Source organism: Rhodococcus sp. OK611 (assembly GCF_003050885.1).
Classification (GTDB): domain Bacteria; phylum Actinomycetota; class Actinomycetes; order Mycobacteriales; family Mycobacteriaceae; genus Rhodococcus_G; species Rhodococcus_G oryzae.
Map to the genome: position 1 here is coordinate 1 of NZ_QAOZ01000012.1, position 57,204 is coordinate 57,204.

The window sequence follows — 57,204 nt, forward strand, 5'->3', positions numbered from 1 at the left end:
CCAATTGGAAAGAGTGAGTGTGGAGTACCAAAATATTGGCACTGACATTCATCGGCACACTGTTGAGTTCTCAAAGAACACGCACACACCATCACTGCCAAGCTCTAACATCAGAAAGAGTTATTCTCGACCGTTCCGGGGCAACTGTTCCAGCCTATCTCATCGAGCAGACCCGGTCAAAACCGGCCCCGCCACACTGAGAAGGCAGTGAAGAAGAACCGATCGAAACCGGCTCTAAACTTCGGGATCGTCTGGCGCCTACGTCCAACCTCGTGTCCCGCGCCTCTCGGCCGGGTCGGTGTCCGTGTCGCTCTGACTCGACAAAAGTTACGCGACAAACCTCAGAACACCAAAACGCCTGGTCGGAGGCGGTAATCGGCTACGCGTCCTCAAATTTGCGTGCCTCGCAGCGTTTCCAGCGGCGAATTCGGCAGGTGAATCCAGCCCTCCCGCTCCGCCACGGCCCGATCCTCGTCCGCGGGCAGCTCCGTCCTGCCGAGCGCGGCGGCGCGGGCCACGACGGCGGCCACGACCGCATCGAAGGCGTCGTCGGATTCCCGGCACAAACTCTCCCCCGCCCCGAGGTCCAGCCACGGCGCCGCCTCACCGAGCCCGGCCACGAGTTCGGTGAGTGCCGCCCGGTTCACCAGTCCCTTGTAGCCACGTGCGGGCAGGCCCCACCCCAGGAGCGCGGCAGCCGGGTACACCTCGACCGCGCGTCCTGAAACCCGGCCGGCCTCGATACCGCTGTACCGAAGCTCGGCGAGTAGGCCCGCGCAGCGGAACGCGACGTGCGCGATGCGATCGGCGGAGACGCTGAGCGGGGACAGCCCGGTCGACGCACGGACGAGGAGGTCGGTGCGTCGCATCGCCAACGGCCTGCGACCGTCCCTGCTCTCCAGGCCGTTGGGTACAGGCAGCATGTTGCCGTCATGTTCGGTCAGGAACCGGACGAACGCCTCGGGCCACCCGAAGGGAGAGTCGATCCCCGTTCGCTCGGCGCCGTGGACAGCCTCGACGATCTCCGCGTTGCCGACACCCAACCGCAGGCTCTCGACCCTCGCCGCGCCCTCGGACCACGCGATCACCGCGACCGCGGTCTTCCTCGGCTCCGCCGCAAGGTCCACACCCACCGTTCGCATCACACGAGGTTAGGGGCGTGCACCCTCGCGCGGGCGGCTAGGCGGTGGTGCGGCGGGAGCGAGCGGGGCGCTCGAGCCGACCGTGCGACTCCGCCCGCAGCTTCAGCAGGTAGAGCCCGGAGACGGATGCGACGATGAGCCACAGCACGGCGACCTCGACATCCAGGCCGTATATGCCGATGGCGGCGCCGACGAGCCCGGTCACGAAGACACAGGCACTGAGGGTCTTGACGGCGGGCGGGGCGATTGTGGTCATGCTCGAACACCTACTCGGAAGTTCTTCGGCGTCTCGCACACGAGCCGCCGGCTTGGTATCTGCATCGTCGAGAATTACGCCTCTCGGGTGCGTAAGACTCCTGAGCCGCATTTCCGCCCGAAACGCTAGCGGCACGATGCCGACAATCCGGATAGGCGCGGCGTCGTTATCCAAATCGAGACCTTTGCCACCTTCGGAGGCAATTCGAAGTCTTGTCCGAACGGTTATCCAAGGCCACGGCCCCTTTTCTCCCGCTTCGTTAGATTGTCAGCGGCCGCGATTGCTGTTCGGCCACTACGCAGAATCGAGAGGGAAGGCCCAACCGATGACCCGTACCCCCAAGTTCCTGATGCTGTCCCTCGCCGCGACGATGGCGGTGCTCGCCGTCTCCGCGCCCTCCGCCACGGCGGATCCGTTCTGCGGCGGTACCGGCAGCGGCGGGAGCAGCGGGTTCGGAAGCACCGGTGGTGCGGGCAACCCGATCCCGTGGTTGAACGGCCAGGACGGGCGGCTCCCCAACCTGAAGGGCAAGACCCAGGCGGTCGAGCACGTCACCGGTCTCAACGGCCCCAACGACACCGCCCGGCGGTTCAACGTGGTCGGCACCGATCTCGGCATCATGTGGGACAACGGCGCGGGTCAGGTCCTCACCGCGTTCGGCGACACCACCGGGCTCAGCCAGGAGCCGCTGTGCGAGGGGCTGGTGGGCGACTGGCGGAGCAACGTGCTCTTCCGCAGCTCCGACCGCGACCTCGACGACGGGATGAGCATCGACAGCTCGCCCCTGGACCGGCCGAACCATTCGAAGGAATTCCTCCCGAGCAAGAAGATCCCCGGCGTCGAACACACCGTCATCCCGACCACCGGTATCTCCGTCAACGGGGTGCAATACATCAATTACATGTCCATCCGCAGCTGGGCGGCGCCCGGCGAATGGGTCACCAATTACTCTCAGATCGCAACCTCCACCGACAATGGCGAGACGTGGACGCCGCGGCCGGAATCTGTGCGACTGAATGTCCTCGACGACGCCCTCTCCCGGGCGAATCTCCCGACGTCGGGAAATCAGAATTTCCAGATGGGCGCCTTCGTCAAGCACGACGGCTTCATCTACAACTTCGGCACGCCCTCGGGTCGTTCCGGGCAGGCCCGGCTCTCCCGCACCCCGGAAGCCTCGATCCTGAACGTCGCCGGCTACGAGTACTGGGACGGCCACGGCTGGGTGGTCGGCAACCCGGCCGTCGCGGTCCCGGTGCTGGACGGCAGCGTCAGCGAGCTGTCGGTCCAGTACAGCGCCTACCTGGGCAAGTTCATCGCGCTGTACTCCAACGAATCGAACGCGCTGATCATGCGGACCGCGCCGGTGCTGACCGGGCCGTGGAGCGCACCGGAAACGCTGATCAGCAGCGCGACCGTGCCCGGCCTGTACGGCGCGTACATGCACCCCTGGTCGGAGGGCGAGAACCTGTACTTCCTGGCCACCACCTGGTCCGACTACAACGTGATGATGATGCGCACCAAGCTCAGCCGCTGACCCCGACGAACGAGAGCCCCGCCGACCGCACGGGTCGTCGGGGCTCTCGGCCGATACGGGTTACTGCGAGACGTTGACCATCTCGTGGTCGGCGACGGTGCCCGCCAGCACGCGCAGGTGGTCGTCGGCGCTGCCGAGCGTGTGCTCGATCGCGACGAGCCGGGAGACGTAGTGCCCCACCGGGTACTCGGCGGTCATGCCGATGCCGCCGTGCATCTGGATGGCCTCCTGACCGATGTGCCGCGAGGCCCGCCCGATCTGCAGCTTGGCCCGCGAGGCGATCGTCGGGTCCTTCACGCCGTCGGCCAGGGACATCGTGGCGTACAGGCTCATGCTGCTCGCCAACTCCAGCGAGACGTACATGTCCGCCGCGCGCTGCGTCAGGGTCTGGAACTTCGCCAACGGAACACCGAACTGCTTGCGCTGCTTGAGGTATTCCGTGGTCAGCCGCAGCGTCTCTGCCATCGCACCGACCGCCTCGGCACACAGCGCGGCCTGCGCGCGCACCTCGGACGCGGTGATCGCGGCGGTGACGTCGCCGCCGTCACCGAGCTGCTCGGCAGGCGCGTCGGCGAACTCGATCTGGGCGCCGCGGAGCCCGTCGTGGGTGGCGTAGCCGCGCCGCGTCACGCCCTCGGCGGCGGCGTCGACCACGAACAGGCCCACTCCCCCGCCGGGCAGGGTCGCGCTGACGACCAGGGTGTCGGCGCAGTCGCCGTGCAGCACCGGGTTCTTGCGGCCGGTGAGGACCCAGCCGTCGCCCCGCGCGGTGGCGGTCGTCGAGACCTCGCTCGCCGGCCACCGGCTACCGGGTTCGGCGTGCGCGAACGCCGGCAGCACGGTGCCCTCGGCGACCCGAGGCAGGTAGCGCGCGCGCTGGTCGGCCGAGCCCGCGTCGGCGATCAGCCCACCGGCGAGCAGGACGGCGAGGTACGGCTCCGGCGCCAGCGCCCGGCCGATCTCGTTCATCACGGCCATCGTCTCGACCGGTCCCGCGCCCATCCCGCCGTCCTCCTCGGCGAACGGCAGCCCGAGCAGGCCGATCTCGGCGAAGCTCTTCCATACGTCCCGGCTCCAGCCGAGGTCGGTGGCGGTGACGGCGTTGCGCTTCTCGGCGTCGTAGCTGCGGGCGAGCAGCTCACGGGTCGTGTCGCGCAGCATGACCTGTTCGTCATTGAGTTCGAAGTCCATTGCGGCGCCTCACAATCCGAGGATCGAAGAGGCGATGATGGTGCGCTGCACCTCGCTCGATCCGCTGTAGATGGATACCTTTCGGTAGTTCAGGTAGGTCGGGGCGGCGTGCTGCGCCCAGGACGGCGAGTCGATGTCGGCCGCACCGAACGGCAGCGAATCGGGGCCCGCGACGTCCATGAGGATCTCGGTGGAGGCCTGCTGCAGCTCCGAGCCGCGGAGCTTGAGCAACGACGACGCCGGGTTGGGCTTGCCGTCCGCCGAGCCGGCGACCACCCGCAGCTGGGTCAGCTCCAGCGCCAGCAGCTCGTTCTCCAGCTCCGCGAGGCGCGCCGCGAACAGCGGGTCCTGCAGCAGCGTGCCGTCGCCGACCTTGGTCTGGGCCGCCAGTTCCTTGGCCTGCGCCAGGCGCACCTTGGAGGTGCCGACCCGGGTGACGCCGGTGCGCTCGTTGCCGAGCAGGAACTTCGCGTATCCCCAGCCCGCGTTCTCCTCGCCCACGAGGTTCTCGGCCGGGACGCGGACGTCCTCGAACCACACCTCGTTGACCTCGTAGCTGCCGTCGATCAGCTTGATCGGGCGGACGGTGACGCCGGGGGTCTTCATGTCGATGAGCAGGAACGAGATGCCCGCCTGCCGCTTCGGGGCGTTCGGGTCGGTCCGGACCAGGCAGAAGATCCAGTCCGCGTGCTGCGCCAGCGTGGTCCAGGTCTTCTGGCCGTTGACGATGTAGTCGTCCCCGTCGCGGACGGCGCGGGTCTTGAGCGAGGCCAGATCGGAGCCCGCCTCCGGCTCGGAGAAGCCCTGGCACCACCAGATGTCGAGGTTCGCGGTCGCGGGCAGGAAACGCTCCTTCTGCTCCTGCGAACCGAAGGCCGCGATGACCGGCCCGACCATGTCGGCGTTGAACGCCAGCGGGTCCGGCACGGAGGCCAGCTGCATCTCGTCCAGCCACAGGTGACGCTGCACCGGCGTCCAGTCGCGGCCGCCCCACTCGACCGGCCAGTTCGGCACGGCGAGCCCGTTGGCGTTGAGGATCGCCTGGGTGGTCTTGAAATCCTCGGCGGTCAGCTCACCGCCGCGCGCGGCGCGCTCACGGATGTCGGCCGGGACCTGGGTGGTGAAGAACGTGCGCATCTCGTCGCGAAAGGCGAGTTCCTCGTCGGTGAGTTTCAGGTTCATTGTGTGCTTTCTGTGTCAGATCGCCGAACCCCGGCCGGTCGAACCGGACGGGGCGAGCCGAGAGCGCGCACCGCAGAACTAAGCGCACGCTCATTTCCTAAGCGCATGCTTATACTTGTCCCGTCGGCGGGTGTTGTCAAGGTGCAGAAGGTGAAGCGGAGGCCAAGGGTGAGCGAATCGGTGGCGGCGGAGACACCCGGCGTGGTGAGCAGCTCCAAGGCCGCCGCGCGGATCCGGGCCGCGGCCGTGGAGGCGTTCGCCGAGAACGGCTACGGGGGGACCACCACCCGCGACATCGCCGCTCGCCTCGGCCTGAGCCCCGCCGCGATGTACCCGCACTACAAGTCCAAGGAAGAGCTGCTCTACGCGATCAGCTACGAGGGCCACCAGCGGTGCGTCGAGCTGCTCACCGACGCCGATCCCGTCGACTCGCCGCCCACCGCGAGGCTGCGCGCGGTCGTCGGCGCCTTCACCCGCTGGCATGCGACCCACCACGCCCGCGGACGGGTGGTGCAGTACGAGCTGACCGCGCTCTCCCCCGAGCACTACCGCACGATCATCGGGCTCCGCCGCGACGTGAACCGGATCGTCAAGCGGATCGTCAAGGCGGGCGCCGCGGACGGCTCGTTCGTCGTGCCGGACGTCGAGGGCGTGACCCTCGCGATCACCTCGCTCTGCGTCGACGTGTGCCGATGGTTCCCCGGTGGCGGCTTCACCGAACCGGATCGGGTCGCGGAGCTGTATTCCGAACTGGCCCTTCGCCTCGTCGCGGCCACCGCCTGACCGTCAGTCCCGCCCGCGGCCCGGTTCCGCGCGCGACGTGAGCGCCAGGATGTCCCGGTACAGGACGCTCTGATAGGTCCCCATCAGCTCCTCGACCCCGCCGAACTGGTCGCCGACGTGGTGGGTGTTCTCCGCCGAGAGCTCCCGGTTGCCCGAGCGCGCGATGAGGTCGTCGATCCTCGAATCGAGGCTCATCGTCCGCTGCACCGCGGCGACCGCCTGGAGCTGCTCTTCCGCCTGGGAGAGCAGGTCTCCGATGCGAGCCAGCGCCGCGACCCGGTCGACCAGCTGATGCCACACCGGCGCCAGCGCCGTCTGCCGCGCCGTGATCTGGGCGCGGGCACCCTCGCCCCGCGTGGACCGCATGGCCGCGCCGAGCTCGGCGGTGATCCCCCGCAGCGCCACCGTGTCGGCCGCGATCTGGATCAGCTCGTCCGCCAGGTCCAGCTGGGCACGCTGGATGAGGAAGTGCTCCGAATGCCAGGCCGACGACCCATCGATCCGGTCGTACAGCGTGCCCGCCAGGTAGAGCAGGGTGTCGTAGCGGTCCGCGAACCGCTCACCCTCGGGCGCGGCGCCCTGGGCGAGGGCCTCGGCGGCCCGGCGACCGACACCGGCCAGCGGGGTGCTCTCGGTGAGCGCGGCCACCCGCTCCGCGGCAGCGCCGAGGGTCGCGTTCCGCACCTGGTCGACGGGGCGATCGCCCGAGGTGACGGGCACCGGGGTCCGCTGCAGCGCGGCGAACAACGCCTCCCGCTGGTCGGGTTCGAGGTGCACCCCGTCGCGGCGCTCCCGCCGGATCGCGCGTACCCCGCTCGCGTAATGCGTGCCGGACAGCACCATGGCCGACCGCAGGTGATCGAGCCGCTTGGCGACCTCGGCCGCCCGGAAGGTGAACACCGCCTGCACGGGCCCCGGCCGCAGCTCCGCCGCCCGACCCGCGAGCCGGGCCTGCTCGTCGGTGAGCCGCCGGAGCGCACCGAAGCCCCCGATCGACGGGATGGTCCGGCCCGTCCGCCGCCGTTCGGCCAAGATCTCGCGCGTGGTGACGTCGACGTGTCCGGCCGCGATCAGCACGGCCGCCTCGTCGGACAGCACCGGCAGCCGGGCCTCGACCCACGCCCCCTCGCTCCACCGTCGCACCTGCAGCGAGATCCGCTCACGGCGCTGTGCCGCGGTCTCGTAATCGCCCGGGACCTGCGGGTCATCCGACATCGAGCCTCCTCGAGTTCCAGGACTCCACTGTCCCAGAATTCCGGGGAACGCGCCGCGACCCGGTCCGCACAGCCCCAGGTGACGGCGCCTTTCGGCGACCGACCGTTGCGAGCACACTGAAACGGGATCTGAATGTGACTGCGGGTGCCTATTGACTGCGGTGTGACTCTGGTCTCATACTCTGACTGATCGATTAGTCAGTAAGGAGACTCCGTGGATCTGAAGGAAGCCGTCCGGCAGAACATTGGGCGAGCCGAGCAGTCCGCCGTCGACCTCAGCCACCGCATCCACGCCCACCCCGAAGTCGGCTTCGAGGAGTACCGCGCCGCCCAGTGGGTGGGTGACGCCCTCAGCGAGGCGGGCTTCGCCGTCAACACCGGCGTCGCCGACCTGCCGACCGCGTTGCTCGCCACCGCCGGCGACGGGCCTCTCGTGGTCGGGATCTGCGCCGAGTACGACGCCCTGCCCGGCCTCGGGCACGCGTGCGGACACAACGTCATCGCCGGATCGGCCGTGGCCGCCGCTCGGGCGCTCGCCCCGCTGGCCTCCGACCTCGGCATCACGGTGAAGGTGTTCGGCACCCCCGCCGAGGAAAACGGCGGCGGCAAGATCCTCATGCTCGACGCCGGCCTCTTCGACGGCACGCACGCCGCAATGATGGTGCACCCCGCAACCTTCGAGCAGGCATACACCAGTGTCCTCGCGAACGGCGACCTGCTCGTCGACTTCACCGGCAAGAACGCCCACGCCTCGGCCGCCCCCTACGAGGGGGTCAATGCCGGCGACGCGGTCACCCTCGCCCAGGTGGCGATCGGGCTGCTGCGCCAACAACTCCATCCCGGTGATCAGATCCACGGAATCGTCACCAACGGCGGCGAGGCACCGAACATCATCCCGGCGAAAGCCGGTGCGCACTACTATATTCGGGCATCCGACCTCGAATCACTCAAGGTGCTCGAGCAGCGCGTCCAGCGATGCTTCGAGGCGGCGGCATTGGCGACCGGCTGTGAGATGACGAGCGCCCCCACCGGGCCCGACTACTCCGAGTTCCGCAACAACACCGCGCTCGCCGACCTCTACGAGACGAACGCCCGGCAGCTCGGCCGCAGGTTCGCCCCGGTCGGGGAGACGTCATCCGCACTCGGATCGACCGACATGGGCAACGTCTCCCGCGCGATCCCCGCCATCCATCCGACCCTCGCCCTTGACTGCGGCACCTCGGTCAACCACCAGCCCGAGTTCGCGGCCCACTGTGCGGGCGCCTCCGCGGACCGCGCGCTCATCGACGGCGCCACCGCGATGGCCTGGACCATCGTCGACCTCGCCACCGACCCCACCCTCCGTGCCCGATTCATCGCGGGCAACTAACCCCTACCCATCAGGCGGTGCACATGCGTAAGTACTGGATAGTCGGCTCCATCCCCTTCATCTTGATATTCCTGGTGACCTGGATACCCCAGATCAACGGCCCGCACGTGTGGCTCGGCGCCCCCGCCATCTTCATCTGGGTCACCCTGGTCAGCAGCATCCTCGTGTCCGGCGTCCTCACCTACTTCGAGCGCACCCGCACCGATCTCGACGCGGAAGGCAACGAAGCGTGAACGTCACCCTGGCAATCGGCGTCCTCGGCATGCTGGTCATCGCCGCCATCGGCTTCTATGGGCGGCGACAGCCCGTCAAGGACATGGACGAATGGGCGGTCGCCGGCCGCAAATTCGGCGTGATGACCACCTGGGTCCTGCAGGCAGGCGAGACCTTCACGACGTTCACATTCCTCGGCACCGTCGGGCTGGTCGTCTCCCTCGGCGCCTCCGCCTTCTACTGCATTCCCTACATCCCACTCGCCTACCTGGTGATGTACTGGATCGCCCCAAAGCTGTGGCGCCGGGCGAAGGCGGCCGGGTATGTCACCCAATCCGACTTCCTCCGCGGCAGCTACAACAGCCCCACGCTCGGCTTCCTCTCCGCGGTCTTCGGCATCATCTTCCTGCTGCCCTACCTGCAGCTGCAGATCACCGGACTGGGCCTGATCGTCCGCGCCGCGACAGGTGGTGCCGCCGACGGCACGATCAGCAGCATCGTCGCCTTCGTACTCGTGATCGCGTTCGTGCTGTGGTCCGGACTGCACGGCGTGGCGCGGACGTCGTACTTCAAGGACGTGCTGATGATCCTGGTGATGCTGGTGATCAGCATCGCGATCCCGATGCACTTCAACGGCGGGCTCGACTTCGGACTGAGCACCATCGCCCGCGAGATGCCCGAGATGCTGTACGTCCAGACCGGCACCTACGGCATCTGGTGGTTCATCACGAGCATGGCGATCAGCATGATCGGGGTGATGTTCTACGCGCTGCCCCACAACTGGCCGGCCGTACTGGCCAGCCGCAGCGAGAAGGCGGTCCGCCAGAACCTGATCTACCTGCCGATCTACAGCGCCCTGGCCAGCATCCCGATGCTGCTCGGCTATACGGCGATCGTCGCCTTCGGCACCGACCAGGACGGCGACTCCGCGATGCTCAAGATGGCATCCGAGGCACTGCCCCCGTGGGCCATGGGTGTCGTGCTCACCGCCGCCGCGGCAACCGCCATGGTGCCCTCCGCCGCCTTGCTCATCGCCATCGCGCCGCTCGCCGTCAACAACGTGTTCCAGGTCAAGGACGAGAAGCGCAAGTTCGTCGTGAACCAGGCGGTGGTGGTGGTCTTCGGGCTTGCAGCACTGGTCCTCGCACTGTCGATGCCGAACCTGCTCGGCAACATGCTGCTGCTGACCTTCAGCGGGTCGACGCAGGTGGTACCCGCGATTGCGGGAGCACTGCTGCTCAAACGACGACTCGACAAGGCCTCGGTCATCGCCGGCCTGTGCGCCGGTGTGTTCACGGTCATCCTGCTCACCTTCGCGCCGTTCGACGGGCCCGACATCAACACCGGCATCAGCGGCCTGATCGTCAACATCGCGGTGATCGCCGTGATCGAACTCGTCATCCGGGTGCGGCGGTCCGTAGCAACACCACATGACCCGATCGAGATCGCGTCGGAGGCCGCTGCGAGGGCTTGATCGCTCACGAAACCCCAAGTACGCGTGCGCATCGCCGCACACACCCGGAGCCGTCACCGTGCATTCGCTCGAACGAGAGCAGCGCGGTGGCGGCTCGGCGCATTCGCACGACGGTGCAGTAGCTTGACAGTGTGGCAAAGCAGACAAAACAGCGTAAAGAGACCAAGGATCGGCGCAACGAGATCCTCTCCACCACGCTGGACCTGGTCACCGAGAACGGTATCGATCGACTGCGTGCCGCCGACATCGCGGAGGCGCTCGGCGTCAGCACCGCGCTGATCTTCTACCACTTCAAGACCCTCGAGAACGTCATCGTCAGCGCCTTCGAACTGGCCGCCGAGAACGACCTGGCCAACCTCGACACGGTGCTCGAGAGCACCGATGGCACGATCGAGGACCGCCTGCGTGCAGTCCTGAACGAATACGGACCGACCGGCCGCGCCGTGGGCTGGAGACTGTGGATCGAGACCTGGTCGGCGTGCCTGCGCGAGCCCGCGCTGCGCGATGTCACCCATCGCCTCGACATGCGCTGGCGCGAGGTGGTCACCGACCTGATCCGCGCGGGCGTCGACAACGGCGAGTTCCGCACGGACGACCCGCAGGGCACCACCTGGAGGCTGACCGCCATGCTCGACGGGCTCGCGGTCCAACTCGTCGCACTGGACGGCGCGGTGTCGAAGGACGACGTCGCCACCTGGATGGACCGGGCGATCCGCTCCGAGCTACAGCTCTGACGCGCTGCCGCCGGGGCTCCCCCGGCGGCTCCTCCACCGGTGATCGCCCTGCGGCGCCGGAAAATTCAAACGCCATCCCCTTGACGTGGCACGCATCACTCTCGCATACTGACTGAGCAATCAGTTAGTAGATGACAGAGAGCGTAGGAGCCCCCATGTCCTTGACCCTTCCGAACGCGATCGGATCGACCGACGCCACCCGCACCGACGACCCGTTCTTCGAGGCGACCTGGCGCGACACCGAAAGCGACGCAACGGGATACCTGGTCATCGACCGCCTCGTCCGCGGCATCTCCAGCGGCGGCCTCCGGATGCGCGCCGGCTGCACGCTCAACGAGGTCAGGGGGCTGGCCCGAGGGATGACCCTCAAGGAGGCCATCCATTTCGAGGCAGGCGCCCGATACGTCCCGCTGGGCGGCGCCAAGGGCGGCATCGACTTCGACCCCTACCACGCTGACGCCGATGGGGTCCTGCGGCGCTACCTCGAGGCCATGGCGCCGCTCATCGAGCAGCGCTGGACCATGGGCGAGGACTTCGGTGTCCGCCAGGACGCCGTCGACGCGGCCCTGAGCGACATCGGGCTCGAGAGCTCGGTCCAGGCCGCACACCGCGTCATCGACGACCGGGCCGCGGCCTCGGCCCGGATGAAGACGGCGTTCACCGCGGTCGTCGACGGGGTCAAGCTCGACGAACTCGTCGGCGGATACGGTGTCGCCGAGGCGGCCCTCGCCGCCATGGACCGAAAGGGCATGGACCCGAGGCAGACCCGGGCCGTGGTGCAGGGCTTCGGATCGATGGGCGGGGCCACCGCCCGTTACCTCGCCCAGGCCGGTGTGCGCATCGTCGGCATCGCCGACGTCCACGGCGTCGTCGCCAACCCGGACGGTCTCGACGTGGAGACGCTGCTCCTGTCCCGCGACGCGACCGGCGGGGTCGACCGCAGCCGGCTCGCGGCCGGCGACGTGCAGCTGCCGTCCGCAGAGTGGCTGTCCGTCGAGGCCGAGGTGCTGATCCCGGCGGCGACGTCGTACTGCATCGACGACTCCAACCAGGACCAGGTCCGGGCCGCACTCGTCGTCGAGGCCGCCAACATGCCGATCACCCCCAGCGCCGAGGAGGCGCTGGTCGCCCGGGGTGTCGTGGTGTCGCCGGACTTCCTCGCCAACTCCGCGACCAACGCCTGGTGGTGGTGGGTGTTCTTCGGTGACATCGACGGCAGCGCGGAGCAGTCCTTCGACAAGATCCGCACCCGCATGTGGACGTTGAGCGGCCAGATGTTCGACCACGCCGACGAGCACGGTGTCAGCACGCGTGCCGCCGCGTTCGCTCTGGCCTCGGACAAGCTCGCCGATCTGTCCGCGCAGTTCCCGACCTACTGACGCCCCGGCCCCACCACGACCAGGAGTTCTTGACATGGCACCCATCCCTGCGCCGACGACCGACACCGACCTACGGGTCTTCACCGACCCCTCCTCGGTGGCGGTGGTCGGCGCCACGGCCGACCCAGCGAAGTGGGGCTACTGGCTGGCGACAGGCGCGCTGTCCGGACGCCACCGCCGTCGCGTCTACCTGGTGAACCGGTCCGGGGCCGAGATCCACGGCGAGTCCAGTCACGCCGGACTGCATGAGCTGCCGGACGCTCCCGAACTGGTCGCGTTGTGCGTGCCGCCGCACCACGTCGGCGCGGTGGTGGACGAGGCGCTCGCGCTCGGTGCCCGCGGATTCCTCGGCATCACCGCGGGCGTCCCCGACGAGCGCGCCATCGCGGAACGCATCCGGGCGGCCGGGGCCCGGCTGGTGGGGATGAACAGCCTCGGCATCTACGACAGCACCACGGAGCTGCGTCTGGCCTGGGGGCAGTTCACCCCCGGACCGATCGCGGTGATCTCGCAGAGCGGCCAGGTCGGCTCGGAGATCGCGTTGCTGGCGGCGCGCGCCGAACTGGGTGTCTCCCGGTTCATCTCGATCGGGAACCAGACGGACCTGGGCGCCGCCGAGTTGCTCGACGAGCTGGTCGGCGACGATTCGACCCGCGTGGTCGCGCTCTACCTCGAGTCGTTCGCCGGCGGCCCGGACATCGTGGATGCGCTCAGCCGACTCCGACAGGCCGGAAAGCACACGATCGTGCTCACCGTCGGCGCGAGCGAGGCCAGCTCCCGGTTGGCCCGATCGCACACCGGATCGCTCACCTCGAGCATGGACGTCGTCGATGCCGCGCTGCGCGTCGCGGGCGCGGTCCGGGTCGCCACCCCTACCGAGCTCGTGGACCTCGCTCGCCTGCTGCTCGCGACCGGCCTGCCCGGCGGCCGCCGGGTGGCCGTCGTGGGTGACAGCGGAGGACAGACCGGCATCGCGGCCGACGTCGTCGCCAAGGCCGGGCTCCGGGTCCCGGAATTCTCGGCGGGACTGAAATCCGCTCTGGAAAAGCAACTCCCGAGCGGCGCCGCCTGCAGCAACCCCGTCGACCTGGCCGGTGCCGGTGAGCGGGACCTGGGCTCGTACTCGAGCGTGGTCTCGCTCCTGTTGGAGTCGGACGAGGTGGACTCCGTCGTCCTGACCGGATACTTCGGCACCTATGGGGCGGACACCCCGTCCCTTTCCGGTCGCGAGATCGAGGTCGCCCGGTCGATGGGCGACTCGGTCTCCGCGAACGGCAAGCCGCTGATCGCGCACACCATGGTCGAGGGCAACCCGACCACGGAAGCCTTGCACGCCAACGCGATCCCCACCTACGGTGCGATCGACTCCGCAGTCCGGTCCCTCTCGCACGCGATCCGGCTGCAGTCGGCCGGACGCGAGTGCCGTCCGTCGGCTCCCAGGACCGAGCTGATCGGCGCTGGGTACCTCCCAGCCCAGAAGCTGTTGTCCGAAGCTGGGATCCGGTTCCCGCGCAGCCTCACCGTGCACAACCGGACCGAGCTCACGGCGGCGGTCGAGCGGCTGACCGCACCCTACGTACTCAAGGCGAGCTGGCTCGAGCACAAGAGCGAGGTCGGCGGCGTACGCGTCGGCATCGCCGACCACGCCGAACTCGTCGCGGCCTTCGACACGATGTACGCCGCCCTCGGCGACGGCGACTACGTGGTCGAGGAACTCGACACCCGCCCGGACACCGTGGAGATCCTGCTCGGCGCCCGCCGCGACCCCGATCTCGGTGCGGTGGTCGTCGTCGGGGCCGGTGGCACCGAGGCCGAGGTGTACCGCGACGTGGCGGTGGAACTGGCGCCGATCGACCAGGCCACCGCTCTCCAGATGATCGAGCGACTGACCTGTCTGCCGCTGCTGCGCGGATGGCGGGGCAAGCCGGGCGTCGACATCGACGGCCTGGCTGCCGCGGCCGCGGCAGTCTCCGAACTGGCGGCGGCACACCCGCACGTCGACGAGATCGAGGTCAACCCGCTGCGGGTCGGCCCCGACGGCATCCTCGCCGTCGACGCGCTCGTCATCGAACAGCACCCCTGACCAATCCCCTCGTACCCAAGGAACGACTCATGACTGCACCAGACATCAGGGCCGAGTTCGCCGACCGCGTAGCGGTCGTGACCGGCGGCGGATCCGGGATCGGCCGGGCGATCGCGACCCGATGGGCCGCCGCCGGCGGCACCGTCGCCGTGCTCGGTCGACGCGAGGAGGCGTTGGCCGAGACGGTCGCGCTGGCCGAACGGGCCGGCGGCACGGGCATCGCGGTGTCCTGCGATGTCCGTGACCCCTCTGCGGTCGACACCGCGATCGACTCGGTGGTCGAGCGGACCGGACGCCTCGACGCACTGGTCAACAACGCCGCCGGGAACTTCGTCGTGCCCGGCGAGAACCTCTCCCCGAACGGCTGGAAGGCCGTCATCGACATCGTGCTCAACGGCACCTTCTACTGCACCAGGGCGGCGTCACGGCACATGCTCGCGGCCGGGTCCGGCTCGATCCTCAATGTGATCGCCACCTACGCGTGGCACGGCCATCCCGGCACCGTGCACAGCGCGGCCGCCAAGGCGGGTGTGGTCGCGATGACCCGCACCCTCGCGGTGGAGTGGGCCGCGCGCGGAGTGCGACTGAACTGCATCGCACCGGGGCCCACCGAGACGGAGGGCGCAGGCGCCGCGCTGTGGCCGACCGCCCAGGCGCGTACCCAGGTGCTCTCGAGCGTGCCCGCAGGCCGCTTCACCACGCCGGAGGAGGTCTCCGAGTCGGCGGCCTACCTGCTCTCCGACCGCGCCTCCTACGTCACCGGTGACGTCCACGTCGTCGACGGCGGCCAGTGGCTGGGCAAGGCAATCTACACCGATCCGACCAAGGGGGCATGACCATGAACAACACAGTCCGCACCGGCGGCCAGGCGCTCGTCGACGCCCTGTCCGCGCACGAGGTAACGGCAGTCTTCGGCATCCCGGGGACGCACAACCTCCCGATCTACGCGGCGCTTGCCGATTCCGGCATCACGCATGTCTCCCCGCGTCACGAGCAGGGCGGGGGCTACGCGGCCGACGGTTTCGCCCGCGTCAGCGGCAGGCCCGGGGTGTGCATCACCACCACCGGACCCGCCATTCTCAACGCGGCGGCCGCTGCGGCACAGGCCTATTCGGATTCGGTGCCGGTCCTCTTCATCGCTCCGGGGCTGCCGCTCGCACATCCGAGCAACGGCAACGGATACCTCCACGAGGTCAAGAGTCAGTTCCGCGCGATGGACTCCGTCGTCGGCCACGCCCAGCGCGTCACCAGTGTCGCGGAGATCCCGCTCGCGGTGGCGCAGTGCTTTGCCGCGATGACCTCGGGAAGGCCGCGCCCGGCCTACCTCGAGATCCCGCTCGACCTGCTCGACGCCTCGGACGAGGTGAGCCCGGTCGCGCCCATCTCCCGGTCGGTGTCGATTCCCGACTCCGCTGCCCTCGGCGCCGCGCACGAGTTGCTCTCGGGCGCCCGGAGCCCGCTGTTGATCGCGGGTGGCGGAGCCGCCGGCGCAGCGGCGGAACTGCGCGAACTGGCCGAGGCCCTCGGCGCCCCGGTCGTCACGAGCGCCAACGGCAAGGGAGTGCTGTCGGAGGACCATCCGCTCTCGCTCGGCGCCGGCCTCCAACATCCCTCCGTCGCCGGGGTGGTCGCCGACAGCGATGTGGTGATCGCGGTGGGAACCGAACTCGCCCCATCGGATTGGTGGTGGGGTCCGATCGCAGCTGACACGACCCTCATCCGGATCGACATCGACCCGACCTCCATCTCGACCAACGCCCGCCCCGCGGTCGCGCTCGTCGGTGACGCCGCGGAGACCCTCGCCAGCCTCCTCCAGGCCCTGCCAGGGCCGAAGGCCGACGGGAGCGCCCGCGCACAGCATTGGCGGGACCGGATCCGCGACGATGCCCGCCGGGAAGGCGCTCGTTACGTGCGCCTGTGCGAGGTGCTCGACGACGTCCTCAACGACAGCGCCGTACTGGCCGCGGACAGCGCGATGGCCTGCTACTACGGCGCGCTGTCGAACCTCCCCCTGCACCGCCCCCGGTCGTTCCTGTACCCCACCGGGCTGGGCACGCTGGGATACGGACTGCCCGCCGCCGTCGGGGCGAAGGTCGCGGCGCCGGACCGCCAGGTCGTGGCGATGCTCGGCGACGGCGGTGTCATGTTCACGATCGCCGAATTGGCGGCCGCTGCCGAGGCGAAGCTGGCGATCCCCGTCGTCATCGTCGACAACGGCGGCTACGGCGAGATCCGCAACGAGATGGCGGACCGCAACGAGGCGGTGCACGCCGTCGACCTCGGCGCTCCCGACTTCCCGGCGCTCGCCCGAGCCCTCGGCTGCCACGGAGTGGCGCTCGAGTCCACCGACCAGGTAGGCGCGGCGGTGGCCGCTGCCCTGGCCGCCGACCGGCCGACCCTGATCCATGTGCGCGAGGACGAGGTGCCGCTGTGACGAACTGGATGCGCAATACCGTCCTGATCGACGGCACCTGGCAGGAGCGTGCGAGCACCTCTGCGGTGTACAACCCCGCTACCGAGGAGGTCGTCGGCAGCGCGGCGTCCGCATCGGTCGAGGACGTCGATGCCGCGGTGCGATCCGCGCGACGGGCCGGCATCGACTGGGGCCGAACGGATCACGCGACCCGCGCGGACATGCTGGACGAAGTGCATGCCCGGCTGCTCGCCGACCGCCGCCTGCTCGTCGACGCCATCGTCGCCGAGGTGGGCGCCCCGGTGGCGGTGGCCGAGGAAGCGCACGTCGACCTGGCAATCGAGCTCATCGCCTCGTTCGCGCGGATCGCCCGCGACGAACCGATGCACACCACCATCGGCAATTCGACGGTGCTGCGCCGGCCAGCGGGCGTGGTCGGCTGCATCACCCCGTGGAACTACCCGCTCTACCAGCTCGCGGCGAAGGTCGGCGCGGCGCTGGCAGCCGGATGCACCACTGTGGTCAAGCCCGCCGAACTGACCCCACTGTCGACCTACCTGTTCTGCGACGCATTGCTCGCAGCGGGCCTGCCGCCCGGCGTGGTCAACCTCGTGCCCGGGCAGGGTTCGGTGGTCGGCTCGGCCCTCGTCGCGCACCCGGGCGTCGACGTCGTCTCCTTCACCGGATCCACCACGGTCGGCCGCGAGGTCGGGCGGGTGTCGGGCGAACAGCTCAAGCGCGCGTGCCTGGAACTCGGTGGCAAGTCGGCCAGCGTCGTCCTCGACGACGCCGATCTCACCGCCGCCGTCACCGGCTCAGTGGAGGCGGCAATGCTCAACAGCGGGCAGACCTGCAGCGCATGGACCAGGCTGCTGGTTCCGCGCACGCGGTACACCGAGGCCGTCGAGCTCGCGGCCGCGCACGCCGATGCGATGGTCGTCGGCGACCCGCTCGACCCGGCAACCACGCTCGGTCCGGTGATCTCCGGCCGGCAGCGCGCGTCGATCGCCGCGGCTGTCGACGGTGCGGTGGCACGGGGCGCGCGGCTGGCGGCGGGTGGCACCGACGCCATCGCCGAACGCGGGCATTTCCTGAGGCCCACCGTCCTGGCGGACGTAGACCGGCACGACCCGGTCGCACGAGACGAGATCTTCGGCCCGGTCCTGGTCGTGCTCCCGCACGACGGGGACGAGGACGCGATCGCGGCCGCGAACGACAGCGAGTACGGCCTCGCGGGCGCCGTCTGGTCTGCCGACCGAGAACGCGCCCTGTCGGTCGCGGGTCGCATGGACACGGGCCAGGTCGACGTCAACGGCGCGGCCTTCAACCCACTCGCACCCTTCGGCGGGTGGAAGAACTCGGGGCTGGGCCGCGAGCTCGGCCGCGTCGGCATCGAGGAGTTCACCGAGATGACCTCAGTCCAAATGTGATCGGGCCGACCCGATTTCCCTCCCCTAACCCCCGGTACCCATACCCAGAAAGGCCCACCATGACCGGCACCCAGTTCGAAGCCTGGCCGCTCACCACCGAGCAGCGCGAGATCGTCAAGCTCTGCCGTGACTTCGCTGAGAAGGAGATCCGCCCGCGCGGCCGTGAGGTCGACGAAGCCGACGTGGTCACGCCCGTCGACATCTTCGCCAAGGCCGCCCAGGTCGGCATCACCGACTTCATGATCGCCGAGGAGTTCGGCGGCGGCGGCATGACCGATGTGTTCACCCAGTGCCTGGTGCAGGAGGAGCTCTGCTGGGGCGACCCGGGCATCGGAAACCTGGTGTGCTCCAACGGCTTCTTCTCCGACCCGCTGATGGCCCTGGGCACCCCCGAGCAGAAGGAGAAGTGGCTGCGGCCGCTCACCGGCACCGCTCCCCTGATGACCGCGCTCGCGACCACCGAACCCGGCTCCGGCTCGGACGCCGCGTCGATCATCACCACCGCCACCCGCGTGGACGGCGGCTACCGGATCAACGGTCAGAAGGCATGGATCTCCAATGCCGGCGCCGCAGACCAGTACGTGGTGTTCGCCAAGACCGATCGCAACGAACGTTCCAAAGGCGTCACCGCGTTCATGCTGACCAAGGACACACCCGGCCTCACCTGGGGTGAACCGATGAAGAAGATGGGACAGCGTGCGATCGTCTGCCGCGAGCTGTTCTTCGACGACGTGTTCGTCCCCGAGGAGAACCGGCTCGGCGACGAGGGACAGGGCTTCTACGGCCTGATGGAGACCTTCGACATCTCGCGGATCGTGCTCGGTGCGGCCGCCGTGGGAGCGGCGCGGGCCGCCTACGAGTACGCGCTCGACTACGCCCGTACCCGCAAGCAGTTCGGCAAGCCGATCATCGAGCACCAGGCCGTGGCGTTCCGCCTGGCGGACATGGCAACCCGGATCGGGGCGTCCCGGCTGCTGGTCCACCACGCCGCGCGGTCGATCGACGCGGGCGTGAACACGACCGGGCTGGCCGCCATGGCCAAGTTGACGGCCTCCGAGACCGCGATGTTCGTGACCCACGCCGCCGTCCAGACCCTCGGCGGCTGGGGCTACTCGCGCGAGTACCCGGTGGAGCAGTGGATGCGCGACGTCAAGCTGGAGGAGATCGAGGAGGGCACCTCGGACATCATGCGGCTGGTCATCTCCCGGAACCTCTGATGACCCGAGGCCCAGGCACCGGCGGGCCGGCGCGTTCCGGCGAGCGACACTTCGCCGGTGCCTGGGCGGGCGGGATCGCGTCCGCGGCCGCCTACGGGGTGACCCCGGTGGCGGCGGTGCTCGCGTACGGCGACGGGGTGTCCCCGTCGGTGATGGTGACGCTGCGCAGCCTGTGCGGCGGCGCGCTCATCCTACTGGTTGCCGGTCTCACCGGCCGACTTCGGGGGCTTCCGCTCCCCGCGACCCTCGGCTTGACACTGCTGTGCGGACCGATCTTCGGTCTGCAGATTCTCGCGTACTTCGCCGCGGTCCGGTCCACGGGCGCCCAGGTGGCGGTCGTGCTGGTGCACATCTACCCCGTGTTGGTCCTGCTCCTGGTCTGGCTGATTCACCGCCGGCGTATCGGCGCACCGGTCCTCGCCCTGTGTGCCGCGATGACGGTTGGGATCGCCCTCGTCGCCGGATCAGGTGCGAGCGCAGTCACCGCAACCGGCGCGATGATGTCCATGCTCAGCGCCGCCGGCTACGCGGTGTACCTCGTGCTCGGAGAGGGTTGGGTGCGCCAGGTCGGCGCCGTCACGGCCGCCGGGCTGGTGACAGTCGGCACCACCGTGACGATCGGCGTCGGCGCGATCGCCACCGATCAGGACTTCGGGCTCACCGCGGACGGCTGGCGATCGGTCATCCTGCAGGGGTTCTTCCTCGTTCCGGTCGGTCTCGGCGGCGCCTTCTATGCGGTGCGGCGGCTCGGATCCGTCCCCATGAGTCTGATCGGACTCCTCGAACCTGTGGTCGGGGTGTTGGTCGCCGCGATCGTGCTCTCCGAACGGCTCGGCCCAGCTCAATGGCTCGGCGTGGCCGTGATCCTCACCTCCTGTTCGCTCCTGCCATTTGCCACCCGCAGGAGGCGGACGGCCGATCAGCCCGCCCCGACACCGAACCGGAACACAGCGACCCCGACTGCCGTGGATTCCTGAGCGGACCGGTCCCGACATGGGAGACTGCAGGGGTGAGACGACGCGGCGGTCAGGCCAAACACTCGACCCGATCACGGGTGCCACGCGCGGCGGCCCTCGTCACGCTTGGCCTGCTCTGGCCGGTACCCGTCGCCGCGGCACAGGCACCGCCGAGCCAGCCCGCCGCCTGCGTACCGTTCGGGACCGCGCAGCTGCCACCGGGAGTCCCGTCCGGCGGTGGCAGGCTCGGATTGACGAACCTGCCGGTGTTCACCGGACAGTCCGCCCCTGCCAGCGTCGAACTACGCACGCCGACCACGCAGTTCAACCGGTTCTCCGATTTCGCACTGGTCGGGCACGACCTGCTCACCCGTCCCCGAACGGCAGGCGGCGCCAACACCGAACCGTGGCGCTACGTCCCGATGCCCGAGTGCCTGCGGGGCCGCCTGATCGGGATCTCCGTGGACGACGACGAGTTGGCCGCCGTCGACGACAACGGCTGGATCTACACGATGGACAACGCCTCGCAGGACCCGATCCTCTGGAACTGGACGTCCGCGTGGGGCTCGCCGCTGTGGTTCGCTCCGGGACAACAACTTCCGGGCGAGAACGGGAACGGCTGGGCGCTGAGCGTCTCCTCCCCGTGGGACAACCAGACCTTCACGGACATCGCGGGGCGAATCCACTACGTGGGGCTGGGGAAGATGACGATGCTGCCCGCACTGACCGGCGACGGCAGCCGCATCACCTTCGCGGACCCGTGGCTGCCGAACGACGACAGCTACGAGATCGGCGGGCCGGTCGGAGGCCGGTTCCAGTCGATCTCGCTGTCCGCGGCCGGGTCGACGACCTTCGTGATGAACCGGTACGGCGACATGTACACCCGCAGTTTCGATTTCGACTCGTCGGGCTCGGACTCGGTCTTCTTCCGGTACAGCTGGGACAGCCAGGTCGGTAAGCCAACCGCCCCCAACATCTTCGCCGAGCTTCTCGATCGCAGCACCGCCGCCATCCAACTGCCCGCGCCCGACTGGGTCCATCAGCCCAAGGTCCCCGGCGAGATCACCTCGGCGATCAGCGTCAACTCGACCGGACCGGGTCCGGGCCAGCGCGAACTGCGGGTCGAGGGCCGCCGCGACGGCGCCACCGGGTTCTGGCACAAGGCCCCGACCGCGCCCGAATGGGAATTCACCCGCACTGACGCGGCGCGCCTTGGCGTCCCTGTGGACAACCCGTCGGCGGACCGGTCGAAGGACACCCTGGCCCCGCCCGCACCCTGGCACCTGTCCGGGAACCTGCCCGCGCGCGACGGCAGCATCGACGGGCAGACCCTGATCGACATCGGCCTCCCGTACTCGGTGGTCGACCCACGGCTGCTCGACGCGGTCGGATCGCACGCCGCGCCATCGGGTTACCGCATCTCGGTGTCGCACTTCGACCCGGCGGCCACCAGCAGGGCGGCGACGGTGACCGCGCCGGACGGCGCCGAGATCCCGGTGATCCTGCACACCGCGGACGGACTGCGCCTCGGCCCCCGCGCCCCCGGGCTCGACGGGGAGCCGCGCCATCTCGTCGGCGCCGTCGAGGTCCCCCGCGAGGCCTTCGACACGCGCGGCGACGATCCCGCGCTCGACAGCTTCGTCAGGGACTGGATGCGGGGCAAGCAGATCGCCGCCATCACCCTCAGCGCCACCGACCACGATCTGGTGGTGAGGTAGCCCCGTCAATCCATCGAATGACAACCGAGGGAAATCAGGTGCCGCGATGCACAAGTCCACCGTTCGATCCATCGCACTGACCGCGGGCGCCATCGCGGCCCTCGCGGCATGCGCGGACCCGATCTCCGGAGTCGCGCAGGATGATCCGCCGTCGCAGGAACAGGTCGCCGCGTTGTTCGACACCTGGAACGAGACCCTGGCGACCGGCGACCCCGAGGCCGTCGCGGACCTGTACGCCCCGGACGCAGTGCTCCTCCCGACGGTGTCCAATACGGTGCGCACCGACCGCGCGGGCATCGTCGACTACTTCACCGGCTTCCTGCCCAGCAAGCCGAGCGCGGTGATCGAGCAGTCGGTCGTCAACGTGCTCGACGCGGACAACGCGATCGACACCGGTGTCTACCGATTCACCATGAACAAGCCCGAGGGCACGGAGATCGTCGATGCCCGCTACACGTTCGTATACGAGAAGAGGGACGGCGAATGGCTGATCGTGAACCACCACTCCTCCGAGATGCCGGAATCATGAACCGCCCGAACACGCCCCACACCCGTCTCGCCGCGCTCTGTGGCGTGCTGACGGTGGGCGGGGTGCTCGCGCTGACCGGCTGCGGCGACGGCGGCGACGGCCTCGCGACCACCTCGGGGTCGGTCACCGCGGCGCCGGTGGACTCCCCCACCTCCGAGTCGGGCGCCACGCTCAGGTCGACCACCCCGAACACTGCCTGGAGCACCGACTCCCAGCGGGCCGACGCGTCCGCCGACGCGCACCTGACGGTCACCGGTCTGCGCGTCGGCGGCCAGGACGGCTACGACCGCGTGGTCTACGAACTGGGCGGTACCGGCGTTCCCGGCTGGTCGGTCCGCTACGCCGACCTCGCCGTGCAGGAGGGCAGCGGGGAGGTGATCCCGATGGCAGGCAACGCGATCCTCGAGGTCCTCATCACCGGCAGCGGCTACCCGTTCGACACGGGCGTCGCCGAGTACGACGGACCGAACCCGTTGCCGGGCGAGGGTTCCGAATTGGTCACCGAGACCCGGATCTCCGGGGTGTTCGAGGGGACCACCCAGTCGTTCATCGGTCTCGAGTCCGGCGGGCATCCGTTCACGGTCTCAACCCTGAGCGACCCGACCCGGCTGGTCGTCGACATCGAGCACTGATGTCGACGACCAGCCCGGCGGCACAGGCGATCACACCCCGGCGATCGCCTCCAGCGGCTTGGTGCGCGCGGCCCGCGCGGCGGGCCACAGTGCGGCCAGCACGCCTACCACCGCGGAGCCGAGCAGCATGGCGACCACCTGCCCCCACGGCACCGCGATCACGTCGAGGCCCTCATCCGCCAGCGTGCTGACGAAGCCCCAGCCGAACGCGACTCCGAGCAGCACACCGACCGCCGCACCGAAGACCGCGATGAGCACCGACTCGAGGTAGATGGTGCGGCGGACCTGCGGCCGTTGCATGCCGACGGCCCTGAGCATTCCGATCTCGCGGCGCCGCTCCACCACCGACAAAGCGAGGGTGTTGATGATGCCGAGGATCGCGATGACGATGGCCAACGCGAGCAGCCCGTAGAGCACCGCCAGCAGGGTGTCGATCTGCTTGCCCTGACTGCCCTTGAACTCCTCCCGGTCCTTGACCTGCACGACCAGGAACTTGTCTGTCGCCGCCGCCAGATCGCCGCGCATCGCCGCCAGGTCGGCGCCGGGCTGGGCCTCGATCAGCACCGCCCAGACCGCCCTGACCGCCGCCGGGGTCACCTGCTCGTACACCGATTCGGGCACCATCCATTTGCCGAGGAGCTGGGAGTCGGCGTAGATGCCGGTGACATTGGTGGTCACCTGCTCGCCGTCGCGGTCGGTCAGGACGACCGGCGTACCGATCCGCCATCCCTTTTCTGTGGCGGTCGTCCGGGAGACCAGCATGTTGGTGCCTACCAGCTCGGCCGACCCCTCCTCGAGGGTGTAGTCGAGGACACCGTCGAGCTGTCCGCTGAGGGCCGTGCCGAACTGTTCCTCGTCGTCGATCTTGACCGCAACGCCGTGCAGTTCGACCGCATCCGCCACACCTGGCACCTCCTCGACCGCGGCCGCCGCGCCGAGGGGAACACCCATCGAATCCGGGCCCGCGAGGATGTAGTCGGCGCGAACACCGTTGTCCACCAGGGAGTTCACGCTCTCCTTCGCGGAAGCCCCGAACACCCCGATCACCGACACCAGCATCAGCCCGAGGGTCAACGCGAACGCGGTCGCCGCGGTGCGCCGGGGGTTGCGCACGGCATTGGTGCGGGCCAGCCGGCCCACCGGACCGAACGGCTTGGCGAACACCGCGCCGAGCGCACCCACCACCGGGCGCGAGAGCGCGGGCGCCGCGAGCAGGACCGCGACGATCAAAGCGGCCGCACCGAGGCCGACCGTCGTGGCCGCCCCGCCGCCGGTGCCGCGCGAGCCGACCAGCAGCAGTGCGCCGCCGACCACGGCGGCGATCGCGCCGACCAGCGTCCGCACCCGCAGCGAGTCACCGGTGGAGGAGAACTCCTCCCGCATCGCCGCCACCGGCGGCACCTTGGCCGCCCGGCGCGCGGGCGCGTAGGCACTGACCACCGTGACGAGCACGCCGACGAGGAGCGCGACGATGACGGTGCGCGGCTCCAGCTGCAACGGCCCGGACGGCAACCCGACATCGAAGCCGTTGAGCATCGCGCGCAGCCCGTAGGCGAGGCCGACGCCCGCGGCGATGCCGAGCGCGCTGCCGAGCAGGCCGACGATGAGCGCCTCGAGCACCACCGAACGCCCCACCTGCTTGCGGCTGGCGCCGATCGCCCGCAGCAGCGCGAGCTCGCGCAGCCGCTGGGCCACGATCATCGAGAAGGTGTTGTAGATGATGAACGTCCCGACCAACAGCGCGATCGCGCCGAACGCGAGCATGAAGTAGTTCATGAAGCTGAGCGCCGAGTTCACCTCCGCCTTCACGTCCTCGCGGACCTGATCGCCGGTGTCCACCTTGAGGTCTGGGAGGGCGGCCGCGACCCGGTCGCGCAGCTCGGACTGCGAGACCCCGGTGCCCGCGACGTCGACGTAGTCCACGTGGCTGCCATCGGTGAAGAGCTCGCGCGCCTGCGCGCCGTCGAACTGCGCGCCGACGAATCCGCCGGAGTCGGACGGTGTTTGGTAGATCCCACTGACGGTGACGTCGATGACGCCGCTCGTGGGCACCAGCACCTGGGTGCGGTCCCCCACCGCGAGACCGGCCTTGCGTGCCGCGCCCTCGTTGAGCGCGATCTGGCCAGGAGCGGCGGGCGGCGCCCCCGCGACCATCACGTCGGGATCGCCGAGCGCCTGCTCCGGCGGGGTGTACGACAGCCCGATGCTGGGGGCGCCACCGGACTGCAGCGGCTTCTTGTCGGCGCCGAGCAGCACGATCGGGCCGTCGACGGCAGGCACGACCGCGCGCACCCCGTCGACCGCCTCGAGCTTCGGGAGCTCGCTCAGCGGCACCCCGCTCGACCCCTTCTCCAGCCCGCTGGCCCGGACGTCGACGCCCTTCGCCGCGTCCGCGAACAGCCCGTCGAAGGTCTTCTGCAGCGTGTCGGTGAACACGAACGACCCGGCCACGAAGGCGGTGCCGAGGACGACGGAGAGCACGGTCAGCGCGAGCCGGACCTTGTGCGCCGCGAGGTTTCGCAGCGAAACCTTGCGCATGGGTGAGGACATGTCTCAGCCCTGTCCGTCGACGGAGACGGTGTCGACGGTGTCGAGCCGCTTCATCCGGTCCAGGACGGTCTCGGCGGTCGGGTCACGCAACTCGTCGACGATGTGGCCGTCGGCGAGGAACACCACCCGGTCCGCGTAGCTCGCGGCCCGCGGATCGTGGGTGACGATGACGACGGTCTGGCCGAACTCGTCGACCGCGGCCCGCAGGATGGCGAGCACCTCGCCGGAGGAGCGCGAGTCCAGGTTTCCGGTGGGCTCGTCGCCGAAGATGATCTCCGGCTGACCGGCCAGCGCCCGCGCGCAGGCGACGCGCTGCTGCTGCCCGCCGGACAGCTCGCTCGGCCGATGGTCGAGCCGGTCCTTGAGCCCGAGCCGGGTGAGCACGTTGTCGAGCCAGGACGGGTCGGCCTTGCGGCCCGCGATGTCGAGCGGGAGGGTGATGTTCTCCAGCGCCGTGAGCGTCGGAACCAGGTTGAACGCCTGGAAGACGAACCCGATCCGGTCGCGCCGCAGCTGCGTCATCTGCTTGTCAGACAGGGTCGTCAGCTCGGTCTCCCCGATCATGACCGATCCCGAGGTGGCGGAGTCCAGCCCGGCCAGGCAGTGCATCAGCGTCGACTTACCGGACCCCGAGGGCCCCATGATCGCGGTGAACTCCCCGCGCGCGAAGTCGGCCGACACCCCGTCCAGCGCGCGGACCTGGGTGTCCCCGGAGCCGTACGTCTTGTTCAGGTTCTGCGCGCGAGCGGCGACGGGGGTGGGGGCCGGCGTTTCGGTTGACACCGCGACGGCGCCGAGGGCATGCGAGCTCATGACTGCCTTTCGTCCTGGGGCTGGGCTGACACTGCGACCGCATCAGTCTTGTCGGAGCCGATATGCGAGCGCCATCAGGGACCACCCTGATCTTTTGCTCGGGGTGCGGCGGGATGCGGCGGGATGCGTGAAGTCAGCTGCCGAGGCTCCCTGTCGTGACTGCCGGGGGCACCGGGGGCACCAGGGGCCGAGGCCCGTTCTCTTCGGTGGCGCCGGCCGGACCCACCGTGACTTCCGACAGCTCCTGACAGGTCTTGGACTTCCAGCTGTTCGTGTAGTTTCCCTGCCCCTCATCGGTGCTGGGGATTCCGAACAGCATCTTGGAGTATTTGGCATCCGCGCACACGGTATTCGGGTTGTTCCAGTCGTAGTACTCCGTCCAGGAGATGAAGGAGTTCTTCTCCAGTGTGGCGGTTCCCGCGAGTGTGATCGTTCCCAGAACCGTCGATGCGCCGGTCGTGCGGTCGTTGACAGTGAATGTCCAGCCCGTGCCGCTCGGGTCACGGGCAACCGTCAGCTCGTACACATGCCCGAGCTGCGGGCGCGCATCCCACCGACAGGTCTTGCCGGTACCGTCCTCGGCGAAGGGTTTGCAGTATGTTCCCGTCGATCCGGCGGTACCGGAAACCCCATTCCACACCGAGGCCAGGAACATTCCGCCGCCGTCGCGATGGGTCTGGAAGCCGAAGTAGCCGGACGCGTCCACTCCGGCGAACTTGAACTGAGTAGACCAGTAGGCGTTGTAGTCACCCGGATCGACTTGCAGCGTCATCGGGATCGTGAACGATGTCGGGTTCGCCGGCGCGGACCAGGCTGCATAGTTTCCTGGAGTCTTCCCCCATTCGGCGTGGGCGATCCCGGGAATCAGCACAGCGACTGAAGCAGCGGCTGCAGCGGAGAAGGCGAGCCTTCCGGCCTTGGCGAACATGCAAATCTCCTACGTGAGGTGGGTGATGCCGTGATTGACGACCGTGAGGTCATCCAGTTTCTACAGGGCTTTCGCGGGAGATCCGTCCATCTGATCCGAAAACAGGTATGTCCCGGGCCATCCTGCCCGTACTGATCTTCGCTACCTCGACGAAGCACGAGGCAGGTTCTCGAAGTCGTCTGTCCGACCCAGGCCCTACCCTGGTAACCATGCGCATCGGAGCACACGTACGCGAGGACGACGATCCCATCGGGGCAGGTGAGCGGCTCGGCGCGGAGGTGGTGCAGCTGTTCCTCACCGATCCGCAGAAGTGGAACAAGCTGACCCCTCACCCGAGGGCCGAGCAGATCCGCGACAGCGCGATCGACGTCGTGGTCCACTCGTCGTACGTCATCAACGTGGCGAGCCTGAACAACCGGATCCGGATCCCCTCCCGCAAGTCGGTGGCCGAGCAGGCGAAGGCCGCGGCTGACCTCGGCGCGATCGGCCTGGTGGTGCACGGCGGGCACGTCCGCGACGGCGAGGACCCCGCCGCGGGGTTCGACAACTGGCGCAAGCTGTTCGAGCGGCAGGCCGACAAGGGCGGCTTCGAGGTGCCGATCCTGATCGAGAACACCGCGGGCGGGGAATCGTCGATGGCCCGGCGGTTCGACGACATCGCGCGGTTGTGGGACCAGGTCGGCGAGTTCGGCGCCGGCTTCTGCCTCGACACCTGCCACGCCTGGGCCGGTGGCGAGGAACTGGTCGGCGTGGTGGAGCGGATCAAGGCGATCACCGGGCGCATCGACCTGGTGCACCTGAACAATTCCCGCGACGAGTTCAACTCCGCGCGGGACCGGCACGCGAACCTGACCGACGGCACCATCGACCCGGAGGTGCTGGCGGCCGTCGTGCTCGCCGCGCAGGCCCCGGTCATCCTGGAGACCCCGGCGGACGGCGTTGCCGACGACCCCGCCTACCTGCGCGAGGCCGTCGGCAACGCCTGAGCCGGTATCGCCTACAGCGCCTCGGCGATCCGCTTGATCTCGTCGAGCCGCGCATCCCAGTGCGCGCCGATCGCCTCGAGCCTGCGCCCGACCGCGCTGAGGGTGGCGCCGATCGCGCGGTATCGCACCTCCCGGCCCGCCGGGACACGTTCGACGAGACCCGCGGCCTCCAGGGCCGCCAGGTGCTTGGCGATCGCCTGCCTGCTGACGGGCAGGCGATCGGCGAGCGCGGACGCCGACAGGTCCGCCTCGCCGAGCAGCACGAGGATGTCCCAGCGGGTGTCGTCGGCGAGCGCGGCGAACACGCGGGTCGGCGCCGGGACGCCTCCGGTCATGCCGCCTTCGCCTCGAGGTAGGCCACGAGCTCGTCCAGTTCGGCGTTCCAGCCCTGCCGGTTGCCCTCGAGCGCGTCGCGGCGCTCGGACTCCACGTCGCTGACCCGGTCGAATCCGGTCTCGACGACGGTGAGCTCGGTCGATCCGCCGAGCTCGCGGAGCGTGAATCGCACGTCCGTGCCGCGGGCCAGGTCGGGTTCGCCGAGGTGGCCCCAGCGATACCCGAAGCGGTCGGGCTCGTCGACCTCGATGATCTCGAGCGGCATGTCGCCGTGCTCGTCCCAGCTGAAGACGCCCCTGGCCCCGACGGTGAGCGAGTCGATGACCGCGCGCTGGCCGAACCATTTCGCGATGTGCTCCGGATCGGTCAGCGCCTGCCACACCCGATCGCGCGTCGCGTTGATGACCACGGTGCGGCTGACGGTGTAGCGCCCCTCGTCCACGGTTGCCTGACCTGTCGACGTCATCTCGATCTCCTCCTGTGGGTTACCCGCGATAGATGCAACTCAATGGTTGCACTATTCCACCGGAGGTGCAACCCTCCGGTTGCATTAAGCAGATGCGTGTCGTCGCCCGTCGCTACCGGGAATTCGGGTCGCCGATTGTTAGGATCGGCAAGTGAACTCGCTGGTCGAGGCCCTCAGCTCCGATACCGCACCCTGGTGGGCGGTGCCGCTGTCGATGATCCTCGGGATCCTGCTCGGCGTGTTCGCCGTCCGGCGCGGCAGATCGGCATCGACACCGGAACCGGTCCGCACCACCACGTCCGACCCGCAGGCCCGCTCCACCTACGTGCGCTTCCTCGCCGCGGCCGACCGGGCACACAACAGCATCGTCGAGGTCGACCATGCCCTGCTCGCCGAGGCGGACCTCGAGGAGTCGCTCGAGTCCGACGACCCGCAACTGAAGGCCCTGGCCCGGTCCATCGTCGAGATGGACTCGATCGCAAACGAACTCCGGATCTGCGCCCCCGGCCCGGTGGTCGACGCGACCGTCGCCCTCTTCGGATTCGTCACAGACTCCACCATCGACGGCGTCACCGACCAGGACGCGTTCCGGATCCGGTACAACGACAAGAAGTCCGCACTGATCGGTGCGATCCGGGAGTCACTCGGGGAGCAGCCCCTCACACCTGCACGCTGAACGGGTCGTGGTCGGCGGTTGGGCCGGGTGCCCCGACACCGGGCAGCCAGCCCCTGAAATCATCTCTCGCCGGGTGCACGGTTATCCGGTACCTTCTCCTCGGAGCAGCACACGACACGAGGAGCATTGAGTGAACGGCAAGAACCTGGCACGTCGCACCACCGCCGCATTCGCCATCGGCGCGACCGCCACCCTCGTGTTCGCGGGCACCGCAGGCGCCGACCCCCAGTCGGACGGCATCCAGGATCTCCGCAAGGCCGCAGCCAACTCCGAGGCGAACAGCGCCGCCGTCGACGTCCTGGTTGGCTCTCCCCTGGTCACCACGAACATCGCGAGCTCCTTCGGCCTGTTCGCGTTCACCTCGCCGACGCTCGGCTGCGGCCCCGGCGTCCCGATCACGCTCACCGGGGCGTCCGCCAGCAGCGGCGGCGACCTCAAGCCCGGCCAGATCCGGTTCCAGGCCTCGCCCCGCGTCTCCGGCGTGGCGAAGGGCTCCGGCCTGACCGCCGTATGGGTCAACACCAGCACCGGCGCCAGCGGCATCGCACCCATCGACGGCGTCACCGAGTTCGGCACCCCGTCGCTGTCGAAGGTCGTCGACTCGGGCCCCGGCAACGTCGCAGCCGCATTGTTCGGCACGGTCACCTACGCGGACGCGACCTGCGTGGTGCTGCCGACCGTCGGTATGTTCACCGTCGCCGCCCCCTCGGACGCTCCCGCGAAGTAGCCCCGCGTCACGTCGCTGGGACGACCTCGATCGTCTGCCCCGCGACGAGATGGGCGTATTCGCCACCCGCGCTGACGAGCTCCTCGTGTCTACCGCGCTCCACGATCCGGCCGCCTTCGAGCACCAGGATCACGTCGGCCTCCCGCACAGTGCTCAGGCGGTGCGCGATGACGATACGGGTCTGACGCAACGTGGACAGGTTCCGCGCGACTGCAGCCTCCGTACTCGTGTCCAGTGCACTGGTCGCCTCGTCCAGCAGCAGGATGCGCGGGTCCGCCAACACCGCGCGGGCCAACGCCAATCGCTGGCGCTGACCACCGGAGAGTCCGACCCCCTCACGCAGCAGGGTGTCGTAGCCCATCGGCATCGCGGCGATCTCGTCGTGAATGCACGCCACCCGAGCGGCCTCGGCGACCTCGTCGAGGCCGGCGCCGGGACGGCACAGCGCAATGTTCTCCGCGATGCTGCCGGTGAACAGGACACTGTCCTGCGTGACGACGCCGAACTGCGCGCGAAGCGAACTCAGATCCATCCGCGCAGAGTCGGCGCCGTCGTAACGCACCGATCCCTCGGTCGGTGGGAAGAGCCCAAGCAACAGTCGCGCGAGGGTGCTCTTGCCGGAACCTGAGCGCCCGACCAGGGCCACCGTCGCCCCAGACGGAACCTCGAGGTCGAGCTCGCGCAGCACCCAATTGGAACGCGGGTCATAGCGAAAACCAACTCCCCGCAACGAGATCGACCCGCGCAGCTCCGGCGCATCCGAGACCTCTACACCCTGCTGTTCAGTCGACGCCTCGAGGATGTCACCCAGCCGACGCAAGTGCGCGCCCGCCAACTGGACGCGCTGCAGAGTACCGACCAATGAGCCGATCGGAGCCAGTGCGGCCAGCGCAATCCCGTTCAGCGCGACTATCTGCCCAAGCGACTGCTGCCCCGACATCACCTGCGTCGCACCGACAGTGATGAGAACGGCGGGTGCAGCCACCCTCAGCGCCGCGAACGCCGCGTCCACCGCCCCCTGCAGCCGGCCGCTGCGCGCGGCATCCTCCATCGACGTCGCGAACAGCCGTGACCAGTGCCCGATCACCGCGGACTCTGCACCCGAGGCCTTCACCGTCTCGATCCCCCCGATTGCCTCGATCAGCTGCCCCTCCGCAGCGGCCTGACCGACGAGCTCTCGCTGCCCGAGGTCGACCATTCGGCGGCTGCTGACCCCGATCAGGGCCACCTGCACCGCAGCGAATCCGGCCAGCCACAGCCCGACAACCGGCGACCACCAGAACACCGCGACAAAATAGCCAAGCGCCAGCGGTCCGTCGAGGGCTGCCGCGACCACCGGGCCGGTCACCAGCTCCCGGACGGCCCGCACCGATGAGATACGTTGCACCACATCGCCGGTCCCGCGGCCCATGAAGTAGCTGAACGGCAGCTGCAGCAGCCGCTCTACCATCGTCATGGTGACCTTCGAGTCGACCTGGCTACGGATCCGGACCAATAACGCGCTGCGCACCAGCCCGACACCGAAGTACCCGAGCGCGGCCACGCCGACGATCGTCACCACACCGAGTAGCAGGCTGTAGTCGACATCGGGGATGACCCGGTCCACCAGGAATGCCGACGACATCGGCAGCGCCATACCAACCGCCTGCAGCATCAGCGAGGCGAGAAGGATCTGGCCGATCAGGCCGCGGCGTCCGCGCAGCGCCAGGGCCAACAACTCCCGGCGCCACAGCGCCCGCGAACGTTCGGACCGATGGCGGGGTGCGAGCGCACCGCGATCGAACTCCAGCAACACTCCCGAGTACCCCTCGTCGAACTCGGTGTGACTGAGCCGCCGGCGGCCACGGGCAGGGTCGACGACGTGCACCCAGGTCGGCCCGACACGCTCGACCACTACGAAATGGTCTCCGTGCCAATGCGCCACGGCGGGCAGGCTCGCCTCGCCGCGCAGCACGGTTGAGGCATGGAACCCGAGGGCGCGCACCTGGAGTCCGTATCCGCGCGCTGCCTGTACCAAGGCCAGCGCGGTCACCCCGTCCCGCCCGACGCCCAGCTCGTCGGCCACCTCGGACACGGTGTGGTGAGACCCGAAGTGTCGCATGATCATCGTCAGGCACGCCGCGCCGCAGTCCGACATGCCGTTCTGGATAACGGGAACGATCCGGGAGCTCACGGCCTTCGCTCCTGCATCCCGGTCGGGGTCTTGTCGGCTTCCCCCCAGAACCATTCGATCCGGGCGGCCTCACGCCTTTCGTCCAACCACTGCGCGAACACCGCGTCCGCCACCATCCGGTCGGTGTGCATATCGTGCACCGCGGGGAACCGCGTCAGCACCTGCACAACCAGCCAACCAGCCTCGTCACGCATCGGCCCCAGCACCGCCGAGGGTTCGGCCCGAAAGACGGACTCCGCAAGGGATTCGGGTAGCTCACACCTGGCCACCTCGGTCAACTCGGCGCCCGTCAGCGCGGCCGACACCGCGAACGCCCCGGCGGCCGCGCCCGCGAACGCACACACCGTGTCCGCGGGGCACCCCGCCATCCGGGCGCGCACCAGGTCCAGGAAGTGATCGGCGTCCTCACGGTCCGCGAACCGCACGGTGGCGATCCGGGCACGCTCGAGGCCACGGGCGTGCAAGGACAGCCATTGTGATCCGCGGTCCTCGGCGACCCGCCGCTTCAGCTCGGCGATGGCGGCCTCCCGTTCCACCAGTTCCTCGAGCGCCGCATGATTGAGCAACCGCGCGCGCATCCAGCCCTCGGTCGCATCCACCGTGAGCAGCCCGCGGGCACGCCGGAACGCGTCCATCGCCTCCTGCAGCGCGGCCGGGTCGAACCGCACCGGGTTCTCGGCGAGTTCCTGCTTGATCAGGCACACCGAGATCAGCCGGTCGAGCAGCTCGGTCTTCTCCCACATCACGTCGAAGTAGGCCATGGCCTCCTCGATCGCGAGCGCTTCCCCGTTCACCCGCAGCAGCATCGACTCGGCGGTGCGCTGGGTTCCGCGCAGCGACCACGGAATACCGCGCTCGGGGGCCCACGACAGCGTGGCCGTGCCCACCCCCGTCTCGGTGAGCAACAATCCGTAGTGGACCGAGTCGTCCACTGATTCGCGGTGCCGGAGCAGGCGCATTCGCGTAAGTGGATGCCGGGCGCGCAGCGGGCCGAGAGCGTCGTGTCCGTCCGGCCGCGAATCGGTCGTGCTGAGCTGCACCAGCAGGCTCAGCGCGTCGGCGAGCAGAGCCGGAGTCGGTGCGGTCATGTGGGGGCTCCGAAGGTTCGTTGGGGCAGGTGACGGTCCGCCGCGGACAGCAGCAGGGACGCCAGGGCGGACGAGATGGGCAGCCCGGTCGCGTGCTCGATCCAGAGCCACTGGCCGGACGGGTTGATCTCCAGGAACACGTACCGGCCGTCAGGGGTCACGATCAGATCGATGGCGCCGTACCGCAGTCCGAGTTCTGCCACGAGCAGCACGCACCGGCGGGCGACGTCGGCCGGAAGTGTGTGCACGGCGTATCGGGTCGCGGAGGGGTCGTAGCACCGCCAGTCGAGGCGAGTGTGGTTGCTTTGCTGGCTGTGGATTTCGGCGGCGAACACCACGGTGCCGACCACCGTCACCCGCAGTTCCACCCGCTTCGGCACATAGCCCTGCACGATCAGCGGACACAGCCGCATCGATTCGGCAGCAGCCACGTCGACGGTGGTCGCGAGTTCGGCCATCCGGGCGTAGCTTTCGTCGCCGCGCCGCAGCCACGGCCTCTGCAGGGGTTTCGTGATGACCCGGCCCTCGTTCTCGTCCCAGAAGTCGAGAAACTCGTCCGGTTCGGTGGTGATGATCGTCGGCGGGAGCTCGAATCCGAGCCGGCCGGCCAGTGCCAGCTGGCTGGGCTTTCGCGCCGCGAGCCGGATGGCGGACCGCGTCCCTGGCACGGCGAGCGCGTCCAGGTCGTCCCAGACGCCGGCGGCGAACGCGTCGCATTCCTGCTCGACGTACTCGCGAACGGCGGGATCGGTGATGCCGGCGTGCGCGCGGGGATCCTGCGGGCGACGAAACCAGACGGCGTCGACGGAATCCAGGTCCACCAGCTCACCGTCGCGGCAGAGGCCGCGGCGCAGCCGGCCTGCCGCCGTGTACCGCAGCGACAGCGTCGTGGTGGACGGGAACTCGGCGGGATCGAACACGGTGACGGTTGCGCCACGGGAGTCGAGCAGGTCCACCACGGCTTCGGCGTGGGGGTCGCCGGGTTGGGTCAGGACCAGGATGTGGGCGGCAGACTCTGCCATGGCGGTTCTCCTCGGTGCAGTCCGATACGTCGCCGCAGTCCGACGACGCAGGGGACGCGGTTCGCACCGCGCCCCCTGACTCCCCTCCGGGAGACCGATCAGAAGTCGGCGTCGGTGGTGCAGTAGCCCCCGGCCACGTCGTAGACCGCGCTGGAGGTGCTGGCACGACCGCCGGAGACCGCCGCGAGCTGCGCCTCGTTGAGCTCGGCGCCTGCCGCGGGGATCTCGTTGATGGTGGTGTCGCGCATGTCGTTCTCCTGTCGTAACGAGCGTCGGTGTGTCCGACCGGAACCACGGTGCCGGGACACGGTTGCAATCGGCTGGCAGCGCGAACCGTCACGCTGGTAAGCCACTGGTAGGACGCGGCCCTATGCTCACCGTCATGCCTGATGCGCCCGCTTCGCCCCTGCCCCGGGTGTCCGTACACGTTCTCGGTCCCGTGCAGGTGCGAATCGACGGCTCGGAGTCGTCAGTCGGCGGGCCGGTGCCGCGGGCGCTGCTGTCCCGGTTGATCATCGCGGCGGGCGAGACCGTCTCCGACGACACGCTCATCGACGACCTGTGGGGGCCGACCCCGCCACCGAGCGCGAGGACGACGCTGCAGGGTTACGTGGCCCGGCTTCGACGAATACTCGAGCCCGACCGCAGCGGGGCACCGCCACGGGTGCTGGTGCGCCGGGGGCGGGGCTATGCGCTCGAGGTCGGCGAGGTGGACTGCGAACAGTTCGTCATGCTGAGCAGGAGGGGCAAGGCACTGCTGGCCGCGGGCGACGCCGGGGCCGCAGCCGAGACCCTCGATGCCGCCTTCGCACTGTGGCGCGGGTCGGCCCACGCCGACGTCGCGGATCTGGACTTCGCCGCCGCCGAGGCGGGCCGGCTCGAGGATCTGAGGGCGGCCGCGTTCGAGGATCGAATGGCGGCGGCGCTCGTGCTCGGCGAGCATGCTCCGGCCGCCGCGCAGTTGACGGCCTTCACGGTGAAACACCCACTACGGGAACGCTCCTGGGAGCTCCTCGCGGTCGCGCTGTACCGCTCGGGCCGGCAGGGCGACGCGCTCGAGGCGCTCCGCCGGGCCCGCGAAGTGCTGGCCGAGGAACTCGGGGCGGACCCCCGACCGAGCCTGCTCGCAGTCCAGTCCGCAATCCTCGCCCACGACGACGCAGCGCTGGGCGCCCACAGCCCGATGTCCGAGGCACCGGACGCTCCGGAAAGGGACAGCTCGGCGCCAGATCCCTTGACGCACAACATCCCTCTGCCGCTCTCCCCATTGGTGGGCAGGTCCGGGCAGCTCGCCGAGATCGACGCCCTGCTGCGTGCGCACCGGCTGGTCACCTTGACCGGGACCGGGGGCATGGGCAAGACCCGGCTGGCGTTGGAATCGGCGCGGATCCGCGAGGATGCCGACGGGCCGTGGCTGGTGGAACTGGCTGGTGCACAAGATATCTCACAGGTCACCGGTGCCGTGGCGACGGCGCTGGGACTGACCAGCCCCGGCGGCGCCACCGCACTCGGCGCGGTGCTCCGCGAGCGCGAGCTGCTGCTCATCCTCGACAACTGCGAGCAAGTCCTGGACCCAGTGGCCGAAGTCGTCAGCACGCTGCTCTCGCGCTGCCCGATGCTGCGGATCCTCACCACCAGCCGCGAGGCGCTCGGCGCCCCAGGCGAACTGGTCCACGAGATCCCTCCACTGTCCGACGGCAGGGCAGGCGAAGCCGTGACACTCTTCGTCCAACGCGCGGCTGCCCAGCTCGGCGGATTCGAGCCGGACGACACCGAGCTCGAGCTGTTGGCCATTCTGTGCACCGAACTCGACGGGATGCCGTTGGCGATCGAGCTCGCCGCCGCGCAGTGCCGCACCCTGTCCGTACAACAGCTGATCGCGAACATCGATGACCGGTTCGCGGTGCTGCGCGGTGGCCCCCGCACCAACGCCCGGCATCGCACGATGCTCGCCGCCGTCGACTGGTCGTACCAGACGCTTTCCCCCTCCGAGGCGCTGCTGTTCCAGTCGCTGGCGATCTTCGACGGCGGGTTCGACCTGGACGCAGCGGGGGCGATCGCGGACACCCCTGACCTGCTCGTCGACCTCGGTTCCCTTGTCGACAAGTCGCTGGTCATGGTGGTCGGGGGCGACCCGCGTCGGTACCGGATGCTCGAGACGCTCCGTGGCTACGCCGCCCGGATCCGTGAGCCGGAGTACACGGCGCAGGTGCGGGCACGGCACACCCGCTGGGTGTGTGAACTGGCCGATGCCGCGTACCACGGCCTGCGCGAAGCGCGGAGCGTCGACTGGATGCGGCGGTTGGAACTGGAGAACGCCAACGTGCGCGCCGCGCTCGACGCAAATGTTCACGACGACGAGACCTACCTGCGCATTGCCGGCGGCGTCTACTGGTACTGGTTCCGCGCCGGGCACGTGGCGGAGGCGCTGACCCACCTGAAACCAGCTCTGCTGCACTACGACTGTGTGGACCGTCCTACCGTCTCGGTCCCCGTCCAGGGACGGGCGACCGCCGGTCTGATGGTGATCCGCTACCTTGCCGGGGACCTTGCCGGGCTCATGGAAGCGTTCGGGCGGCTCACCGACCTCGCCGACACCGCCCAGGATCCCGCGGCCCACGCCGACGCGGCGGTGATGCTGGCCTTCTTCGAGGCCGGCTCCGGACTGACCGATCAGGCGCGGGCGCACGCCGAGTCGGCATTGGATTTCGCCGTCCGGACCGAAAGTCGCAGCACGGCCGCCGAAGCGCTGATGTGCCTCGGAACGGCAGACTTCCGTGCGGGCGACTTCGAGGCCGCGGGCCGAAATCTGGGGCAGGCCGCTCAGGTCGCGGCGGAATGCCGCTATGGGTGGTGCGAGGCATCAGCCCTATGGATCGACGCGAAAACCGACCTCGCCCAGGAGCGGTGGGGCGGGCCTGCGGAACACAAGCTCGCGCGGATGCTGCACATCTGCGAGTCGAATGCAGACGTCACATCTCGGCTGGTGGCCCTGGCCACCCTGGCGTACGCGCTGTTTCGTCGCGGGGACCACGATGCCGCCGCCCAACTCACCGGTCTGGTCGACCAGCAGGGTGCGCTCATCGGATACAAACCTCAGGCCATGGACCCCATCGACCTGGCCCGTTACGACGACGAACTTCGAGCGGGGATACCCGAAGAACGTCTCGAGGCCGGCGCCACACGAGGCCGGACGCTCACGCGTGCGCAGGTCTGGGGCCTGGCCGTCGGGTCGCTGCGCTAGTAGCGGTCCCGCTTGGGCTTGCGGTCGAACTTGCCCTTGCCGCCGTCGCGCGGGAGGCGTTGCCCTGGCGGGCCCTGGTCCGGGGTCAGCTGGATGAGCACCCCGGAGATCCGGGTCCGCCGCAGCGCCTCGAGGGTCTCGCTCGCGAGGTCCGCAGGCAGCTCCACCAGGCTGTGATCGGGCCGAATGCTGATGTGGCCGAAGTCGCTTCGCCGGAGGCCGCCCTCGTTGGCGATCGCGCCGACGATCGCGCCGGGCGCCACGCGGTGCCGCTTGCCGACCGCGATCCGGTAGGTGGCGAGCTCCTGCCCCTCCCGACCGAACTTGGGTGTGTCGTCGAACTTGCGGGGCGGGCGCTCCGCGCGCGGCTCACGCTCGCGGCGCGGCGGCGCAGGCGGCTCGGGCGGCATCAAGAAGGTCTCGCCGTCGCGCGAGAGCACGGCAAGGGCCGCCGCGATGTCGGCGAGCGGCACGTCGTGCTCGCGCTCGTAATCCTCGATCAGGGTCCGGAACAGCGCCAGGTTGTCGGAGCTCAGGCTCTCGGTGATCGAGTCGCCGAACTTGGCGACGCGCTGCGCGTTGACGTCCTCGACGGTCGGCAGCTGCATCTCCGTCAACGGCTGACGGGTGGCCTTCTCGATGGCCTTGAGCAGGTGCCGTTCCCGCGGCGCCACGAACAGCAGCGCCTCGCCGGAGCGCCCGGCGCGGCCGGTACGGCCGATGCGGTGGACATAGGACTCGGTGTCGTGCGGGATGTCGTAGTTGACGACGTGCGAAATGCGCTCGACGTCGAGGCCACGGGCCGCGACGTCAGTGGCGACGAGGATGTCGAGCGCGCCGCTCTTGAGCTGGCCGATGGTGCGCTCACGCTGCGCCTGCACGATGTCGCCGTTGATCGCGGCGGCCGAGAACCCCCGCGCCCGCAGCCTTTCGGCGAGGTCCTCGGTGGCCTGCTTGGTGCGGACGAAGATGATCATCGCCTCGAAGGTCTCGACCTCGAGGACCCGGGTCAGCGCGTCCAGCTTCCGCTGGTGCGCGACCTGCACGTACCGCTGCGTGATGTTCGGCGCGGTCGACGTCTTGGTCTTGACCGTGATCTCGACCGGGTCGTGCAGGTACTGCTTGGAGATCTTGCGGATCGCAGGAGGCATGGTCGCCGAGAACAGCGCCACCTGCTTGTACTCCGGGGTGTCGGCGAGGATCCGCTCGACGTCGTCCTGGAAGCCCATCTTGAGCATCTCGTCGGCCTCGTCGAGCACCAGGTAGTCCAGGTGCGAGAGGTCGAGGGTGCCCTTCTCCAGGTGATCGATCACCCGGCCCGGCGTGCCGACGATGATCTGGGCGCCGCGGCGCAGCCCGGACAGCTGCACGCCGTAGGCCTGGCCACCGTAGATGGGCAGCACCTGCAGCCCCGGGATGTGCGCCGAGTACTTGCCGAACGCCTCGGCAACCTGCAGGGCGAGCTCGCGGGTCGGCGCCAGCACCAGCGCCTGCGGCCGCTTCTGCTCGGTGTCGATGCGGGAGAGGATCGGAACGGCGAACGCCGCGGTCTTGCCGGTGCCGGTCTGCGCGAGCCCGACGACGTCGCTTCCGGACATCAGCGGCGGGATGGTCGCGGCCTGGATCGGGGACGGCGACTCGTAGCCGACGTCCGAGAGTGCCCGCAGCACCCGTTCATCGATGCCGAGATCGGCAAAGGTGGTGGTGTCGGTTTCCGGCTCGGGGTTGTGCTCGGTGTCGCTCATCTCACCAGGAGTTTAGTACGTCGCCGCCGGGAGTCCCGCTCACGCCCTCGTCGCGCCCGTCGCCGACGCCTGCCGGACGGGCTGACGGAGCACCGTCCGTAGCTTCTCGGGCGCGGACTTCCTGGGGTCCCCGAGATAGATCTCGTGGTGCTTGCCATTGAATTCGAGACCGCGACCGGGAATGAACTCGGTGTGCAGCCGCTCGAGGGTCGGCGCCTCGTCGTCGTACGAGCCGACGTGCATGATCTGCGCCGACAGGCCCTCGTCGTGCCGTTCGTGCCGCAACTCCCCCACGACGGGCAGCTTCTTCTTGGACTCCGTCTCGGCCAGGATGGCCGCGACCTCCTCGGCGGTCATCCAGTCCGGCTGTCGGATCTGCATGGTCCAGTTCCACTCCGACTTGCTGCGGTCGACGAAGACCGTGGGGTCCTGCGCCCACCACCGGCCCTCCAGCGGCCCGACCACGTAGTCGGCCTCGTGCCCCTTCTTGCTCGCGAACTTCACCGCGTACGAAGCGGCGTACAGCGCCTCCACCCCCAGCCGATAGTCCTCGGAGACGTTCGGATCGCCGTGTCCGTCGATCATGAGGAACCACATCGGCGGAACCTCCACCAATGCGAAGTCGTCGGCCGCAGGCGAGTAGAGCTCCTTCTGCTTCTTGAAGTCCAGCTTGCTCATCGTTTCCTCTCAAGGGATGTCAGGGTCCGGGCGACCCAGCTCAGTTCCGCGTCGAGCATCACGACCGAGTACTCGAAGACGGCGTCGACGAAATCCGGTAGCGGTTGTTGGGCGTCGCGCGCGGCGAGCACCTCGGCCTTCTTGCGCACCAAGGCGTCCGAGCGTCGCCGAAGTGCAGCGATCGACTCGGCGGGCGGGATGAGCGGCCAGTTGGCCATCCCGACCAGTACCGGTGCGGTGGTCGCGGACGGCTCGGCGAGCAACTGAGCGGTCCGCTCCGCGGCGGCCGCGCGGCCGGCCGCGGTGATCGCGTAGACCCGGCGGGGGCGGCCGGGTCCACCGGCTTCCACCGCCACCTCCTCGATGAGACCGCGCTTGTCGAGCTTGCCAAGGAGGTAATAGATGGAGGAGAACCCGATCTGGGTCCACTGCCGCATGCCGCGCTCGTCGATCACCTTCTCGAGGTCGAAGCCGTGGCGCGGACGCTCGGCGATCAGGCCGAGGACGGTCACCTCGGATTCGGTCAGCTCTGCGGGCACGGGTTATATCCTAGCACTAGGATATAATCCGTGTGAGCCGCACCACCCCCTGGTCGCGGCGCCGCGGCGGCCGCTGATCACAATGTGCCCGTCCCATTCGTCCGAATACCAACCAGGAGCGCCCGTGTCCGAGCCGACGCCGATCCCAACCCACTGGTACAACATCGCGGCTGACCTGCCGGTGCCGCCGCCCCCACACCTGCACCCGGGTACCAGGGAGCCGGTCACCCCCGCCGACCTCGAGGCACTGTTCCCCAGCGCACTGATCGCGCAGGAGGCCGCCACCGAGCAGTACATCGAGATTCCCGAACCGATCCGCGAGGTCTACAAGACGTGGCGGCCCGCGCCGCTGATCCGGGCGCGTGAATTCGAGAAGGCGCTGGGCACCCCGGCCCGCATCTACGTCAAGTACGAGGGCGTCAGTCCGGTGGGGAGTCATAAGACCAACACCGCGGTGGCGCAGGCGTATTACAACGCCCAGGACGGGGTCAAGAAGATCACCACCGAGACCGGCGCCGGGCAGTGGGGCAGCGCGCTGTCGTTCGCGTGCGCGAAGTTCGGCATCGAGCTCGAGGTGTGGCAGGTGCGTGCGTCCTACGCGTCCAAGCCGTACCGCAGGCACCTGATCGAGACCTACGGCGCCACCGTGCACCCGAGCCCCTCCGACCTAACCGAGTCGGGCCGCAAGATGCTCGCCGACTTCCCCGACACCCCCGGCAGCCTCGGCATGGCGGTCACCGAGGCGGTCGAGGTCGCGGCCGGCGACCCCGACACCCGCTACGCGCTCGGCAGCGTGCTCAACCACGTGGTGCTGCACCAGACCGTGATCGGCCTGGAGGCGGTCGAGCAGCTGCGCGCCGCGGGTGAGGCGAACGCGGACGTGGTGTTCGGCTGCGCGGGCGGCGGCTCGAACCTGGCCGGTCTGGCTTTCCCGTTCATCCGCGAGGTGCTGCACGACCGGGCCACGACGCGCATCGTCGCCGCCGAGCCAGCCGCCTGCCCCTCGATCACCAAGGGTGAGTACCGATACGACCACGGCGATGTCGCGGGCCTGACGCCGCTACTGAAGATGCACACCCTCGGTCAGGACTTCGTCCCGGACCCGATCCACGCCGGCGGCCTGCGCTACCACGGCATGGCACCACTGCTCAGCCACACAGTCGAGCTGGGCTACGTGCAGGGTCAGGCCGTCGACCAGACCGACTCGTTCGCCGCGGGCGTGCTGTTCGCGCGCGCCGAGGGCATCGTGCCCGCACCCGAGTCCGCGCACGCGATCGCGGCCTGCGCCGAATACGCGCGCAGCCTGACTGAGCCGGAGGTCCTGGTCATCGGCCTGTCCGGGCACGGCATGCTGGATCTGCCCGCGTACCAGGCCTACCTGGACGGCGATCTCACCTCCACGGCGTAGGACGCACCGGTGGGCGCGCCCGCGGCGCGCCCACCGGCTGGGCCATACTCGTGCCATGGTCGAGATCGCCGTTGCCCAGTTCTCCGCCGGACAGGACAAGCGGGAGAACCACCTAACGCTGCGAAACCTGGTCGGCGAGGCGGCCTCGCGCGGCGCGCAGTTGGTGGTGGCACCCGAGTACGCCATGTTCACCGCGCCACCGACGGACGAACGCATACTGTCCTCCGCCGAGCCTCTCGACGGCCCATTTGTCGGCGGGATGCTCGAGATCGCCGGACAGTTCGGCGTGCACGTGGTTGCCGGCATCAACGAGGCACTCGACGGCGACGAGCGGGTCTCCAACACCCTGGTCGCGGCGGCTCCTGACGGCCGGGTCGCCGCCGTCTACAGAAAGCTGCACCTCTACGACGCCTTCGGTTACCGCGAATCCGAGTTCTTCCGCGCCGGGGCGATCGACGATCCGGCGACCTTCGAGGTCGACGGGCTCACCTTCGGCATGCAGACCTGCTACGACCTGCGATTCCCCGAGGTCACCCGGCGGATCGTTGACGCGGGCGCGGACGTGCTGCTGCTGCCGGCGCAGTGGGTGCCCGGCCCCCTGAAAGAGGACCACTGGACCACCCTGGTGCGGGCGCGGGCGATCGAGAACACCATCTATGTCGCCGCCGCCGACCAGAGCGCCAGGACCGGGGCGGGCAACTCGATGATCGTCGACCCGATGGGCGTGGTGCTCGCGTCGCTGGGCGATCAGGTCGGAACCGCGCGCGCCGAGGCCACCGCCGCGCGGATCGCCCAGGTCCGGGCGACCAACCCGGCACTGGCGCTGCGCCGGTTCGGCATCACCGAGCGCTAGTCCCTCGCACGGGAGCCGAGGGCGCTCGAGCGGCGTAGCGTCAGAGACAGGATGCTGTACGAGACTCGCGCGAAAGCCGGTCGCGCGTTGGCCGAGTCGCTCGGCCACCTGCGCGACGCGGATCCGCTCGTGCTCGGACTGCCAAGGGGCGGGGTGCCGGTGGCGACCGAGGTCGCGCACGAACTCGGCGGCGAACTCGACGTGATCCTGGTCCGTAAGCTCGGCGTGCCGTGGCAGCCGGAGCTGGCGATGGGCGCGCTCGGCGAGGGGGGCATCCGGGTGCTCAACGACGACGTCCTCGCGCAGACCGGAATGAGTCCGCTCGGGCTGGCCACCGTCGAATCGCGAGAACGCCGCGAACTCGAGCGGCGCGCGCGGGTGCTGCGCGGCGATCGGGGGCGGATCCCGCTGCGAGACCGAACCGTGGTGATCGTCGACGACGGCATGGCCACCGGGGCGACGGCGGCGGTCGCGTGCCGGGTGGCCAGGGCCGACGGGGCCGCCCGCGTGGTGGTCGCGGTGCCGGTCTCCTCCGAGGAGGCGGTCGCCCGGCTGACCAAGGAGGCGGACGAGGTGATCTGCCCGCTCGTCCCGCGCTGGCTCGGCGGTGTCGGCGGTGCCTACCGGGATTTCCACCAGCTCACGGACCAGGAGGTGACCAACCTGCTCGCCACGTGATCTTCGCCTCAACCAGACGAAAAACCCGCAGATCACGAGACTTGGGGTTACACGTAAATCTCCGTAGCGAGGCTAACCCTCGCAATTCGGACAAGCTTGAGAGTGCATACCGACCACGGATGTGATCCAATGCACACTCCACACGTCAGTAGTACCTGGAGGGGTCACAGTGCGAGAGTTCGAAGTTCCGGCGTCGTTTTCCATCCCGGAAGACATCTCGATGGCCGATACGGTGTTCCGCCTCGAAAAGGAGAGCCCCCAGCACGTTCCCTTCAAGCGACTGGTCAACGGCTCCTGGGTCGACGTCACCGCGGCCGAATTCGCCACGCAGGTCAAGGGCGTCGCCAAGGGCCTGATGGCCTCCGGCATCGCGCTCGGCGATCGCGTCGCCATCCTGTCCGCCACCCGCTACGAGTGGGTCGTGCTGGACTACGCCATCTGGACCGCGGGCGGCTGCACCGTCGCCATCTACGAGACCTCCTCCGCCGACCAGGCGCAGTGGATCCTCGAGGACTCCGCCACCTCCGTGCTCGTCGTCGAGACCGCGAAGCACGCCGCCACGGTCAAGGACGTCGCCGAGGCCGCCCCCGCGCTGCGGGAGATGCTGCAGATCGAGGCGGGAGCCCTCGACGAGCTGACCGCCCGCGGGTCCGCCATCACCGACGAGGAACTGCACGAGCGTCGCGGGCAGGTGAACGCCTCCTCCCCCGCCACCCTCATCTACACCTCCGGCACCACCGGCCGCCCCAAGGGCGTCCAGCTGACCCACTCGAACTTCTACGCCGAGTCCAAGGCCGTGAAGATCGCGCTGGACGACGCGATGTACGAGGGCCAGAGCACCCTGATGTTCCTGCCGCTGGCGCACGTGTTCGCCCGCGCCATCTCCTTCGGCGCCTTCGACAACAAGGTGACCGTCGGCCACACCGCCGACATCAGCACCCTGCTCGAGCAGTTCGCGGCGTTCAAGCCGAACTTCATCCTCTCGGTGCCGCGCGTGTTCGAGAAGGTGTACAACTCGGCCAAGCAGAAGGCCGAGGACGGCGGCAAGGGCAAGATCTTCGCGAAGGCCGCCGACACCGCCATCGCATGGAGCGAGGCCAAGGACACCGGCGGCGCGGGCCTCGGGCTCAAGCTCAAGCACGCCCTGTTCGACAAGCTGGTCTACGGCAAGCTGCGGGCCGCACTCGGCGGCGAGTGCGACCGCGCGGTGTCCGGCGGCGCGGCGCTCGGCGCGCGTCTCGGACACTTCTTCCGTGGCATCGGCCTCCCGATCTATGAGGGTTACGGCCTCACCGAGACCAGCGCCGCGATCACCGTGAACACCACGAACGCCCAGAAGGTCGGCTCTGTCGGCAAGCCGATCAACGGGCACGCGGCGAAGATCGCCGAGGATGGCGAGCTGCTGGTCAAGGGACCGGTCGTGTTCAACGGCTACTGGCACAACGACGCGGCCACCGCGGATTCCATCCGCGACGGCTGGTTCCACACCGGCGACCTCGGCTCGATCGACTCGGAGGGCTTCGTCTCGATCACGGGTCGCAAGAAGGAGATCATCGTGACCGCAGGCGGCAAGAACGTCGCCCCGGCCGTGCTCGAGGACGCGCTGCGCGCCCACGCCCTGATCAGCCAGTGCCTGGTCGTCGGCGACGCGAAGCCGTTCATCGGCGCGCTGATCACCATCGACCCCGAGGCCCTGCCGGGTTGGCTCGAGCGCAACGGCATCGCCGCGGACATCGCGATCTCGGAGATCGTCAAGCACCCGGACCTGGTCGCCGAGATCGACGCCGCGGTCGCCGAGGGGAACAAGAAGGTCTCCAACCCGGAGCAGATCAAGAAGTACCGCATCCTCGATGTGGACTTCACCGTCGAGACAGGCGAGCTGACCCCCACCCTCAAGCTCAAGCGCAACATCATCCATCAGGAATTCGCGACGGCGATCGAGGCCATTTACACCTGAGCGATCCCCGGCCATGAGTGAATGGGTCGTCCCTCCGATCGGGGGGACGACCCATTCGTTTTCAAGGAGGACTGCCAGATGCTCAACCCGCAGGACGTACTCGTGTACGACCCGGTGACGACCTTCTTCAACAACCTCGCACTCGCGTTCGGCTCGGCCGACGCGGTCATCATGACCTGATCCGACTCAGTAGGTCGCCGGCAGATCCGCGCGCAACTCCGCGGTGAAGTCGGCGACCGAGAGCGGCCGAATCTCGACCTCGGACTCGGTCCGCACCAGGTAGCGACCGTCACCGCTCACGTCGATCCAGCTGAATGCCCGGCTCGCCGACGACGCGGGCTGGTCGACTCCGGTGGTCACGGTCACCTGTCCCACCCCGTTGCGCGGCAGGTCGAGCAACGCTCGGATCCGGGCCGCCGTAGTCGCCGAGCGCACCGGTACCAGGAGTGAGGACCGACGTCCGCCGCGGACCTCGGACACCGGAGCCCTCATCGCCCGCCTGCCACCCGCCTCGGCCCCCGGCAGCATGTCCATGATGCGCGGGGCCAGCGTGTCCACCCCGCCGAGACACATCGCCAGGTCCCCGCCGGTGTCCGCCGTGGGTCCGGGGCGCTGCGCGACGACCACGGAGGTGCGCTCGCTCGCGCACCCCAGCACTCGGACCACGGCTGCGGGTCGCCCATCCCATTCGGCGGCGAGCCGCCCGTCGCTGACCGCGGCAGGCCGGCCATCGCTGACGGCGGCGCCGCCCTCGACCCCGAATATCTCCACGCGCACAGACGGTTTGGCGAGAATCCCCAGGGCAACGTCGAGCTCCGCGGAGCGGTAGCCCTCGTACCAATCGGACAGCGCTCGCGCGTGGGCGGCACAGTCCTCGACGGTGCGATGCACCTCCAGCGGGTACGGGAACCGGTCGGGTCCGGCCTCGCGCCAGGCGTGGTCGAACTCATCCGGGCTGAGATTCCATCGCATCCTGATCAACCGTCCGTCCCCGACTACGTGCCCCTGTTCCGGTTGGACGCACACGCGTCCGACGCGGTTCCACCTCCGCGCTCGCTCGGCTAGATCCGGGCCGCGTCCACCAGCCGCTGCGCCACCGTGACATCGCCGAACACCTCGAGCGCCGCGAGCGGTCGTCGCCGCCACATCGTAAGCAGCAGCTCCTGCGCGGTGCCGCGGACCGCGACATCGCCCTTGGCGTGCCCGGCTTCGACGGTGACCCCCTCGGGTCCGAACCGCAGCAGCCATTCCGCATCCGCGGTGTCGGTGCCGTGCAGGTGGACGGTCCTGCCGTGCAGCTCCGATGGGATCCGGTCGGCAGGCAGGGCGCGGACCAGCATCAGGCGGGCCCACTCGTCGACGCCGTCCGCGGCCGACTCCGCGGAGATGTCCTCCGGCGGGGGGCCACCCGCGGCGTGCAGCGCGTCGGCCGCGTCCACCCGGTGCACCGCCACCTCGTGGGCCTGCCTGCGCGCCCAGAACCCCACGGTGCCGGGACCCGCGAACGTCGGTGCGCCGCGGTCGAAATCGTGGGCGGAGATCTCGGCCAGGAGTTGCTCGAGGGATTCCCGGTACGCGGGCAGGCAGTCCGGGCCGCGGGGCAGCGACTCCGGCTGCGCGGCCCCGTCCAATTCGGCTCCCGGCCCCGCCGCGAGCGTCGTCCGCACCCATCGGTGTACCCGCCCGGTGTGCCGCACGACCCGTTCCAGGGTCCACCCCGGCACCGTGGGGACATGGGCGTCGAGCGCCACCGCGGGCATCGCGGCGAGCCTCAGCCCCTCGGTTCGCAGCGTCTCGAGGTGTTGGTCCGGTGTCATTCCTGAACGGTACCCAGCACGAAGGCCGCGACGTCGGAAGTCACCACCCGCTGGACCGGTTCGTGCAGCAGATCGTGACCGGCGTCCGGGTATTCGCGCAACGCGGCGGACGGCAGTGCCGCCGCCCACGACCGGACCGGATCGATCGGCGCCATCCTGTCGTCGACGCCGTGCAGGGTCAGGATCGGCAGCCGAATGGCGATCGGCGGCCGCGAGGAGATGACCCGAGGGAGTGCACTGAGCACGGCCGCGTGAAACCTCGTCGGCTCCGCCTCGATCGCGGCGAGCGCCGCGGCCGCGCCGAGCGAGTGCCCCATCACGATCACCGGCAGATCCGGATGCTGTTCCTCGGCGATCGCGGCCAACCGCAGGGCATTGTCGCCCAGTCCGGGCAGCGGACCGATCACCCCGAGGTCGCCCTCCGACAGTCCATGGCCGATGTGGTCGAGGGCCCACACCTCGATGTGCTGGGCCGACATGGCCCGTCCGAACCGGTGATAGTTACCGCTGTGCTGGCCCAACCCGTGCAGGAACACCATGACGACGACCGGATCTGGCACCGGCCAATGTCGATAGTGAACCTGCCCGCTGACCCCCGAGAAGAATGGCATCGGGACATTGTGCCGTCAGCACGCCGCGCAGCGGCACGAAATCATCTGAGATAGTCGACCGATGCCGCGACGCTTCCTCGCATGTGCCCCCGCCCTCCTCCGCGTCCTTGGTGCAGTCGCGATCGGCACGGCGGTCAGCGGATGCGGCGGCGCGGGTATCGAGGGGACTGCGGTCGCCGCCGAGGACTGGGGCCTCCCCACCACCTCCGGGGTGCCGACACCGCCGCGCCCACCGAATCCGGGTGCCGCCACCGATACCGCCCGGATCGGCGCCGGGTCCCCGGTCGACCCCGAGACCTACCACGACGCGAAGGAGACCGACTCCTCCCCCGCCGCGCCCACCATCGGCTTCCACTTCACGACACCGAGCGGCAACATCCGTTGCTCGACGCCGAAGGAGCCGACCGTGCTGCTGTGCGAGGTCACCGACCACGCCTATCCGTCCGCGGCCAAGCCCGCGGACGCGAAGGAACCGTGCCAGTGGTTCCCCGACTACGCGATGCTCACCGACGAGGGTGTCGCCGCAGGCGTGTGTCTGCCCAGACCGCTGGTCACCCGGGGCAGCAGGGTGCTGCCCTACGGCAGCAGCATCCGGATGGGTGACTTCGGCTGCCTGAGCACCGAGGGCGGATTGCTCTGCGCCAACGAGGTTTCCGGACACGGTTATCAGCTCAGTCGTGAGGCGCTGCGGACCTTCTAGGATGACGCCGCCGGCTCAGCCCCCGGCCGGAGCACAAGCCGCCACCAGCGCCGGCAGCGCCTTGGCCGCTGTTGCCCGCCAGCAATGGGTTGCCACGGCGGTCAATTCGGTCGGCTCCGGGTTGACCTCGACCACGGTCGCACCCGACGCGGCCGCCCGCGCCGGGAGTTCTGCCGCCGGGTACACCATCCCCGAGGTGCCGACGACCACCATCAGGTCGCACCCCTCGACGACATCCTCCGCAGCGTCCCACGCAGCCCGCGGCAACGGCTCGCCGAACCACACCACGCCCGGCCGGACCGCCTCGCCGCACGCCGCGCACTCGGGTGGCGAAAGACGTTCCACCGGCACTCGATCCGGCGTGACGTCGACGTGCGCCGCCGTTCCGCACGCACTGCACCGCGGCGCGAAGAGGCTGCCGTGCAGGTGCGCGACGACGTCCGAGCCGGCCCGCTCGTGCAGGTCGTCGACGTTCTGGGTGACCACGGCCAGCTCGGCGTACCGCGCCCAGTCCGCCACGGCACGGTGACCGGCGTTCGGCTGGACCCGCCGCACCAGCGCGCTACGCCACTGGTACCAGGCCCACACCAGTTCGCGATCGCGTTCCCACGCCTGCGGGGTGCCCAGCTCGGTCGGGTCGAACCGCTGCCACAGCCCGGTGAGCGCGTCGCGGAACGTGGGCACGCCGGACTCGGCGGACATGCCCGCCCCGGAGAACACCACAACTCGGTCCGCGGTTCGGGCCGCGTCGAGCAGCACCGGATCGGGTTCAATGGGGCTCATGTCGACGATTGTGCCCGGATACGGCGACACCCTGCCCAAGCTGCTGATCGTGGACCCGGCACCGGACCCGGCCGCGGAGGACCGGATCGCCGGGTCGCTGCACCGCATCGGTGTCGCCTCCCGGCCCACCGGGCTGCGCGCGCCGGGCCAGCACCTGTTCGGGACCCGGATCGTCTCCGCGGTCGGCGACGCGTCGTGGCTGGATCGGGAGTACGCCGAGGTCGGCCGCTGGGTGCGGGTGATCGTCGCGCTCGGCCCGACCGGCTGGGACGCGACGCTGCGCGCGCTGGCCGCGGCGGGCGTCGTACCACCCGAGCCCGCTCCCGGGTTCGCAACCGGCGTCCGACTGACGCTGACCCCGGCCGGCGGCCGCCCGGTGACGGTGCTCGGCATCGACCACCCCGCCGACCCGGACCTGTTGGCGGACGCGGCGCTCGACGCCGAGTTGGCAGCGGCCCAGACGCTGGCCGGGGTCTCCGCGGCCTGCGGCGGGCGCGGCTGACGACCGACCGCACCCGGATCCGGGTGGCGTTCGCCCGGCTCGGTCGGTGCCGTCTGCGATAGTCGTCCCGTGTTCCTCCTCGACGACGTGTTGATCTTCAGCGCCAGCGACTTGTCCCAGGCCGCGGAGTGTGAGTACGCGCTGCTGCGCAGGCTCGACGCGAAGCTGGGGCGGATCGAACCGGCAGGCGCCGACCGGGCGGACCCGATGCTGGCCCGGACGTCCGAACTCGGCGACGCGCACGAACAGCGTCAGCTCGACCGGTACGTCGAGCGCTTCGGGGACGGCGTGGTGCGGATCGACCGACCGCGCCTGGACTGGGAGGAGCTGACCCGGGCGAACAAGGCGACGGTGGCAGCGGCCCGGTCCGGCGCGGACGTGATCTACCAGGGCACCTTCTTCGACGGACGCTTCCTCGGCTTCTGCGACTTCCTGGTGCGTGAGGGCGACCGATACGTGGTGGTCGACACCAAGCTCTCGCGCCACGCCAAGGTCACCGCCCTGCTGCAGTTGGCGGCCTACGCGGACGCACTGACTGCGGACGGCGTCCCCGCCGCGCCGCACGTCACGCTGGTCCTCGGCGATCACAGCACCGCGGACTTCGCACTGGGCGACATCGCGCCGGTGTTCCGACAGCGTCGCGACGAGCTGGTCCGGATCCTCGACCGGCACCACCGCGAGCAGACGCCGGTGGCCTGGGCCGATCCGCGCTACCGCGGTTGCGGCCGGTGCGAGCAGTGCTCGCCGGAGATCGTGCGGACCCGGGACCTGCTGCTGGTGGCCGGGATGCGATTCTCGCAGCGGGAGAAACTGATCCGCGGTGGCGTCGCGGACCTCGACGCCCTCGCCGACCGCACCGAGCCGGTCGAGGGCATGAGCGCACGCACCTTCGGCGGACTGCAGGCCCAGGCGGCCGCACAGGTCCGGCAGGAGCGCTCGCACTCCCCCGTGTACGAGGTGATCGACGGTGCGAGCGCGCTCGCCGCCGTCCCGGAGCCCGACCCGGGCGACATCTTCTTCGACTTCGAGGGCGACCCGCTGTGGGCGGAGGACGGCTCCACCGACTGGGGCCTCGAGTACCTGTTCGGCGTGACGGAGACCGACGGGACCTTCCGCCCGTTCTGGGCGCACGATCGCGCCCAGGAACGCCGCGCCCTGCTCGACTTCCTCGACTACGTCGCCGAGCGTCGCACGCGTTTCCCTGGCATGCACGTCTACCACTACGCGGCCTACGAGAAGACCGCGCTGCTGCGGCTGGCCGGCCGCTACGGCGTCGGCGAGGAATCGGTTGACACGCTGTTGCGGGAGAACGTGCTGGTCGACCTGTACCCGGTGGTCCGCGGCGCGGTCCGGGTCGGCGCCTCGTCGTACTCGATCAAGAAGCTCGAACCCCTGTACATGGGCGAGCAGCTGCGCGACGGCGACGTGACCAACGCCGCCGCCTCGATCGTCGCCTACGCGGACTACTGCGCGCTGCGCGACGCGGGGCGCGAGCGCGAGGCACAGGACCTCCTGAAGGAGATCGCCGACTACAACGAGTACGACTGCGTCTCCACGCTGCGGCTGCGGGACTGGCTGCGGGCCGTCGCGGCCGAGCACGGAGTGCAGCCGCACCCAGCGCAGCAGGTGCTCTCGGCGCCCGTCGAGGAAGCGAGCGCGGCCGAGACCGCGCTCCGCGACCATGTCGGCGACGCCCTGCCAGGAGAGCGGACTGACGACCAGCGGGCCGCGGCCCTGATGGCCGCCGCGGTCGGCTACCACCGACGCGAGCGCAAGCCGTTCTGGTGGGCGCACTTCGACCGGCTCGTCCAGCCCGAGGACGAGTGGGCGGAGTCCGCCGACGTGCTGGTGGCCGAGCGGGCCGAGGTGCCGGTGGAGTGGCACAAGAGCACCCCGCGGCAACGCAAGCAGCGCAGGCACGTTCGCCTCGCCGGGCACTGGGGCGCGGGCACCACGGTGCGCGTCGGTGACCAGGTGTACGCCCTCTACGAGCAGGGCACCGGGATCGGCTCCGACGACCCGCGTGCCCGCGGCGCCGTCCCCGTCACGGTCCTCGCGCTCGAGGAGGAGGTCGGGCCCGACGGCGAGCCGCGCGAGGTGGCGGTCGTGGAGGAACTCGAGCCGACCGGCACCGGCCCGCACGCCGTCCTACCGATGGCCCTTGCCCCCGGCCAGCCGGTCCGGACGGTGGCCATCGAAGCCGCGATCGCCGAGCAGGCCGCCGCGATGGCCGCGGCCCTGCCGTCGATGCCCGCCTCGGCCGCCGTCGACGTACTGCGCCGGGTGCCGCCCCGCACGCGCTCCGGCAATCCGCTCCCCGTCGCCGACCCGGAGCACAAGGCCGCCGCGATCGTCGCGGCACTGCGCGACCTCGACGACTCCTACCTCGCGGTGCAGGGGCCACCCGGCACCGGCAAGACCCACACCGGCGCCGCGGTGGTCGCCGAGCTGGTGAACCGGCACGGCTGGCGAATCGGCGTTGTCGCCCAATCGCATTCGGTGGTCGAGAACATGCTCGACGGGATCGTGCGCGCCGGGGTCCCCGGCGAGCGGGTCGCGAAGAAGCCCGGTTCCGGCCTGGGCGAGCATCCGGCGTGGACGAAGGTCGAGTCCAGCGGACTCGCGGCCTTCCTCACCGAGCACGAGTCGACCGGCTGCGTGATCGGCGGGACCGCATGGGATCTCGCGCACACCGCCCGGGTTCCGGCAGGCAGCCTGGACCTACTGGTTGTCGACGAAGCCGGTCAGTTCTCGCTCGCCAACACCGTCGCGGTGGGGATCTCGGCACGCAACCTGCTACTGCTGGGTGACCCTCAGCAGTTGCCGCAGGTCAGCCAGGGCACACATCCGGAGCCGGTGGACACCTCGGCCCTTGGCTGGTTGGCGGAGGGTCACGGCGCACTGCCGCCGGAGCTCGGCTACTTCCTGGACCGGACCTGGCGGATGCACCCCGCGGTGTGCGCGGCGGTCTCGGACCTGTCCTACGACGGACGGCTGCACTCGCAGGAGCCGGCCACCACCGCCCGCACCCTCGCAGGCGTGGAACCCGGAGTTGTGGCCATGTACGTCGAGCACCACGGCAACTCGACGGAGTCCGTCGAGGAAGCCGCGGCCATCGCGGCTGAGGCGCGGGCGTTGCTCGGCACCCCGTGGACACCCGGTGCCGGCGAGGACACCCGCCCGCTCGCGCAGTCGGACATCCTCGTCGTCGCCCCCTTCAATGCCCAGGTGAGCCTGCTCCGCCGGACCCTCGCCGATGCGGGACTCGACGAGGTCCTCGTCGGCACCGTCGACAAGTTCCAGGGCCGGGAGGCCGCGGTGGTGCTGATGTCGATGACGGCGTCCTCGGCCGACGAGGTTCCCCGAGGCATGGGGTTCCTGCTGTCCAGGAACCGACTCAACGTGGCCATCTCCCGCGGCAAGTGGCGCGCGGTGATCGTCCGCTCCCCGGCACTGACCGACTACCTACCGACCACTCCCGCCGGACTGACCGAGCTCGGCGCGTTCATCCGGACACACCTCTAGCCGAAGCACTGCCCCTCGCCACGAAAGGTCGGCACCGTGGTGCGGGTGCCGTCGGCCTCGACGAGGTGCAGCTCGTTGAACCGCTCGCAGAGCTCGCCTGCCTTGGCGTGCCGGAACCAGACGCGGTCCCCGATCCGAAGGGCCGCTGCCGGATCGCCGGTCACCGGGGTCTGGACCTCGCCCGCGCCCTCGTTCCTGGTGAGCTTGAGGCCCGCGGGCCAGACCGGGGTCGGCACCCGCGTGGGGCCCGCGGGGCCGGACGCGATGTAGCCGCCGCCGAACAGGGTGGCGATACGGGGCGTCGGCTTGCGGACCGCGGACAGCGCGAAGTACACCGACGGGCGCGGGGTGAACGCGTTGTACCGGTCGAAGAGCGTCGGCACGTACAACCCGGAACCGGCAGTCACCTCGGTGACCGAACTGTCGGCGGAGCTGACCTCGAGCGAGCCGGTGCCGCCGCTGTTGACGATCTGCAGCTCGCCGACGGTGGCGGTGACCGCATCCACGACCGCCGTGCGCCTGGTCGCGAGCTCGGCAGCGGAGGCGCGCTTGACCAGCCGAACCGGCGCACTCGTGTCCGGCAGGCCGGCGATCTGGGCCTCGTAGAACATCACGCCCACCACGACGAACCCGCGGCGCTTGGCCTCGCGGGCGACGACCGCGGCCTCATCGGGGGTCCGCAGCGGCGACCGCCGTACTCCGAGATGGAGCGGGCCGACCCGCAGCGAGGCGTCGATGTCGAGGCACACCCGGGCAGGCACCGATGTGCTGCCCGCCGCGTCGTGCAGCACATCGAGCTGGCCCGAGTTGTCGACCATCAGCGTGATCGACTCGAGCAGCAGTGGGTCGGAGGCGAGCTCGGCGAGCGCACCCCGGTCGACGGTCGGGTATCCCATGAGCACATCGCGCGCGCCGAGCCGGACCAGCCAGATCGCCTCGCGCAGCGAGTAGGACATGATGCCCCGGAATCCACCCTGCGCGGTGAGCCCGGAGCCCAGCGTCTCCTCGAGCACTGCCCGGCAGCGAACCGACTTGCTGGCCACCCGGACCGGGGTGCCACCGGCGCGCCGGACGAGGTCCGCGGCATTGGTGCGCAGCGTGCCGAGATCCACCGCGGCCAGCGGCGGATCGAGTTCACGGGTTGCGGCGTCCAGCCGTTCGCGGGTGGAGGTCATGGCGTAGGAGTCCAGCCGTTCGCGGGTCGAGGTCATGGCCTGAGTCAACCATCCAACTGGACGAGTGTCCAGGTTTTAGGCCTGCTCCGCGTCCGCCTCGACCGCCTTCATGGCGATCATCTGCACCGCGTCGTCGAGCTGGGCGATCACTGCCTCGCCGTCGCGGTCGACGAGCCACCGCAGCACGATGCCGTCGATCACCGCGAGACAGAAGCGGGCGATGTGCTCGACCGGTTCGGTCCAGGTGGTCCCCGTGTACCGGGCCGTCTCCTCGAGGAAGGCGGTCGCCTCGATGTCCATCGTCCGGTACTGCAGCGAGGCGATGGACCCGGCCAGCTCGGCGCCCGCGGCCTGCTGCCTGAGCCCGTACGCGGTGATCTCGTAGGTGAGCAGCTGCCGGTTCGGCGTCATCTCGATGAGCGGCCACATATTGGACAGGCCGCTGTGCAGCACCTCGCGCAGGCCACGCAGGCCGCTTTGGTCACCCTCACCCTGCGCCGTGCCGAATGCGTACCGCAGCGCAGCGCTGAGCTGGAGAACGAGGGCCTCGCCCATGGCGGCGACCAGCGCCTCCTTGTTCTCGAAGCAGTAATGGACCACCCCGAGCGAGACCCCCGCCTCCTCGGCGACGGCACGAATGGTGACGGAGTTGATCCCGGTGCGTTCCGCGATACCCATCGCGGACTCGACGAGTTGGGCGCGACGTTCGTCCGCAGGAAGCCGATTCAGCATCTGCCGATCCTAGAACGCCGGAGCCAGTTCCGTATCAGGTGTTGACCTGGACGATCGTCCAGTAGATTATGAGTGAATGGAATCACATTTCTGGCAGAACTGGGCCGGCTGCGCCAGCGCACGGCCCACTCGCCTCGCTGCACCCGCGACTGTCGCGGAGCTGAGTGACGAGATCACCCGCGCCGCAGCGGAAGGCTTGCACGTCAAGTGCGTTGGTGCCGGACATTCCTTCACACCCGTCGCGGTCACCGACGGCGTGCAGATCAGCCTGGACAACCTTACGGGGATCCAGTCCGTGATCCCGGTGGAACCGTCGGGCGCCCTCGTCACCGTCCTCGCGGGCACTCGCCTGAACGAACTCAATCCCACATTGTGGTCTCTGGGTCTCGCGATGACGAACCTCGGCGACATCGACGTGCAGTCCATCGCGGGCGCGATCTCGACCGGCACCCACGGCACGGGCGCCCGTTTCGGGGGTCTGGCCACCCAGGTCCGCGGGCTGCAGATCGTGCTGGCGGACGGCTCGGTGGTGAACTGTTCCGCCGAGGAGAACGCGGAACTGTTCAACGCCGCGCGGCTCGGTCTGGGCGCGCTCGGCGTCATCGCGTCGATGACGCTGCTGTGCGAGCCCGCCTACGCCATGCGTGCGGTCGAGGCCCCCGCGCGGCTGAGCGAGACCATGGAACGGATCGACGAGCACGCCCACGGCGTCGACCACTTCGAGTTCTACTGGTTCCCGCACACCGACCGGGTGCTGACCAAGCACAACACCCGCCTGCCAGGGGACACACCGCTCACCCCCGTCAACAAGGTCCGCGGCTACATCGACGACGAACTGCTCTCCAACACCCTGTTCGAGGGCGTCAACCGCGTCGCCGCCCGGTTCCCGGCCGCGATCCCGCGGATCAACAACCTCTCCTCGCGGGCGCTCTCGGCGCGCGAGTTCACCGATCGCAACTACGCGGTCTTCGCCTCCCCGCGCCGGGTGCGGTTCCGCGAGATGGAGTACGCGATCCCCGCCGAGGCGCTCCCCGAGACGCTGC

Annotated in this window: 51 protein-coding genes (1 of these 51 only partly in view); 28 read left to right on the forward strand and 23 right to left on the reverse strand. The window is 69.6% G+C overall.

What is annotated here, in order from left to right:
• Positions 1-389: 389 nt before the first annotated feature.
• Positions 390-1,142: a DUF429 domain-containing protein gene (locus C8K38_RS15960; RefSeq protein WP_097212427.1), complete on the reverse strand. Its 753-nt coding sequence runs from the start codon at positions 1,140-1,142 to the stop codon at positions 390-392.
• A gap of 37 nt (positions 1,143-1,179) precedes the next feature.
• Positions 1,180-1,398 (reverse strand): hypothetical protein, encoded by a 219-nt coding sequence (locus C8K38_RS15965; RefSeq protein ID WP_097212428.1) that lies wholly within the window; start codon positions 1,396-1,398, stop codon positions 1,180-1,182.
• 325 nt (positions 1,399-1,723) lie between these two features.
• Between C8K38_RS15965 and C8K38_RS15970 the strand changes: the two genes are divergently transcribed.
• Positions 1,724-2,932 carry a DUF4185 domain-containing protein gene (locus tag C8K38_RS15970; protein WP_245221013.1) on the forward strand — a complete coding sequence of 403 codons (1,209 nt, stop codon included), beginning with the start codon at positions 1,724-1,726 and terminating at the stop codon, positions 2,930-2,932.
• A 60-nt stretch (positions 2,933-2,992) separates the two neighbouring features.
• Here the strand turns inward: C8K38_RS15970 and C8K38_RS15975 are convergent, their stop codons facing one another.
• Positions 2,993-4,123, reverse strand: a complete 1,131-nt coding sequence (locus C8K38_RS15975) for an acyl-CoA dehydrogenase family protein (protein WP_097212429.1) — start codon at positions 4,121-4,123, stop codon at positions 2,993-2,995.
• A 9-nt stretch (positions 4,124-4,132) separates the two neighbouring features.
• Positions 4,133-5,305 (reverse strand): acyl-CoA dehydrogenase family protein, encoded by a 1,173-nt coding sequence (locus C8K38_RS15980; RefSeq protein ID WP_097212430.1) that lies wholly within the window; start codon positions 5,303-5,305, stop codon positions 4,133-4,135.
• 201 nt (positions 5,306-5,506) lie between these two features.
• Between C8K38_RS15980 and C8K38_RS15985 the strand changes: the two genes are divergently transcribed.
• Positions 5,507-6,088, forward strand: a complete 582-nt coding sequence (locus tag C8K38_RS15985) for a TetR/AcrR family transcriptional regulator (protein WP_373560267.1) — start codon at positions 5,507-5,509, stop codon at positions 6,086-6,088.
• Positions 6,089-6,091: 3 nt separating this feature from the next.
• Here the strand turns inward: C8K38_RS15985 and C8K38_RS15990 are convergent, their stop codons facing one another.
• On the reverse strand, positions 6,092-7,303 hold the full coding sequence (locus C8K38_RS15990; RefSeq protein ID WP_097212432.1) for a hypothetical protein: 1,212 nt from the start codon (positions 7,301-7,303) through the stop codon (positions 6,092-6,094).
• Between the two features lie 219 nt (positions 7,304-7,522).
• On the opposite strand from C8K38_RS15990, the gene C8K38_RS15995 reads away from it, so the two are divergent.
• The 14 genes from C8K38_RS15995 to C8K38_RS16060 all read left to right on the forward strand — a co-directional run bounded on the left by C8K38_RS15995 (position 7,523) and on the right by C8K38_RS16060 (position 23,449).
• Complete coding sequence (locus tag C8K38_RS15995) at positions 7,523-8,671, forward strand: M20 family metallopeptidase (RefSeq protein ID WP_097212602.1); 1,149 nt, start codon at positions 7,523-7,525, stop codon at positions 8,669-8,671.
• A 17-nt stretch (positions 8,672-8,688) separates the two neighbouring features.
• The gene (locus C8K38_RS16000) at positions 8,689-8,904 is read left to right on the forward strand and encodes a hypothetical protein (RefSeq protein WP_097212433.1); all 216 of its coding nucleotides are present in this window, start codon (positions 8,689-8,691) and stop codon (positions 8,902-8,904) included.
• Positions 8,901-10,358: a sodium:solute symporter family protein gene (locus tag C8K38_RS16005; RefSeq protein ID WP_097212434.1), complete on the forward strand. Its 1,458-nt coding sequence runs from the start codon at positions 8,901-8,903 to the stop codon at positions 10,356-10,358. Before C8K38_RS16000 ends, C8K38_RS16005 begins: the two co-directional genes overlap by 4 nt.
• A 131-nt stretch (positions 10,359-10,489) precedes the next feature.
• Complete coding sequence (locus C8K38_RS16010) at positions 10,490-11,092, forward strand: TetR/AcrR family transcriptional regulator (RefSeq protein WP_097212435.1); 603 nt, start codon at positions 10,490-10,492, stop codon at positions 11,090-11,092.
• A gap of 155 nt (positions 11,093-11,247) precedes the next feature.
• Positions 11,248-12,471, forward strand: coding sequence for a Glu/Leu/Phe/Val dehydrogenase dimerization domain-containing protein (locus tag C8K38_RS16015; RefSeq protein ID WP_097212436.1), 1,224 nt, complete (start codon positions 11,248-11,250; stop codon positions 12,469-12,471).
• Positions 12,472-12,505: 34 nt separating this feature from the next.
• A complete protein-coding gene (locus C8K38_RS16020; RefSeq protein ID WP_097212437.1) occupies positions 12,506-14,554 on the forward strand; it encodes an acetate--CoA ligase family protein in 2,049 nt (682 codons plus the stop codon).
• A 29-nt stretch (positions 14,555-14,583) separates the two neighbouring features.
• A complete protein-coding gene (locus C8K38_RS16025; RefSeq protein WP_097212438.1) occupies positions 14,584-15,390 on the forward strand; it encodes an SDR family oxidoreductase in 807 nt (268 codons plus the stop codon).
• Between the two features lie 2 nt (positions 15,391-15,392).
• Positions 15,393-16,988: a thiamine pyrophosphate-binding protein gene (locus C8K38_RS16030; protein ID WP_097212439.1), complete on the forward strand. Its 1,596-nt coding sequence runs from the start codon at positions 15,393-15,395 to the stop codon at positions 16,986-16,988.
• The gene (locus C8K38_RS16035; RefSeq protein ID WP_441346763.1) at positions 16,985-18,397 is read left to right on the forward strand and encodes an aldehyde dehydrogenase family protein; all 1,413 of its coding nucleotides are present in this window, start codon (positions 16,985-16,987) and stop codon (positions 18,395-18,397) included. The genes C8K38_RS16030 and C8K38_RS16035 overlap by 4 nt, the downstream gene beginning before the upstream one ends.
• 59 nt (positions 18,398-18,456) lie before the next feature.
• A complete protein-coding gene (locus C8K38_RS16040; protein ID WP_097212440.1) occupies positions 18,457-19,614 on the forward strand; it encodes an acyl-CoA dehydrogenase family protein in 1,158 nt (385 codons plus the stop codon).
• Complete coding sequence (locus C8K38_RS16045; RefSeq protein WP_097212441.1) at positions 19,614-20,591, forward strand: DMT family transporter; 978 nt, start codon at positions 19,614-19,616, stop codon at positions 20,589-20,591. The genes C8K38_RS16040 and C8K38_RS16045 overlap by 1 nt, the downstream gene beginning before the upstream one ends.
• A gap of 32 nt (positions 20,592-20,623) precedes the next feature.
• The gene (locus tag C8K38_RS16050) at positions 20,624-22,288 is read left to right on the forward strand and encodes a hypothetical protein (RefSeq protein ID WP_373560265.1); all 1,665 of its coding nucleotides are present in this window, start codon (positions 20,624-20,626) and stop codon (positions 22,286-22,288) included.
• Between the two features lie 46 nt (positions 22,289-22,334).
• Positions 22,335-22,817, forward strand: coding sequence for an SgcJ/EcaC family oxidoreductase (locus tag C8K38_RS16055; RefSeq protein WP_097212442.1), 483 nt, complete (start codon positions 22,335-22,337; stop codon positions 22,815-22,817).
• Positions 22,814-23,449 (forward strand): AMIN-like domain-containing (lipo)protein, encoded by a 636-nt coding sequence (locus C8K38_RS16060; protein WP_097212443.1) that lies wholly within the window; start codon positions 22,814-22,816, stop codon positions 23,447-23,449. Before C8K38_RS16055 ends, C8K38_RS16060 begins: the two co-directional genes overlap by 4 nt.
• Positions 23,450-23,479: 30 nt before the next feature.
• Here C8K38_RS16060 and C8K38_RS16065 read toward each other — a convergent pair whose 3' ends face one another.
• The 3 genes from C8K38_RS16065 to C8K38_RS16075 all read right to left on the reverse strand — a co-directional run bounded on the left by C8K38_RS16065 (position 23,480) and on the right by C8K38_RS16075 (position 27,740).
• Positions 23,480-25,987, reverse strand: a complete 2,508-nt coding sequence (locus C8K38_RS16065) for an FtsX-like permease family protein (protein WP_097212444.1) — start codon at positions 25,985-25,987, stop codon at positions 23,480-23,482.
• 15 nt (positions 25,988-26,002) lie between these two features.
• On the reverse strand, positions 26,003-26,812 hold the full coding sequence (locus C8K38_RS16070; protein ID WP_097212445.1) for an ABC transporter ATP-binding protein: 810 nt from the start codon (positions 26,810-26,812) through the stop codon (positions 26,003-26,005).
• Positions 26,813-26,945: 133 nt separating this feature from the next.
• A complete protein-coding gene (locus C8K38_RS16075) occupies positions 26,946-27,740 on the reverse strand; it encodes a DUF3472 domain-containing protein (RefSeq protein WP_108168839.1) in 795 nt (264 codons plus the stop codon).
• Between the two features lie 209 nt (positions 27,741-27,949).
• On the opposite strand from C8K38_RS16075, the gene C8K38_RS16080 reads away from it, so the two are divergent.
• A complete protein-coding gene (locus C8K38_RS16080) occupies positions 27,950-28,726 on the forward strand; it encodes a deoxyribonuclease IV (RefSeq protein ID WP_097212447.1) in 777 nt (258 codons plus the stop codon).
• A gap of 11 nt (positions 28,727-28,737) precedes the next feature.
• Here C8K38_RS16080 and C8K38_RS16085 read toward each other — a convergent pair whose 3' ends face one another.
• Both C8K38_RS16085 and C8K38_RS16090 read right to left on the reverse strand, forming a co-directional pair.
• Positions 28,738-29,061 (reverse strand): ArsR/SmtB family transcription factor, encoded by a 324-nt coding sequence (locus C8K38_RS16085; protein WP_097212448.1) that lies wholly within the window; start codon positions 29,059-29,061, stop codon positions 28,738-28,740.
• Positions 29,058-29,528: an SRPBCC family protein gene (locus C8K38_RS16090; protein WP_097212449.1), complete on the reverse strand. Its 471-nt coding sequence runs from the start codon at positions 29,526-29,528 to the stop codon at positions 29,058-29,060. The genes C8K38_RS16085 and C8K38_RS16090 overlap by 4 nt, the downstream gene beginning before the upstream one ends.
• Positions 29,529-29,679: 151 nt before the next feature.
• On the opposite strand from C8K38_RS16090, the gene C8K38_RS16095 reads away from it, so the two are divergent.
• Both C8K38_RS16095 and C8K38_RS16100 read left to right on the forward strand, forming a co-directional pair.
• Positions 29,680-30,204, forward strand: a complete 525-nt coding sequence (locus C8K38_RS16095; protein WP_097212450.1) for a hypothetical protein — start codon at positions 29,680-29,682, stop codon at positions 30,202-30,204.
• Positions 30,205-30,334: 130 nt separating this feature from the next.
• Complete coding sequence (locus C8K38_RS16100) at positions 30,335-30,931, forward strand: hypothetical protein (RefSeq protein ID WP_097212451.1); 597 nt, start codon at positions 30,335-30,337, stop codon at positions 30,929-30,931.
• 7 nt (positions 30,932-30,938) lie between these two features.
• Here the strand turns inward: C8K38_RS16100 and C8K38_RS16105 are convergent, their stop codons facing one another.
• The 4 genes from C8K38_RS16105 to C8K38_RS16120 all read right to left on the reverse strand — a co-directional run bounded on the left by C8K38_RS16105 (position 30,939) and on the right by C8K38_RS16120 (position 35,462).
• Positions 30,939-33,104, reverse strand: coding sequence for a peptidase domain-containing ABC transporter (locus tag C8K38_RS16105; RefSeq protein WP_257017531.1), 2,166 nt, complete (start codon positions 33,102-33,104; stop codon positions 30,939-30,941).
• Positions 33,101-34,192 carry a TIGR04500 family putative peptide maturation system protein gene (locus tag C8K38_RS16110; RefSeq protein WP_097212453.1) on the reverse strand — a complete coding sequence of 364 codons (1,092 nt, stop codon included), beginning with the start codon at positions 34,190-34,192 and terminating at the stop codon, positions 33,101-33,103. Before C8K38_RS16110 ends, C8K38_RS16105 begins: the two co-directional genes overlap by 4 nt.
• Positions 34,189-35,214, reverse strand: coding sequence for an MvdC/MvdD family ATP grasp protein (locus tag C8K38_RS16115; protein ID WP_097212454.1), 1,026 nt, complete (start codon positions 35,212-35,214; stop codon positions 34,189-34,191). The genes C8K38_RS16110 and C8K38_RS16115 overlap by 4 nt, the downstream gene beginning before the upstream one ends.
• A 98-nt stretch (positions 35,215-35,312) precedes the next feature.
• A complete protein-coding gene (locus C8K38_RS16120) occupies positions 35,313-35,462 on the reverse strand; it encodes a putative ATP-grasp target RiPP (RefSeq protein WP_097212455.1) in 150 nt (49 codons plus the stop codon).
• Positions 35,463-35,596: 134 nt separating this feature from the next.
• On the opposite strand from C8K38_RS16120, the gene C8K38_RS16125 reads away from it, so the two are divergent.
• Positions 35,597-38,458: an AfsR/SARP family transcriptional regulator gene (locus C8K38_RS16125; protein WP_179800599.1), complete on the forward strand. Its 2,862-nt coding sequence runs from the start codon at positions 35,597-35,599 to the stop codon at positions 38,456-38,458.
• Here the strand turns inward: C8K38_RS16125 and C8K38_RS16130 are convergent.
• From C8K38_RS16130 to C8K38_RS16140, 3 genes are read right to left on the reverse strand one after another with little or no spacing between them, the layout of a single operon-like run.
• Positions 38,455-40,203: a DEAD/DEAH box helicase gene (locus tag C8K38_RS16130; protein ID WP_097212457.1), complete on the reverse strand. Its 1,749-nt coding sequence runs from the start codon at positions 40,201-40,203 to the stop codon at positions 38,455-38,457. The two genes, C8K38_RS16125 and C8K38_RS16130, sit on opposite strands and share 4 nt — an antisense overlap.
• A gap of 39 nt (positions 40,204-40,242) precedes the next feature.
• Positions 40,243-40,881 (reverse strand): GyrI-like domain-containing protein, encoded by a 639-nt coding sequence (locus C8K38_RS16135; RefSeq protein ID WP_097212458.1) that lies wholly within the window; start codon positions 40,879-40,881, stop codon positions 40,243-40,245.
• On the reverse strand, positions 40,878-41,420 hold the full coding sequence (locus C8K38_RS16140) for a PadR family transcriptional regulator (RefSeq protein ID WP_218840978.1): 543 nt from the start codon (positions 41,418-41,420) through the stop codon (positions 40,878-40,880). The genes C8K38_RS16135 and C8K38_RS16140 overlap by 4 nt, the downstream gene beginning before the upstream one ends.
• Positions 41,421-41,502: 82 nt before the next feature.
• Here C8K38_RS16140 and C8K38_RS16145 point away from each other — a divergent pair, with 82 nt between their 5' ends.
• From C8K38_RS16145 to C8K38_RS16160, 4 genes are all read left to right on the forward strand, one after another.
• Entirely contained in the window at positions 41,503-42,828 is a 1,326-nt protein-coding gene (locus tag C8K38_RS16145; protein WP_179800600.1) for a TrpB-like pyridoxal phosphate-dependent enzyme, read from the forward strand.
• Between the two features lie 55 nt (positions 42,829-42,883).
• A complete protein-coding gene (locus tag C8K38_RS16150; protein WP_097212460.1) occupies positions 42,884-43,681 on the forward strand; it encodes a carbon-nitrogen hydrolase family protein in 798 nt (265 codons plus the stop codon).
• A gap of 51 nt (positions 43,682-43,732) precedes the next feature.
• On the forward strand, positions 43,733-44,359 hold the full coding sequence (locus C8K38_RS16155; protein ID WP_097212461.1) for a phosphoribosyltransferase: 627 nt from the start codon (positions 43,733-43,735) through the stop codon (positions 44,357-44,359).
• Between the two features lie 169 nt (positions 44,360-44,528).
• Positions 44,529-46,316: an AMP-dependent synthetase/ligase gene (locus tag C8K38_RS16160; protein WP_097212462.1), complete on the forward strand. Its 1,788-nt coding sequence runs from the start codon at positions 44,529-44,531 to the stop codon at positions 46,314-46,316.
• A gap of 186 nt (positions 46,317-46,502) precedes the next feature.
• On the opposite strand, the gene C8K38_RS16165 is transcribed toward C8K38_RS16160, so the two are convergent.
• From C8K38_RS16165 to C8K38_RS16175, 3 genes are all read right to left on the reverse strand, one after another.
• Positions 46,503-47,288, reverse strand: coding sequence for an ESX secretion-associated protein EspG (locus C8K38_RS16165; protein WP_097212463.1), 786 nt, complete (start codon positions 47,286-47,288; stop codon positions 46,503-46,505).
• Positions 47,289-47,377: 89 nt separating this feature from the next.
• Positions 47,378-48,133, reverse strand: coding sequence for a maleylpyruvate isomerase N-terminal domain-containing protein (locus tag C8K38_RS16170; protein ID WP_097212464.1), 756 nt, complete (start codon positions 48,131-48,133; stop codon positions 47,378-47,380).
• On the reverse strand, positions 48,130-48,744 hold the full coding sequence (locus tag C8K38_RS16175) for an alpha/beta hydrolase (protein ID WP_097212465.1): 615 nt from the start codon (positions 48,742-48,744) through the stop codon (positions 48,130-48,132). Before C8K38_RS16175 ends, C8K38_RS16170 begins: the two co-directional genes overlap by 4 nt.
• 61 nt (positions 48,745-48,805) lie before the next feature.
• On the opposite strand from C8K38_RS16175, the gene C8K38_RS16180 reads away from it, so the two are divergent.
• Positions 48,806-49,444, forward strand: a complete 639-nt coding sequence (locus C8K38_RS16180) for a hypothetical protein (RefSeq protein ID WP_097212466.1) — start codon at positions 48,806-48,808, stop codon at positions 49,442-49,444.
• Positions 49,445-49,459: 15 nt separating this feature from the next.
• Here C8K38_RS16180 and C8K38_RS16185 read toward each other — a convergent pair whose 3' ends face one another.
• Positions 49,460-50,227, reverse strand: a complete 768-nt coding sequence (locus C8K38_RS16185; RefSeq protein WP_097212606.1) for an SIR2 family NAD-dependent protein deacylase — start codon at positions 50,225-50,227, stop codon at positions 49,460-49,462.
• On the opposite strand from C8K38_RS16185, the gene C8K38_RS16190 reads away from it, so the two are divergent.
• Positions 50,226-50,729 carry a hypothetical protein gene (locus C8K38_RS16190; protein WP_143548479.1) on the forward strand — a complete coding sequence of 168 codons (504 nt, stop codon included), beginning with the start codon at positions 50,226-50,228 and terminating at the stop codon, positions 50,727-50,729. The genes C8K38_RS16185 and C8K38_RS16190 overlap by 2 nt on opposite strands.
• Positions 50,730-50,798: 69 nt before the next feature.
• On the forward strand, positions 50,799-54,254 hold the full coding sequence (locus C8K38_RS16195) for a TM0106 family RecB-like putative nuclease (protein ID WP_097212468.1): 3,456 nt from the start codon (positions 50,799-50,801) through the stop codon (positions 54,252-54,254).
• On the opposite strand, the gene C8K38_RS16200 is transcribed toward C8K38_RS16195, so the two are convergent.
• Together C8K38_RS16200 and C8K38_RS16205 are read right to left on the reverse strand one after the other, a co-directional pair.
• A complete protein-coding gene (locus tag C8K38_RS16200) occupies positions 54,251-55,429 on the reverse strand; it encodes an amino acid deaminase/aldolase (protein WP_097212607.1) in 1,179 nt (392 codons plus the stop codon). The two genes, C8K38_RS16195 and C8K38_RS16200, sit on opposite strands and share 4 nt — an antisense overlap.
• 75 nt (positions 55,430-55,504) lie before the next feature.
• A complete protein-coding gene (locus C8K38_RS16205) occupies positions 55,505-56,161 on the reverse strand; it encodes a TetR/AcrR family transcriptional regulator (RefSeq protein ID WP_097212469.1) in 657 nt (218 codons plus the stop codon).
• Positions 56,162-56,237: 76 nt separating this feature from the next.
• Between C8K38_RS16205 and C8K38_RS16210 the strand changes: the two genes are divergently transcribed.
• Positions 56,238-57,204: the 5' portion of a D-arabinono-1,4-lactone oxidase gene (locus C8K38_RS16210; protein WP_097212470.1), read on the forward strand. 347 nt of this gene lie beyond the right edge of the window; only the first 967 of its 1,314 coding nucleotides appear in the window; its start codon is at positions 56,238-56,240; its stop codon lies off the right edge, out of view.

Excerpts from the sequence above, each read along its gene's own strand:
- C8K38_RS16145 (WP_179800600.1), top strand. The coding sequence starts at position 41,503 with ATGTGCCCGTCCCATTCGTCCGAATACCAACCAGGAGCGCCCGTGTCC.
- C8K38_RS16125 (WP_179800599.1), top strand. The coding sequence starts at position 35,597 with ATGCCTGATGCGCCCGCTTCGCCCCTGCCCCGGGTGTCCGTACACGTT.
- C8K38_RS16180 (WP_097212466.1), top strand. The coding sequence starts at position 48,806 with ATGCCGCGACGCTTCCTCGCATGTGCCCCCGCCCTCCTCCGCGTCCTT.
- C8K38_RS16020 (WP_097212437.1), top strand. The coding sequence starts at position 12,506 with ATGGCACCCATCCCTGCGCCGACGACCGACACCGACCTACGGGTCTTC.
- C8K38_RS16155 (WP_097212461.1), top strand. The coding sequence starts at position 43,733 with ATGCTGTACGAGACTCGCGCGAAAGCCGGTCGCGCGTTGGCCGAGTCG.
- C8K38_RS16175 (WP_097212465.1), bottom strand. The coding sequence starts at position 48,744 with ATGCCATTCTTCTCGGGGGTCAGCGGGCAGGTTCACTATCGACATTGG.
- C8K38_RS16085 (WP_097212448.1), bottom strand. The coding sequence starts at position 29,061 with ATGACCGGAGGCGTCCCGGCGCCGACCCGCGTGTTCGCCGCGCTCGCC.
- C8K38_RS16055 (WP_097212442.1), top strand. The coding sequence starts at position 22,335 with ATGCACAAGTCCACCGTTCGATCCATCGCACTGACCGCGGGCGCCATC.
- C8K38_RS15970 (WP_245221013.1), top strand. The coding sequence starts at position 1,724 with ATGACCCGTACCCCCAAGTTCCTGATGCTGTCCCTCGCCGCGACGATG.
- C8K38_RS16135 (WP_097212458.1), bottom strand. The coding sequence starts at position 40,881 with ATGAGCAAGCTGGACTTCAAGAAGCAGAAGGAGCTCTACTCGCCTGCG.
- C8K38_RS16110 (WP_097212453.1), bottom strand. The coding sequence starts at position 34,192 with ATGACCGCACCGACTCCGGCTCTGCTCGCCGACGCGCTGAGCCTGCTG.
- C8K38_RS16185 (WP_097212606.1), bottom strand. The coding sequence starts at position 50,227 with ATGAGCCCCATTGAACCCGATCCGGTGCTGCTCGACGCGGCCCGAACC.
- C8K38_RS15980 (WP_097212430.1), bottom strand. The coding sequence starts at position 5,305 with ATGAACCTGAAACTCACCGACGAGGAACTCGCCTTTCGCGACGAGATG.
- C8K38_RS15975 (WP_097212429.1), bottom strand. The coding sequence starts at position 4,123 with ATGGACTTCGAACTCAATGACGAACAGGTCATGCTGCGCGACACGACC.
- C8K38_RS16030 (WP_097212439.1), top strand. The coding sequence starts at position 15,393 with ATGAACAACACAGTCCGCACCGGCGGCCAGGCGCTCGTCGACGCCCTG.
- C8K38_RS16120 (WP_097212455.1), bottom strand. The coding sequence starts at position 35,462 with ATGCGCGACACCACCATCAACGAGATCCCCGCGGCAGGCGCCGAGCTC.
- C8K38_RS16045 (WP_097212441.1), top strand. The coding sequence starts at position 19,614 with ATGACCCGAGGCCCAGGCACCGGCGGGCCGGCGCGTTCCGGCGAGCGA.
- C8K38_RS16015 (WP_097212436.1), top strand. The coding sequence starts at position 11,248 with ATGTCCTTGACCCTTCCGAACGCGATCGGATCGACCGACGCCACCCGC.
- C8K38_RS16070 (WP_097212445.1), bottom strand. The coding sequence starts at position 26,812 with ATGAGCTCGCATGCCCTCGGCGCCGTCGCGGTGTCAACCGAAACGCCG.
- C8K38_RS16115 (WP_097212454.1), bottom strand. The coding sequence starts at position 35,214 with ATGGCAGAGTCTGCCGCCCACATCCTGGTCCTGACCCAACCCGGCGAC.
- C8K38_RS15960 (WP_097212427.1), bottom strand. The coding sequence starts at position 1,142 with ATGCGAACGGTGGGTGTGGACCTTGCGGCGGAGCCGAGGAAGACCGCG.
- C8K38_RS16080 (WP_097212447.1), top strand. The coding sequence starts at position 27,950 with ATGCGCATCGGAGCACACGTACGCGAGGACGACGATCCCATCGGGGCA.
- C8K38_RS16190 (WP_143548479.1), top strand. The coding sequence starts at position 50,226 with ATGTCGACGATTGTGCCCGGATACGGCGACACCCTGCCCAAGCTGCTG.
- C8K38_RS16040 (WP_097212440.1), top strand. The coding sequence starts at position 18,457 with ATGACCGGCACCCAGTTCGAAGCCTGGCCGCTCACCACCGAGCAGCGC.
- C8K38_RS16090 (WP_097212449.1), bottom strand. The coding sequence starts at position 29,528 with ATGACGTCGACAGGTCAGGCAACCGTGGACGAGGGGCGCTACACCGTC.
- C8K38_RS16165 (WP_097212463.1), bottom strand. The coding sequence starts at position 47,288 with ATGCGATGGAATCTCAGCCCGGATGAGTTCGACCACGCCTGGCGCGAG.
- C8K38_RS16200 (WP_097212607.1), bottom strand. The coding sequence starts at position 55,429 with ATGACCTCCACCCGCGAACGGCTGGACGCCGCAACCCGTGAACTCGAT.
- C8K38_RS16170 (WP_097212464.1), bottom strand. The coding sequence starts at position 48,133 with ATGACACCGGACCAACACCTCGAGACGCTGCGAACCGAGGGGCTGAGG.
- C8K38_RS16025 (WP_097212438.1), top strand. The coding sequence starts at position 14,584 with ATGACTGCACCAGACATCAGGGCCGAGTTCGCCGACCGCGTAGCGGTC.
- C8K38_RS15990 (WP_097212432.1), bottom strand. The coding sequence starts at position 7,303 with ATGTCGGATGACCCGCAGGTCCCGGGCGATTACGAGACCGCGGCACAG.
- C8K38_RS16205 (WP_097212469.1), bottom strand. The coding sequence starts at position 56,161 with ATGCTGAATCGGCTTCCTGCGGACGAACGTCGCGCCCAACTCGTCGAG.
- C8K38_RS16130 (WP_097212457.1), bottom strand. The coding sequence starts at position 40,203 with ATGAGCGACACCGAGCACAACCCCGAGCCGGAAACCGACACCACCACC.
- C8K38_RS16150 (WP_097212460.1), top strand. The coding sequence starts at position 42,884 with ATGGTCGAGATCGCCGTTGCCCAGTTCTCCGCCGGACAGGACAAGCGG.
- C8K38_RS15965 (WP_097212428.1), bottom strand. The coding sequence starts at position 1,398 with ATGACCACAATCGCCCCGCCCGCCGTCAAGACCCTCAGTGCCTGTGTC.
- C8K38_RS16075 (WP_108168839.1), bottom strand. The coding sequence starts at position 27,740 with ATGTTCGCCAAGGCCGGAAGGCTCGCCTTCTCCGCTGCAGCCGCTGCT.
- C8K38_RS16065 (WP_097212444.1), bottom strand. The coding sequence starts at position 25,987 with ATGCGCAAGGTTTCGCTGCGAAACCTCGCGGCGCACAAGGTCCGGCTC.
- C8K38_RS16060 (WP_097212443.1), top strand. The coding sequence starts at position 22,814 with ATGAACCGCCCGAACACGCCCCACACCCGTCTCGCCGCGCTCTGTGGC.